The sequence below is a fragment of the Pedobacter sp. L105 genome (assembly GCF_009765875.1).
Classification (GTDB): Bacteria; Bacteroidota; Bacteroidia; order Sphingobacteriales; family Sphingobacteriaceae; genus Pedobacter.
The window spans coordinates 519,045-576,715 of record NZ_LMUP01000014.1 but is presented as its reverse complement, the minus strand read 5'-3'; the positions used below and the strand labels follow the sequence as shown (position 1 = coordinate 576,715).

At 36.7% G+C, this 57,671-nt stretch carries 59 protein-coding genes, 1 tRNA gene and 1 riboswitch (1 of these 61 only partly in view); of the genes, 33 read left to right on the top strand and 27 right to left on the bottom strand.

The annotated features are described in order from the left end of the window. Positions 1-333 precede the first annotated feature (333 nt). The 3 genes from GSQ84_RS25670 to GSQ84_RS25660 are packed head-to-tail and all read left to right on the top strand — an operon-like array spanning position 334 to position 2,380. Positions 334-1,251, top strand: coding sequence for a HEPN domain-containing protein (locus GSQ84_RS25670; RefSeq protein ID WP_158800217.1), 918 nt, complete (start codon positions 334-336; stop codon positions 1,249-1,251). After that, positions 1,248-1,994 (top strand): hypothetical protein, encoded by a 747-nt coding sequence (locus GSQ84_RS25665; protein ID WP_158800216.1) that lies wholly within the window; start codon positions 1,248-1,250, stop codon positions 1,992-1,994. Before GSQ84_RS25670 ends, GSQ84_RS25665 begins: the two co-directional genes overlap by 4 nt. A gap of 11 nt (positions 1,995-2,005) precedes the next feature. Then, positions 2,006-2,380 (top strand): hypothetical protein, encoded by a 375-nt coding sequence (locus GSQ84_RS25660; RefSeq protein ID WP_158800215.1) that lies wholly within the window; start codon positions 2,006-2,008, stop codon positions 2,378-2,380. A gap of 439 nt (positions 2,381-2,819) precedes the next feature. Here the strand turns inward: GSQ84_RS25660 and GSQ84_RS25655 are convergent, their stop codons facing one another. Continuing rightward, complete coding sequence (locus GSQ84_RS25655) at positions 2,820-3,947, bottom strand: pentapeptide repeat-containing protein (protein ID WP_158800214.1); 1,128 nt, start codon at positions 3,945-3,947, stop codon at positions 2,820-2,822. Positions 3,948-4,055: 108 nt separating this feature from the next. Here GSQ84_RS25655 and GSQ84_RS25650 point away from each other — a divergent pair, with 108 nt between their 5' ends. The 5 genes from GSQ84_RS25650 to GSQ84_RS25625 all read left to right on the top strand — a co-directional run bounded on the left by GSQ84_RS25650 (position 4,056) and on the right by GSQ84_RS25625 (position 8,275). Then, a complete protein-coding gene (locus GSQ84_RS25650) occupies positions 4,056-5,036 on the top strand; it encodes a hypothetical protein (protein ID WP_158800213.1) in 981 nt (326 codons plus the stop codon). Between the two features lie 54 nt (positions 5,037-5,090). Further along, positions 5,091-6,185 (top strand): PD-(D/E)XK nuclease family protein, encoded by a 1,095-nt coding sequence (locus tag GSQ84_RS25645; protein ID WP_158800212.1) that lies wholly within the window; start codon positions 5,091-5,093, stop codon positions 6,183-6,185. Positions 6,186-6,538: 353 nt separating this feature from the next. Beyond that, positions 6,539-6,763: a hypothetical protein gene (locus GSQ84_RS25640; RefSeq protein ID WP_158800211.1), complete on the top strand. Its 225-nt coding sequence runs from the start codon at positions 6,539-6,541 to the stop codon at positions 6,761-6,763. Positions 6,764-7,107: 344 nt separating this feature from the next. Then, entirely contained in the window at positions 7,108-7,542 is a 435-nt protein-coding gene (locus tag GSQ84_RS25630; RefSeq protein WP_254070988.1) for an SRPBCC family protein, read from the top strand. 316 nt (positions 7,543-7,858) lie between these two features. Next, positions 7,859-8,275: a DUF4259 domain-containing protein gene (locus GSQ84_RS25625; protein WP_158800209.1), complete on the top strand. Its 417-nt coding sequence runs from the start codon at positions 7,859-7,861 to the stop codon at positions 8,273-8,275. A 37-nt stretch (positions 8,276-8,312) separates the two neighbouring features. Here the strand turns inward: GSQ84_RS25625 and GSQ84_RS25620 are convergent, their stop codons facing one another. Together GSQ84_RS25620 and GSQ84_RS25615 are read right to left on the bottom strand one after the other, a co-directional pair. Then, on the bottom strand, positions 8,313-8,651 hold the full coding sequence (locus GSQ84_RS25620) for a DUF86 domain-containing protein (protein ID WP_158800208.1): 339 nt from the start codon (positions 8,649-8,651) through the stop codon (positions 8,313-8,315). Next, the gene (locus tag GSQ84_RS25615; RefSeq protein WP_158800408.1) at positions 8,638-8,949 is read right to left on the bottom strand and encodes a nucleotidyltransferase family protein; all 312 of its coding nucleotides are present in this window, start codon (positions 8,947-8,949) and stop codon (positions 8,638-8,640) included. Before GSQ84_RS25615 ends, GSQ84_RS25620 begins: the two co-directional genes overlap by 14 nt. A gap of 525 nt (positions 8,950-9,474) precedes the next feature. Between GSQ84_RS25615 and GSQ84_RS25610 the strand changes: the two genes are divergently transcribed. Together GSQ84_RS25610 and GSQ84_RS25605 are read left to right on the top strand one after the other, a co-directional pair. Continuing rightward, on the top strand, positions 9,475-9,957 hold the full coding sequence (locus GSQ84_RS25610; protein ID WP_158800207.1) for a hypothetical protein: 483 nt from the start codon (positions 9,475-9,477) through the stop codon (positions 9,955-9,957). Positions 9,958-10,270: 313 nt separating this feature from the next. Continuing rightward, on the top strand, positions 10,271-12,022 hold the full coding sequence (locus tag GSQ84_RS25605) for a S41 family peptidase (RefSeq protein ID WP_158800206.1): 1,752 nt from the start codon (positions 10,271-10,273) through the stop codon (positions 12,020-12,022). A gap of 521 nt (positions 12,023-12,543) precedes the next feature. On the opposite strand, the gene GSQ84_RS25600 is transcribed toward GSQ84_RS25605, so the two are convergent. From GSQ84_RS25600 to GSQ84_RS25575, 6 genes are all read right to left on the bottom strand, one after another. After that, the gene (locus tag GSQ84_RS25600; protein WP_158800205.1) at positions 12,544-12,771 is read right to left on the bottom strand and encodes a hypothetical protein; all 228 of its coding nucleotides are present in this window, start codon (positions 12,769-12,771) and stop codon (positions 12,544-12,546) included. A gap of 1 nt (position 12,772) precedes the next feature. Beyond that, complete coding sequence (locus GSQ84_RS25595; protein ID WP_158800204.1) at positions 12,773-13,162, bottom strand: DUF86 domain-containing protein; 390 nt, start codon at positions 13,160-13,162, stop codon at positions 12,773-12,775. After that, the gene (locus GSQ84_RS25590; RefSeq protein WP_216849033.1) at positions 13,152-13,496 is read right to left on the bottom strand and encodes a nucleotidyltransferase family protein; all 345 of its coding nucleotides are present in this window, start codon (positions 13,494-13,496) and stop codon (positions 13,152-13,154) included. Before GSQ84_RS25590 ends, GSQ84_RS25595 begins: the two co-directional genes overlap by 11 nt. A gap of 480 nt (positions 13,497-13,976) precedes the next feature. Then, a complete protein-coding gene (locus tag GSQ84_RS25585) occupies positions 13,977-14,318 on the bottom strand; it encodes a hypothetical protein (protein ID WP_158800203.1) in 342 nt (113 codons plus the stop codon). A gap of 8 nt (positions 14,319-14,326) precedes the next feature. After that, positions 14,327-14,635, bottom strand: a complete 309-nt coding sequence (locus GSQ84_RS28510) for a TlpA disulfide reductase family protein (RefSeq protein ID WP_158800202.1) — start codon at positions 14,633-14,635, stop codon at positions 14,327-14,329. Next, entirely contained in the window at positions 14,602-15,468 is an 867-nt protein-coding gene (locus tag GSQ84_RS25575; RefSeq protein ID WP_158800201.1) for a redoxin domain-containing protein, read from the bottom strand. Before GSQ84_RS25575 ends, GSQ84_RS28510 begins: the two co-directional genes overlap by 34 nt. Positions 15,469-15,748: 280 nt before the next feature. On the opposite strand from GSQ84_RS25575, the gene GSQ84_RS25570 reads away from it, so the two are divergent. Next, positions 15,749-15,988 carry a hypothetical protein gene (locus GSQ84_RS25570; RefSeq protein ID WP_158800200.1) on the top strand — a complete coding sequence of 80 codons (240 nt, stop codon included), beginning with the start codon at positions 15,749-15,751 and terminating at the stop codon, positions 15,986-15,988. 750 nt (positions 15,989-16,738) lie between these two features. On the opposite strand, the gene GSQ84_RS25565 is transcribed toward GSQ84_RS25570, so the two are convergent. Together GSQ84_RS25565 and GSQ84_RS25560 are read right to left on the bottom strand one after the other, a co-directional pair. Beyond that, a complete protein-coding gene (locus GSQ84_RS25565) occupies positions 16,739-18,106 on the bottom strand; it encodes a glycoside hydrolase family 28 protein (protein ID WP_158800199.1) in 1,368 nt (455 codons plus the stop codon). Between the two features lie 240 nt (positions 18,107-18,346). Continuing rightward, positions 18,347-18,736: a helix-turn-helix domain-containing protein gene (locus tag GSQ84_RS25560; RefSeq protein WP_158800198.1), complete on the bottom strand. Its 390-nt coding sequence runs from the start codon at positions 18,734-18,736 to the stop codon at positions 18,347-18,349. Between the two features lie 102 nt (positions 18,737-18,838). On the opposite strand from GSQ84_RS25560, the gene GSQ84_RS25555 reads away from it, so the two are divergent. Continuing rightward, positions 18,839-19,690, top strand: coding sequence for an enoyl-CoA hydratase/isomerase family protein (locus tag GSQ84_RS25555; RefSeq protein ID WP_158800197.1), 852 nt, complete (start codon positions 18,839-18,841; stop codon positions 19,688-19,690). A gap of 419 nt (positions 19,691-20,109) precedes the next feature. On the opposite strand, the gene GSQ84_RS25550 is transcribed toward GSQ84_RS25555, so the two are convergent. Beyond that, entirely contained in the window at positions 20,110-21,141 is a 1,032-nt protein-coding gene (locus tag GSQ84_RS25550; RefSeq protein WP_371416432.1) for a helix-turn-helix domain-containing protein, read from the bottom strand. A gap of 13 nt (positions 21,142-21,154) precedes the next feature. Then, complete coding sequence (locus GSQ84_RS25545; protein WP_158800196.1) at positions 21,155-22,135, bottom strand: aldo/keto reductase; 981 nt, start codon at positions 22,133-22,135, stop codon at positions 21,155-21,157. A gap of 246 nt (positions 22,136-22,381) precedes the next feature. On the opposite strand from GSQ84_RS25545, the gene GSQ84_RS25540 reads away from it, so the two are divergent. The 5 genes from GSQ84_RS25540 to GSQ84_RS25520 all read left to right on the top strand — a co-directional run bounded on the left by GSQ84_RS25540 (position 22,382) and on the right by GSQ84_RS25520 (position 27,254). Next, positions 22,382-22,957, top strand: coding sequence for a hypothetical protein (locus GSQ84_RS25540; RefSeq protein WP_216849032.1), 576 nt, complete (start codon positions 22,382-22,384; stop codon positions 22,955-22,957). 404 nt (positions 22,958-23,361) lie between these two features. Then, a complete protein-coding gene (locus GSQ84_RS25535; RefSeq protein WP_158800195.1) occupies positions 23,362-24,039 on the top strand; it encodes a DUF6266 family protein in 678 nt (225 codons plus the stop codon). Continuing rightward, the gene (locus tag GSQ84_RS25530; protein WP_158800194.1) at positions 24,026-24,697 is read left to right on the top strand and encodes a DUF6266 family protein; all 672 of its coding nucleotides are present in this window, start codon (positions 24,026-24,028) and stop codon (positions 24,695-24,697) included. Before GSQ84_RS25535 ends, GSQ84_RS25530 begins: the two co-directional genes overlap by 14 nt. Before the next feature lie 245 nt (positions 24,698-24,942). Next, positions 24,943-26,622, top strand: a complete 1,680-nt coding sequence (locus tag GSQ84_RS25525) for a GMC oxidoreductase (protein ID WP_158800193.1) — start codon at positions 24,943-24,945, stop codon at positions 26,620-26,622. An 11-nt stretch (positions 26,623-26,633) separates the two neighbouring features. Further along, on the top strand, positions 26,634-27,254 hold the full coding sequence (locus GSQ84_RS25520) for a gluconate 2-dehydrogenase subunit 3 family protein (protein WP_158800192.1): 621 nt from the start codon (positions 26,634-26,636) through the stop codon (positions 27,252-27,254). 25 nt (positions 27,255-27,279) lie between these two features. On the opposite strand, the gene GSQ84_RS25515 is transcribed toward GSQ84_RS25520, so the two are convergent. The 4 genes from GSQ84_RS25515 to GSQ84_RS25500 all read right to left on the bottom strand — a co-directional run bounded on the left by GSQ84_RS25515 (position 27,280) and on the right by GSQ84_RS25500 (position 29,622). Then, a complete protein-coding gene (locus GSQ84_RS25515; protein ID WP_158800191.1) occupies positions 27,280-27,855 on the bottom strand; it encodes a DUF1572 family protein in 576 nt (191 codons plus the stop codon). Positions 27,856-28,023: 168 nt separating this feature from the next. Then, a complete protein-coding gene (gene nudK, locus GSQ84_RS25510; RefSeq protein WP_158800190.1) occupies positions 28,024-28,629 on the bottom strand; it encodes a GDP-mannose pyrophosphatase NudK in 606 nt (201 codons plus the stop codon). Next, positions 28,619-29,014 carry a DUF4406 domain-containing protein gene (locus GSQ84_RS25505; RefSeq protein ID WP_254070987.1) on the bottom strand — a complete coding sequence of 132 codons (396 nt, stop codon included), beginning with the start codon at positions 29,012-29,014 and terminating at the stop codon, positions 28,619-28,621. The genes nudK and GSQ84_RS25505 overlap by 11 nt, the downstream gene beginning before the upstream one ends. Positions 29,015-29,046: 32 nt before the next feature. Next, positions 29,047-29,622 carry a Crp/Fnr family transcriptional regulator gene (locus tag GSQ84_RS25500; RefSeq protein WP_158800188.1) on the bottom strand — a complete coding sequence of 192 codons (576 nt, stop codon included), beginning with the start codon at positions 29,620-29,622 and terminating at the stop codon, positions 29,047-29,049. Between the two features lie 436 nt (positions 29,623-30,058). On the opposite strand from GSQ84_RS25500, the gene GSQ84_RS25495 reads away from it, so the two are divergent. The 3 genes from GSQ84_RS25495 to GSQ84_RS25485 all read left to right on the top strand — a co-directional run bounded on the left by GSQ84_RS25495 (position 30,059) and on the right by GSQ84_RS25485 (position 34,964). Then, positions 30,059-30,790 (top strand): glycoside hydrolase family 2 TIM barrel-domain containing protein, encoded by a 732-nt coding sequence (locus GSQ84_RS25495; protein WP_158800187.1) that lies wholly within the window; start codon positions 30,059-30,061, stop codon positions 30,788-30,790. Further along, positions 30,754-31,179 carry a hypothetical protein gene (locus GSQ84_RS25490; RefSeq protein ID WP_216849047.1) on the top strand — a complete coding sequence of 142 codons (426 nt, stop codon included), beginning with the start codon at positions 30,754-30,756 and terminating at the stop codon, positions 31,177-31,179. The genes GSQ84_RS25495 and GSQ84_RS25490 overlap by 37 nt, the downstream gene beginning before the upstream one ends. 68 nt (positions 31,180-31,247) lie before the next feature. After that, complete coding sequence (locus GSQ84_RS25485; RefSeq protein ID WP_216849031.1) at positions 31,248-34,964, top strand: glycosyltransferase family 2 protein; 3,717 nt, start codon at positions 31,248-31,250, stop codon at positions 34,962-34,964. Positions 34,965-34,976: 12 nt separating this feature from the next. Here GSQ84_RS25485 and GSQ84_RS25480 read toward each other — a convergent pair whose 3' ends face one another. Next, positions 34,977-35,354, bottom strand: a complete 378-nt coding sequence (locus GSQ84_RS25480) for a nuclear transport factor 2 family protein (RefSeq protein WP_158800184.1) — start codon at positions 35,352-35,354, stop codon at positions 34,977-34,979. Between the two features lie 74 nt (positions 35,355-35,428). Next, on the bottom strand, positions 35,429-36,406 hold the full coding sequence (locus GSQ84_RS25475) for an AraC family transcriptional regulator (RefSeq protein WP_158800183.1): 978 nt from the start codon (positions 36,404-36,406) through the stop codon (positions 35,429-35,431). Between the two features lie 137 nt (positions 36,407-36,543). On the opposite strand from GSQ84_RS25475, the gene GSQ84_RS25470 reads away from it, so the two are divergent. Then, positions 36,544-38,115, top strand: coding sequence for a DHA2 family efflux MFS transporter permease subunit (locus GSQ84_RS25470; RefSeq protein WP_158800182.1), 1,572 nt, complete (start codon positions 36,544-36,546; stop codon positions 38,113-38,115). A 270-nt stretch (positions 38,116-38,385) separates the two neighbouring features. Here GSQ84_RS25470 and GSQ84_RS25465 read toward each other — a convergent pair whose 3' ends face one another. Continuing rightward, complete coding sequence (locus GSQ84_RS25465; protein ID WP_254070986.1) at positions 38,386-38,982, bottom strand: hypothetical protein; 597 nt, start codon at positions 38,980-38,982, stop codon at positions 38,386-38,388. Positions 38,983-39,247: 265 nt separating this feature from the next. Here GSQ84_RS25465 and GSQ84_RS25460 point away from each other — a divergent pair, with 265 nt between their 5' ends. Further along, positions 39,248-39,811, top strand: a complete 564-nt coding sequence (locus tag GSQ84_RS25460) for a DUF4256 domain-containing protein (protein WP_158800181.1) — start codon at positions 39,248-39,250, stop codon at positions 39,809-39,811. Between the two features lie 60 nt (positions 39,812-39,871). On the opposite strand, the gene msrA is transcribed toward GSQ84_RS25460, so the two are convergent. After that, entirely contained in the window at positions 39,872-40,363 is a 492-nt protein-coding gene (gene msrA, locus GSQ84_RS25455) for a peptide-methionine (S)-S-oxide reductase MsrA (protein WP_158800180.1), read from the bottom strand. A 272-nt stretch (positions 40,364-40,635) separates the two neighbouring features. Here msrA and GSQ84_RS25450 point away from each other — a divergent pair, with 272 nt between their 5' ends. Both GSQ84_RS25450 and GSQ84_RS25445 read left to right on the top strand, forming a co-directional pair. Beyond that, complete coding sequence (locus GSQ84_RS25450; protein ID WP_158800179.1) at positions 40,636-42,915, top strand: GH92 family glycosyl hydrolase; 2,280 nt, start codon at positions 40,636-40,638, stop codon at positions 42,913-42,915. A 140-nt stretch (positions 42,916-43,055) separates the two neighbouring features. After that, a tRNA-Lys gene (locus GSQ84_RS25445) sits at positions 43,056-43,128 on the top strand. A gap of 221 nt (positions 43,129-43,349) precedes the next feature. Here GSQ84_RS25445 and GSQ84_RS25440 read toward each other — a convergent pair. Next, the gene (locus tag GSQ84_RS25440) at positions 43,350-43,994 is read right to left on the bottom strand and encodes a hypothetical protein (protein WP_158800178.1); all 645 of its coding nucleotides are present in this window, start codon (positions 43,992-43,994) and stop codon (positions 43,350-43,352) included. 502 nt (positions 43,995-44,496) lie between these two features. Between GSQ84_RS25440 and GSQ84_RS25435 the strand changes: the two genes are divergently transcribed. The 4 genes from GSQ84_RS25435 to GSQ84_RS25420 all read left to right on the top strand — a co-directional run bounded on the left by GSQ84_RS25435 (position 44,497) and on the right by GSQ84_RS25420 (position 46,743). Further along, positions 44,497-44,817 (top strand): helix-turn-helix transcriptional regulator, encoded by a 321-nt coding sequence (locus GSQ84_RS25435; protein ID WP_158800177.1) that lies wholly within the window; start codon positions 44,497-44,499, stop codon positions 44,815-44,817. After that, positions 44,814-45,311 (top strand): SRPBCC domain-containing protein, encoded by a 498-nt coding sequence (locus tag GSQ84_RS25430; RefSeq protein WP_158800176.1) that lies wholly within the window; start codon positions 44,814-44,816, stop codon positions 45,309-45,311. Before GSQ84_RS25435 ends, GSQ84_RS25430 begins: the two co-directional genes overlap by 4 nt. A gap of 250 nt (positions 45,312-45,561) precedes the next feature. Next, positions 45,562-46,299 carry a YafY family protein gene (locus tag GSQ84_RS25425; protein WP_254070985.1) on the top strand — a complete coding sequence of 246 codons (738 nt, stop codon included), beginning with the start codon at positions 45,562-45,564 and terminating at the stop codon, positions 46,297-46,299. 48 nt (positions 46,300-46,347) lie between these two features. Further along, on the top strand, positions 46,348-46,743 hold the full coding sequence (locus GSQ84_RS25420; RefSeq protein WP_158800175.1) for a VOC family protein: 396 nt from the start codon (positions 46,348-46,350) through the stop codon (positions 46,741-46,743). Between the two features lie 129 nt (positions 46,744-46,872). Here the strand turns inward: GSQ84_RS25420 and GSQ84_RS25415 are convergent, their stop codons facing one another. Then, positions 46,873-47,667 (bottom strand): SDR family oxidoreductase, encoded by a 795-nt coding sequence (locus GSQ84_RS25415; protein ID WP_158800174.1) that lies wholly within the window; start codon positions 47,665-47,667, stop codon positions 46,873-46,875. Positions 47,668-47,777: 110 nt separating this feature from the next. Then, positions 47,778-48,332, bottom strand: a complete 555-nt coding sequence (locus tag GSQ84_RS25410; protein ID WP_158800173.1) for a GNAT family N-acetyltransferase — start codon at positions 48,330-48,332, stop codon at positions 47,778-47,780. Between the two features lie 174 nt (positions 48,333-48,506). Continuing rightward, positions 48,507-48,703, top strand: a riboswitch (cobalamin riboswitch). A gap of 176 nt (positions 48,704-48,879) precedes the next feature. Here GSQ84_RS25410 and metE point away from each other — a divergent pair. The 3 genes from metE to GSQ84_RS25395 all read left to right on the top strand — a co-directional run bounded on the left by metE (position 48,880) and on the right by GSQ84_RS25395 (position 53,101). Next, complete coding sequence (gene metE / locus GSQ84_RS25405; RefSeq protein ID WP_158800172.1) at positions 48,880-51,204, top strand: 5-methyltetrahydropteroyltriglutamate--homocysteine S-methyltransferase; 2,325 nt, start codon at positions 48,880-48,882, stop codon at positions 51,202-51,204. Positions 51,205-51,323: 119 nt separating this feature from the next. Then, on the top strand, positions 51,324-52,211 hold the full coding sequence (asd, locus tag GSQ84_RS25400) for an archaetidylserine decarboxylase (protein WP_158800171.1): 888 nt from the start codon (positions 51,324-51,326) through the stop codon (positions 52,209-52,211). Positions 52,212-52,567: 356 nt separating this feature from the next. Beyond that, positions 52,568-53,101 (top strand): RNA polymerase sigma factor, encoded by a 534-nt coding sequence (locus tag GSQ84_RS25395; protein WP_158800170.1) that lies wholly within the window; start codon positions 52,568-52,570, stop codon positions 53,099-53,101. 34 nt (positions 53,102-53,135) lie between these two features. On the opposite strand, the gene GSQ84_RS25390 is transcribed toward GSQ84_RS25395, so the two are convergent. After that, positions 53,136-54,353 (bottom strand): AI-2E family transporter, encoded by a 1,218-nt coding sequence (locus tag GSQ84_RS25390; protein ID WP_158800169.1) that lies wholly within the window; start codon positions 54,351-54,353, stop codon positions 53,136-53,138. 418 nt (positions 54,354-54,771) lie between these two features. Between GSQ84_RS25390 and GSQ84_RS25385 the strand changes: the two genes are divergently transcribed. After that, positions 54,772-55,470 carry a response regulator transcription factor gene (locus GSQ84_RS25385; RefSeq protein ID WP_158800168.1) on the top strand — a complete coding sequence of 233 codons (699 nt, stop codon included), beginning with the start codon at positions 54,772-54,774 and terminating at the stop codon, positions 55,468-55,470. A 3-nt stretch (positions 55,471-55,473) separates the two neighbouring features. Here the strand turns inward: GSQ84_RS25385 and GSQ84_RS25380 are convergent, their stop codons facing one another. Beyond that, entirely contained in the window at positions 55,474-56,067 is a 594-nt protein-coding gene (locus tag GSQ84_RS25380; RefSeq protein ID WP_158800167.1) for a DUF4276 family protein, read from the bottom strand. Further along, complete coding sequence (locus GSQ84_RS25375; protein WP_158800166.1) at positions 56,064-57,329, bottom strand: AAA family ATPase; 1,266 nt, start codon at positions 57,327-57,329, stop codon at positions 56,064-56,066. Before GSQ84_RS25375 ends, GSQ84_RS25380 begins: the two co-directional genes overlap by 4 nt. Positions 57,330-57,547: 218 nt before the next feature. Here GSQ84_RS25375 and GSQ84_RS25370 point away from each other — a divergent pair, with 218 nt between their 5' ends. Then, positions 57,548-57,671 carry the 5' portion of a hypothetical protein gene (locus tag GSQ84_RS25370; RefSeq protein ID WP_158800165.1) on the top strand. It continues 197 nt past the right edge of the window, so the window shows 124 of its 321 coding nt (coding positions 1-124); it begins with the start codon at positions 57,548-57,550; its stop codon lies beyond the right edge, outside the window.

Genomic DNA, 57,671 nt, shown 5'->3' with positions numbered 1-57,671 from the left:
ACAGATGATGTAAGTAACAATATTTTAATTATTTAACCTAACGAGCCTCGTAACCGAAAAACTGGTAATTTATCGTGCGAGTGTAAGTATGGCGCCAAATCCCTACATTAGTAGTCCAAAACCTCTTAGGTGGGGCTGGCGCTTGCTTATATTTTTGTACGATAACCGTTTCGAAAGAAGCGGTAAAGCTGATACTTCAATTCATTTTGAAGTTGAGGCGGGCTTACCAGTGCCTCGGTTACAATTATAGAATGCAGGTGACCAGTCCCCTCTCGGGGGATTCCTCTTCCATAAGGCTCATTTGAACGTGTAAAAACTAAATGAGATCAATATATGGAAACGCAAATATTAATTCCGGCAGCAGCACACGCCAAGCACTTTAAATCCTTTATTCAATTATTGGTTGGAAAATTCCAGCCCTTGCAAATCTATTGCTTTTCCAAGTCTATCTCTTTTATGGAAAAACAAGGTTGTTATTCCAACGAATCGAGTTCCTACAACTGCAATTACTGTCTGCTGGTGGTTACAGAAAATGTAACCAGAATCGATTATGAGGTACAGGACTTCGCCAATAGCCATTATCAACATGGCACGATTACTATTCTGTGCCACGGGTTAGAAAACATCACCGATGCTATAAAAGCCAATAACCGCTTTTTCATCACTACCTGTGCCAGCAAACAATTGATCTATAGCCATGATGGGTTAAGTAATTTTGATTCTTCAAACCCTTTTATACCTACGCAATCTGCAATCAAAGCGCAAAATCATTCATCACACCATATGCCTTTAGCAGAAGGTTTCTTAAATGGTGCAACGGAATGTCTATCAAAAGAACAATATACGGTTTGCGTATTTCTGCTACATCAGGTAGTTGAACAATCACTGATTGCCTTAATCAGGGTGCATCTGGCCTACCGCTCTGAAATTCACAATCTTGGCCGGATGCTGGGATTATGCCGTGCCTTTTCAGAACGTCCGATTCAACTCCTGTTATCCGGTAGTACAGAAGACAAAAGATTGTTTGATGTGCTGACTAAAAGCTATTCCGGTGCCCGTTATGCAAAAAACTTTACAGTCAATGGAGAAGACGCAAAGGCCATATTTAAGAAAGTCTATGCCTTTCAAGAACTGACCAAAGAAATGTGCGGACAGAAAATTGAACAACTGGTTCAGGAAGCTATGATATATAAAGAACTGCATCATGGGATAAAAATTGCAGATGGTCAATTTAGCGAGGCGAGATCATGAAAAGGATTAGTCACCAGCTGATCAATGTACCGCTGGATTTTAAGGTAGCCTGTGCCATTTACAAACTCGATATGCAGGAAGTATTGCAGATATTCATTGACCACATTACCCTGTATGATTCTATCTGCCGTGAATATAACGAAGGTTTTTCTGAGGCCACAAGGACGGTTTCAGAGTATGTGCTAGCGAAGAAAACAAAATTCAGCGAAGGTAAAGCTTTTCTAAACTGTAGGGATTTAGCTGTAGAAAATGTCCAGAAAATCATAGAACTGGCTAAAAAGCAATCAGGCAAGGCGCAGAGCAAAAGAAAAATATCAAAGATTTATGTGAATAGATTATTCAGAATGATGAATCCGGTCTACATCTCGTCTGACCGGATTTATTTGGATGAAGATAACGTATTACTATTGAATCCTGATTTCTGCGTCATCTGTGAACTACATAACTGTTATCCGAAACAGATTCTGGAAAATTTCATGGGTAGAATATCTTTGGCTGAATCCATTGCTAAAAAGGGACTTAAATTATCGGTATATAATTTAGCTATGGATTTATTCATGAAGTTTACCAACGGTTTCGCAAGGAAAAGCACTGTTATCCTGCATTTAACAGATATGGAAATTGATTTCTATGAACGCATGGAAGAGATACGCCTTGAAATTTATATCGTAAGAAGTTTAAAAGAAAGAATAGCTATCCTACAGGATTTTTATTTTTCCCATTACCAGAACCTTAACCCTTAAAAACATATGCTATGGAAACAAATATTGAAGTCAATTTACCTGTGGACTTTACCACCCTATGCACTATTTACCAGATCAAACCAGAAACTTTGATCCAATTATTTATCAATTCGCTTTCCTTTCCTTGCTTTTACAGCAATCCTATGGGTAGTAGCCGATGGGCTACCTATCTGTTTCTGGATTATTTGGATAATGAAGAAACGGTATTAGAAGTCGACAGTGAGCTGGAAGAGCAATACCTCACTTTATTTAACCGTAAAATTTTAGAGCTACTGGAACAGAACGGAGATACAAGACCTTCCGAAGAAGCGGGCAGAAAAATAATGGCGCAATGGCTCAAAGCAGTACTGGCAGAAAGAACAAAATATATCACTGACAATTTATAGTCGCCACCATCTGTAGACGCATTGTCCTATATATTTTATGGTGACCTTGGTTTTAACCGGAAATCTTTTCAGTAAATGCAAAGTAAAAATCCCTAAGAATTTTTACAGGCCGCAAGGAAGCGTGGGGCTATTTATCTCTCATCAAAACTAAATTTACGCAACCAACGGGAGTAACGCAAGAGTATTTGTATAGCAAATACACTAACTTGCTCCCTCAATGTCTTACAGTATACAGCCTAGTATACCACTTTCATTTATCTCACTGCCGTCAGCATCGTAAAGGATACTCGGAGTATCCTTATAATCTCATTTGCAGAGCATGTAGCAATAAAGTAGGGCAACTGCCCAACTTCCGCTTGCTATTTTGACTAATCGTATAATCTAAAGAACTCACACCAACCTTAACTAATATGTTATTGAGTTTGTACAATTGAAAAAGTTAGAAGCCAAATGCATCTGCTGTACCATTTCTTAAAGCCCTCATTATCTGTTCTTCTTCATCTATTCCAAAATCATCGACTAGGTCGGGTTCACTATAGAGTTTTTTTTCCTGCCATTGTTTAAATATATATTCAAAAGAATCAATTTGATCCGTAAGTTTCAGTAGACAAGTCATTAAAACTTCAGAATTTTTATTTTTAATCAACGCCGAAATTGATCGGCCTATATTTTTCGCAAGGTTTAAGTAACCATTTACCATCTCATCAGGTTCCCAATCATTACTTATATTTTCATTCCTATTAAAATGCTTAAATATTATTTCATTAATCTTGTTCAGATTAATAGTCGATAAAAAATGATATGTCTTTTCTACATCATTATTAGTTATTAAAAATTTAATTTTTGATGATAAAAGATAAAACCTTATTCTAAACGTATCAATTTTATTAAAAGTTATTTCCTCAAGTTCTGATTCCTTAAGACCCAAAATAAGCTCATAGCCACTACCAATACCGGACACTATTGCGTTTTTCAAGGAACAGTTTAGGAAAGTGGCGTTATTAAATTCCCAATTGAAAAGTCTAGCATTTTCAAAGTTCACCTGATCAAACCTTGCAGACGTAAAATTGGTCGATTCCAATTTATGATTACTGAAATCTACTTCAACTAAGGATGAACTTTCAAATGTCCTAATATTTAAATTACAATTTTTAAAGATTACGTTTTGCAGAACACTATTGTTTAGCTTGGAAGCAAAGAAATAGCTGTCATGAAATTCACAATTTGTAAGTCTTGAATTATTTAAGTCCGAAAACATAAACCTACAATATTGAAAGTTTGAATTCTCAAATTCACATTGTTGGAGTTGATCTCTTTTAAATTTGACTTTTAAAAAATGACAACCATAAAATTTTGATTTATTAATTTCACTATAATCAAACGAACTATCAAATATAATATTTTCAAAGGTGCAATTCTCAAAGATTGTTTCTGCTGAATTTGAGGGCATATCCCTGTATATTTTTCCCGATTCTCTTTTCATATTCGTCTGGGTGAAAATTTTCTTATCATTAAAGGTATCGATTAATGCTTGTTTAGTCAAATGCTGTTGATGTTTAGCAAGCATGATTAATGTGAAATATTTGCATGTCCAGTTTAAACATGTGCTTTGCTAATAAGTATTTTAAGAAAACTGAATATTAAACCATATATTTTATTGTAGTTTAGTATTCATATGGGAAATAATGTATTATTTAATTTTTTGAAATTAGCTTACTCACCAATAAGCAATTATGATTTTACAGTTATAAAAGATGACCCAATTATCAAAAATTACATAAACACTAGCAGTTTATATATTATAGCCCAACGCCCAGTACTTACATTTGAAAATTTTGATATCAATCCGAATGATCAATTCAATCCTTTTATCACTTTTGTCATTAGGCAGAAAGGTTCAGACTCTGAATTACAATGTAAATTTCCTCTCTTCCAAGATAAGCTAATGAATAGTCAACATCAAGGAATGAATATTGCGGTCAATTATATATATCCGGAAACAGAAGGACAGGATAAATTACCATTTCATAGTGTTGCGAACTTTGTAATAGCGTCACTGGATGGAGAATTTTATTGGTTCTCTCCTGAAAAGCTAATTTATCATTTTCTAAGAGATGCTGTAGACGTAGAAATTATTGGAGATATTTCGGAATTTCTCAAATATCAAATTCACTATATAGGAAAAGCCACTGAACAAGACGTAATAAAAAGATTAAATGGTCATTCTAGTCTTCAAGAAATCCTTTCCCGTGAAGAGCCACTAAAATATGGTAGTCTCCCAAGAGATGAAATTGTTATCCTTTTCCTTTGCTTTGAAGACAATATAGTTATGAATAGTTTTGGCCCCGAAGACAACTTAAAACCAGCGGTGGATATATTGATGGGAAAAGGTCAAATACCTGAAAGCACTATATATTTAGATGCTGAAAAAGCTCTAATTAGCGCCTTAAAGCCAAAGTACAATAGACAGCTATATAAAAATTATCCCAAAAGTAAAGATGGTTTGGATTCATTTAACCTGGATTATTATTCATATACTTTTATTGACCCAATAACTTTGTTATATAACGACGGTGTGATTAAAGGTGGTTATGATTTCTTTGATGGTGATATATTCACAATTACAAATGGAAACTTTGAATTAAATATAAAGTGATATTTATTAACGATTTGGTTCAATATTATAAATCAGTAATCTCCTAAATTTATTATGAAAAGGACTTTTTTTGAGCAAATTGGATTAGCAGACATGGAACGAGTTCACTCTCAAATGTTGCAATGGATATTTTCTATCGAATGTGATGCAATAACAAATGCCAACAAACTTAGTTTGATCAAGGGCTTATTTGGTTTAGATGTATCATCTATAAATGAGGTCTACACTGAATATCACAATATTGATATTTTAATTAAAACTCCTGAAATTATAATTTGCATAGAAAATAAGTTGAAATCCTCTCAACACTCCAATCAATTGGAAACCTATAAAAAAACATTAAATTCAGAATTTATATCTCAAGTAGTAAGGTTTTATTATTTAACTTTAGCTAATGAAAATTCAGATGATATAGATTGGATTTGTCTATCCTATCGCCATCTTTTAAATGAACTGCGAAAAGTATTTATTACCTCAAAAACAAGTTTTTATGGACAAATCTTTTCAGAATATTTGACTACCCTTGATAATATTGTGTCTACTGCGGAAGATTTTTTATCAAGTCCACAAAGTTATAATATTGTATTTAGTGATGGGAGTAAAAAAAAGGCTCACAAAATAAAGAATTCTATTTATAGCAGACAAGAGCTTATATCAGCAAACCAATTAGAAACTATATTTCAGAAATTATATTTCAGGGCTGTTCTTAATGAGATTGGTTACCAAAGGGATTATTTTATTACAGAAACAAGGGGGAATGCTATACTGGGGATAGTGATCAAAAGATCGGTCAAACTAATGTATAAGGGGGCTAAGGATCGGTTAGATTTTTCAATGCAATTTCAAAATGGAGGATTCAAAACATTCTGTGTGTCAGAAAATTACGTGACATCTAGTAAGAATGATATACCTCCCGAAATAACAAGTGCATTCGACAGTTTATCAATATTATATGCACATACGGGTTATATCAAAGTGAGTAATGCACCAAGATCTAAAGCTCAATGCTCTGTAACAAAACGAATAAATAATTGGGGTTCATTCTCGGTTAAAGATTTCGCCATATTATTTTTAAAGGAATTGGAGATTTCTAAGATTATAATTAACGAGTATTTACTTCCGTCTTTAGAGGTAGATGAATTTATTTAAAATATAATTGCCATTTTAAATAATATTCTTTATATTGATTGCTAGCATTTGCAGTTAAAACGTATCAGAAAAAAGGTGAGTGATTCGGGTAGTACCAATTTCAAAACCCTCTAAATATTGATTAAACGCTGACATTTGAACTAGGTTCGAATCCCAGCGGGATCACGAAATGCCTCAATGCAAATTGAGGCATTTTGCATTAAAAAATATTAGGATTCAGTTCAAAATGGAATCAAATATTTTTCAATATTAAACCCTCATTCTGGGTAAATTATTAGGAATACAAAGCTCTACTTAAATAATTCAACAAATATTTTTTCTTTTCCATTTAGATTTTCGCTAAATTTACTCTCATGAATATACAGGCAGAGAAACTAAATGTATTACAACAGATCATCAATTCTGATGATGTGAACCTTATTAAGGATATTAAGTCATTAATAAGTAATAGAGAAATTGACTGGTTTGATGGCTTAAGCAAAACTCAGCAGAATGATGTTTCGGAAGGAATACGTCAACTTGATAACGGGAATGTTTTTAGTCATGAAGAGGCGAAAAATAGATTTGGTTATAAATAACGACAATTATCTGGTCTCAAAAAGCAGGTGAAACCTTTCAAAGAAATATTGACTACCTTAAAGACAATTGGACTCAAAATGAAGTTGACAAGTTTGTTGCCAGAGTATTCCAGTATATTGAAATTCTGAGTACAGAACCTTTTATTGCGCGCAGAACCTATAAAACTAAAGACACCTACATTGGTTTAATCATTCCACATATTTCTATTGTTTACAGAGTTAAGCCCAGGAAAAGTCTTCTTGAGATTGTAACTTTTATCGACAATAGACAGAGTTTAAAGAAGAACAGGCGTTTTCTTTAATATAACTAGCAGATGCCCACAATATATCTAAGTACATTCATTTTGGCAACACCTAGCACCATCTTCGATCTTTCCAGAAATATCGATTTACATCAAATTTCTACAAAGCAGACGGAGGAAAAAGTAATAGCAGGAAGGATGTCTGGATTAATAGAATTAGGCGAATCAGTGACATGGCGGGCAAAGCATTTTGGTTTCTTCCAAGAATTAACATCTAAGATTACAGCTTTTGAAAAGCCAGATTCATTTACTGATGAGATGGTAAGTGGTGCATTCAAATCATTTAAGCATATACATAAATTTGAGCCTTTAGATAATGGCACAACCATGATCGATGTTTTCTCTTATGTTTCACCATTAGGAATTTTAGGTAAACTTGCTGACTATCTTTTTCTAAAGAGATATATGGAAAATCTTTTGATGAATCGTAATTCAATTATAAAGGAGTATGCAGAAAACAATAACTTTTCCCTTTAAATTCTTAAATTTATAATATAGTATTTGCAGCTAAAACGTATTATAAAAAGGTGAGCGATTCGGGTAGTACCAGTTTCAAAACCCTCCAAATATTGAATAAACCCTGATTTTTACACTAGGTGTAAAACCCAGCGGGATCACGAAAAGCCTCAATGCAAATTGAGGCTTTTTGCGTTAAAGGGAAAATCTTCAAATTCGATTGAATATAACATCCGCTTTAAACAATTTTAAAATTACATTTTGACGCTAAATCAAAAACTGTAAATTAGTCCTCTATTATACATTAATCAACTATATATTTTAATTGCTAAAAATTATGGGCGCTTGGGACTGCGGAATATTTGACGACGATACAGCATACGATTTTGATGGAGAAATCAAAAACGACGCAAGAGTATTTTTTAAATCTTCTTTTGAGAATGCGATGTTATCAGAATATTTAGAATATGAAGAAGGCTATGCTGTTATAGTGTCTGCTGCTTACATTGATAACCTCATAAATGGAACTAAATATAAAAATGATAATGAAGAACTTAACGACGAAAGTAATGTGAATGTATTTGGAATATTCTATAAAGATTTGGAAGTTGAAGACTTAAAACTAACAGCTGTAGACGCCTTGAGAAAGGTAATTGATGAAAATTCAGAACTAAATGAACTGTGGGCGGAAAACGAGGAACTTTATCCAAAGTGGAAACAGAATATTTTAGATATTATCTATAGACTCAGTTAATCCGAATATATAATCGCGTTTGCTTTCGGTTAAAAATTTAGTGCTCTAAAATAATGTCACCGATATCATTCTTTAGATCTGGGAGCTTTGATGTAACAATGTCCCAAACAATATCGTAGTCTATTCCAAAATAATCATGAATAAGGCGGTTCCTAGTTCCTGACATTTTTCGCCACTCTACGTGAGGATACAATGATTTGAAATCAGGATCAACTTTATTACTAGCTTCGCCAATAATTTCAAGACTTCGTACCAAAGCTCGTGAAAGAATCGGGTCATTAATTACATCTTCCTTGCTTTTTCCTGTTGTGGAGTCAAGAACGAAAGAAATCTCCTCCAGAATATGCTTTAACAGTTCTATATTAGAAGGAAACATTTTCAGCTTGGTTCAAAATATGTGGGCCAATATATTTACTAAGAGACTGTGGAGTTACAACTTCGACTCTTCTGCCCAGCAGATCCTCAAGGAAGAATGACAAATCCATAAAATTATCATAACTCTTTTGTTGCGGGTCAAATTCTACTAATAGGTCTACATCACTATCAGCATGTAATTTGCCAGTAATGAAAGATCCAAACAGACTTAAATTTAAAACACCAAAAGACCTCAACTTTTGCCCATTGGCTTTAAGTAGAGATAATAATGATTGCTTATTTTGAACCGCCGTATGCATATCCAAAGATAATCAAAATTTCAGCACAAATAAAATTGCAATACAGAACATCAAATGAAGCCTCGGATCTCAGAGTTCATTTTGATACTTCAATTTATAAATACTATATTTATTGATAGCAATTGCAGCTAAAACGTATCGAAAAAAATGGTGAGTGATTCGATGAGTCGAAATCCAAAACCTCATAAAATACTATTTAAACGCTGATTTTAGCACTAGGTGCAAATCCCAGCGGGATCACAGAGAAGCCTCAGAGAATTTTGGGGCTTCTTGCGTTAAAATAAATTCGTTTTTTTTCAAACTTGATGAGTAAATTGCATAAAAAAATCGAGGAGTATCAATGAATAAAGAACGCAACAACATTCTTAAAGAATCTTCGGAAACATATATCACCAATCTATCTGATAATGAACGATTGCGTAGAGACGTTTTTCGCTCAGATATGGACAAGCTTAAGCTTTTTACTAAAATGCTACGCACAAATAATGTTCTCAATAAAGCAGTAATCACTCATAAATAGTCAGGATGGATGTCTCAGACGAAGCGTTGATTCAATTTTGGGCATCTTTGAATAATAATGATGTAAAATACATTATGGTTGGAGGATTTGCAACAAGATTCCATGGTTTCAATAGAAATACAGATGATCTGGATATTTGGTTATATGATACATTAAATAATAGGAAAAATCTTAGATCTGCATTTAAAGAATTGGGTTACGGCGATCTCCCTTCGCTTGAAACCATGCAATTTGTACCTGGATGGACCAGTTTTTATGTTGACAATTCAATTGAACTTGATATTATGACCAGCATGAAAGGTATAGAAGATCTTTCATTTTTAGAATGTCTTGAAATTGCATCGATTGCAAATCTTGATGGTACTGAAGTCCCATTTTTACACATTAACCAACTTATAGCTAATAAAAAAGCAGTTAACAGGCCTAAAGATCAAATCGATGTGATAGAATTAGAAAGGATCAGAGAATTAAGAAATAATAGTAAATAACTATCCTAATCCTTTCAATTTAGCAACACTACTTTCAGGCAATCATCAATAAAAGTGTTAGATATTGGTACCATAGGGTTCACAGAGAAAAGTGTCAAAACCACGTAAGATCTTGCAAATCAAATGATTGCAAGATTTTTTGTTTACCGGGAAACCCCAAAATATCTAATTAATCAGACCCGCATACATACAAATATGATTGCAATCGGAATTAATTAAGCTGAATTTGCACAATACGGTGGCGAATATTGCTTTTGGCGATTAAAACATTATACCTTTTATATTATATTCGTTTTATAATAAAGCCTTTATCGTGAAAAAAATCCTTATACTCTTATCAATCTTTATCAAATTTACCTTTGGCTTAGCAGCACAAACTATCATTCGTCACCCCTTAGACAGTTACCTAGGCATTTACAGCAGCAAAAAATCTTCGCTCAAAATAATCATCAGCAAAAATGATACGACATTAATAGCCCAGGCAAACGGACAGAACGCATTTCCGCTAGAAGCCCGTGCCAAAGATCAATTCGTGTATTATAAGGCCGGTATAGAGTTGTTATTTGATACTTCCAAAGGTGAAATGACAGTAAACCAGGGCGGCGATATATCTTTGTTTACCAAGGATAACTTTACAGCTGTGGCAGGAACTGCACAAAACCCCATAATCTATCAGCCTGAAGACATGCAGGCAGATCTCAATAAATTTAAAAATGCACTTATCAAAACACATCCGGGACTTTATACAAATCAATCCGCTGAGAAGTTTGAGAATATGGTAGACAAATTGATGTTGGAAACTTCCAAACCTATGCAAGCAGCAGATTTTTACAAGGTTGTACTCAAAATGATTGCTAATATTCACGATGATCATACGAATGTAAAGGCTTTTAACCATTTGGGCGATATTATAGCTAATCAAAAATGGCTACCCTTTCAGATTTATGTTACAAGTGAGCGCATTTTCATAGTAAATAACCTGAGTAATCTGCCTATCCTGGAAGGCTCTGAAATTTTGGCAATAGACGGTCATTTAAGCAATGAGATTTTATCTGAAACCTTGAAATATTTCTCTTCCGATGGTATCAGCAAATCTAGTACACTACATAAATTAGGGGTTTCTTACTTTCAACTATTTGGTAAAATATATCCGCAGATCTTTGGAGAAAAAACATCTTATAATATTTCCTACAGGGACTATAAGTCTAACAAAATTTTAACCGCACAAGTGGAACCAGTCTCTGAACAAAATTATATAGCACTTAGAGCTAAACGATATCCATTAACCATTCAATCGACAGATGCTTTTAATTTTACGCTTAATAAACAAGGAAATTATGCAATTCTTAAGATCAATCAATTTTTTAAAGACAATTTCAATGAACCAGAAAATACATTCCCTGATTATTATAAAAAATGCTTTCAGGAAATTTATACTCACAAAATTGGCAACTTAATTATTGATTTAAGAGATAATAGTGGTGGTAAGGGAGAGAATGCTGCTTTTCTACTTCAATACTTTATTGATAAGCCCATAATCCCTGCTAACGAAGTAATTACATTGGGGAATAATGAATACTTTTTGAAAGCAACAGGGGTTAAACTTGAATTAGATGAAGACTATGGACTAGCTAAGCAAATGGATGGAACTTTTAAGGTGACCAAATACGATGCCTTACGCGAATTGGAAAAATTTGATCCAATCGAAGAATATCATTTTAACGGAAAGTTGGTGGTGCTGATTAATGGCGGAATGCTTTCTGCGGCCGGTACGGCCGCAGGACTTTTAAAAGAATATACAAATGCTATTTTGGTCGGCAGTGAAACGTCCGGATATGCAGGCATAAGTAATGGCGTTCAAAAAATATCAATATTGGGGGGCCATACTGAAACTGCTATTACAATACCGCTTTTACATACTGATTATGCGATAAACTCCGTTATTAAGAAAAGGGGCGCTATTCCCGATTTTCAGGTATCAAATTCTGTTCAGGACATATTGGGAAATAGGGATGCAGCTATGGAATTTGTATTTAAAAACCTATTGAAGATAAAAGCTAAATAAAAAATGGCCTTAGAAGAGTATATTTTTTGATATAAGTCAAATCATGAAAACGCTAAAAGTGGTAGTTTATTTGAGTACCTAACGTTTTAAATATTTGAAGGTGAATATAAATCAAAAAAACAAATAGTAAAACACCACTTATACTAATCCAGTTAACAGAATTTCTGTTTCGGAATAACCATGCGAATAGCATAATAACGCAGGGAAGTAACCCAGCAAAAAACAAAGCATTTATCCAACCGATTCCTTCACTATCATGTATGCCACCTGCAAAGAGTCTAAGACCAACGTCGTTTAGGCCTATAAATGAATAAGCTAATAGGCATTTTATAAAAAATTTAAAATTGTTGGCAGTAAAAATAATCAATCCCACCATTATGATTATAAAAACTGGAGAAGCCAAGATTCCTACTGGCGGAAAAAAATGGCCAATTACATTACTTATAAATAAAATAAGCACCAGTAAGCTCAAAAGTGACATTTTCCGTATTATCATATTTTTTGAAACTCCAATAGAAAAATTATTTTATCACAATTTCACAGATAACCCCATTTTTGCGAGCCTCTGTAACAATCTCCGATGCAATAAGATCGCTTGCAACTGTTAAATCAATTATTTCATTATTAACTATTCCCTCTTTGATATCTTTTGCTAATGTTAAGGAAATATTAGTTTTTTCTCTTAACAGCTCAATAAATGGGATTCCACGCATCCCAACTTCCCAACCTGTAAATATAATTTTCGCCATATCAGTAATTGAATTTGATTTCTATACTATAGGACGGTGAGTATTTATAGTAAGGAATCCAGTAAGATTTGTATTTTTCTTTTAGTTCAGGAAGATCATTGTAAGCAATTTCCCAAACAATCTGCAGATCCAAACCAAAATACTCATGGATTGATATATTTCTAAAACCAATTATAGATCTCCAGGGAATATCTTGATCTAATGATTTTAATTCATCTGTAAGAGCATTACAAGCCTCCCCTATAATTTCGATCTGTTTTATTGTAGCAAAACGTTTCTCCGAATTTTTAAGAAATTGCTCAATAGATACACCGTCAGGATAGTTTTCAATTTCACCAATTGAATAAAGGATATGTTGAAACCTAACTTTATCACCTAATCTACCTCTCATAAATGAGAACTTTAACTTTATCTACAAATGGTTTAACATACTTAGACAAGCCTTCATCACTAACAAGATCAACTTTCTTTTGCAGAATTTGCTCAAGCTCATCTTTATATGAAAAAAATTTCATTCCAATTGGCCTAATATGATCCAATTCAACAAGAATATCTATATCACTATTTTCGTCAGCTTCATCTCTGGAGTATGAACCAAAAATATAAGCTTTTTTGACTGGACGACCAGAAAAAAAATTCTTGATATAATCAATATGTTGTTCTGACAGAGTCATATTAATCGAAGATAACCAATTCTTAAACAATAAATCAAAATTGATTTTCAATTCCACTTTTTAAATTGTAACTCTTCTTAAAAATCGAAATGTATAAAATTCTAAAATCTGCTTATTTTTATACAATCATCAATAAAAGTGTTCGACATTGGAACCCAGCAGGTTCACAAGAATACCAAAACGCTTCTAAAGTAATTTAGTAGCGTTTTTTTGTTTAAGGTTATTGAGAAACAGACATTATTCTTTTCATGAGAGTATTCTGTATTCAATTCAATTCCACTTTAGGTTTCTTTGTAAGTGGGATAATATATTTTTACCGGCGATAAACTAAGTAGATGTTGCTGACCGCTCTTGAGGTTAATGGTATTTTATTCTTTTCTGAAGATCTTAAACAAGATAATGATTTATAAATAACAGGTTAGATTATTTAAATAATAATCGTTTCTTTACCTAGAATGGTGCAATGTGGTTCTTCAGGCCGCAAATGAGCGGAGGAATTATCAAAATGAAAAATCTGAGAATCAAATTTTGTTATAATTCAGCCTTATAGTTTACAAAGCTGTGCTCAATATTCCTCCAAATATTTATTATCGTATTTACATCGATTGAAGCATTTCTATATATTAATTCACCGGAACTAGTTAAGCTGTAACGATTTTTACTTTTAGCTATAAGCTTATTATTTGTTAACCAGGAGATCGAAATCTGTAATTCTTTATGGGTCGGAATAGCATGATTTATTCCATCAGCAATTGAAGAAATGTCAGTAAATGAAATTGGATCAACTTGACTTCCAATAGCAATTGCTAGAAATATCCATGAAGTGGTTTCCTCTACAGTCATTAAGTAAGGTGCAGATATTCCATTCGCCATTCAGGAGTTTATTGTTTGAATTTATTAATCTGAGCAAGCATATTTTTTTCAAAATCATTACTATACCCTTCAGTTATGCTGATAATATTACCATGCTGATCAATTAAACAGAAAGTTGGATACGCTGAAATATGGAAATCTTTTTCAACTTTTTTTCCATTTATAAGAGTTGTATAATTAATGTTATTTTTCTTTACAAAGCTGACAACTGCTGCTTTACTATTATAAATGTTAATGGAAATTATTTTTACATGCCTACTTTTGTACCTTTCATTTAATAGTTTTAGAGACGGTATTGAAAGATTGAAAGTGCACATCCTGCACATTCATTGTAAGAAAAATCGATTAGCACTAAAGATCCTTCAAGATCCTTATTTGAGACTGTTTTACCACATAAATCCTGTAATTTCCATTCAGGAATTTTATCCCCGGGTTTAAGCGGACTAATTTTCTTCTCTATACTGTAATCCACCGGAATTTTGAAATCAGCTATTTTTGGAAAAATAGTTGGATTAATATTGTAGTTGGAATAATTATTTTCATTGATCATTGTCAGAATTTCACTGATCGTGAAATCCACTTTACTCACAGAACCTTTGATAAACTGTTTTGTATATACTGGCAATCCTGTTTTTTTATTCAGGCATATATCATAGGACAGGCGACTATTAACGGAATCTTTTAATAGAAATTCGATATGAAGACAGTTAACCGTATTGATAATAGTATCTGGAAGTGATATTAACTTTTTTGTCGAAAACTTTAATTGTTTTTTCATAAAATCTGCCCAATAGTAAGGAGATTGATAAGGCTCATCCTCTGAATTATTCTTTATCTTGTATGTTTTATCTTTTTCATTTAAATCCATCCTGATAGATCCATTTGAAATATATTTAAATCCTCTCGCTTCATCCATAACAAATAGTTCAAAACCATCCTTCTTAACTGGCGATTTTGCCACAGATGATTTGATATAAATTGAAGAAAAATCATCCGAAAAAGGACTTTTTTGTTTACAGATTTGCTTGTAGTCTAATTTATAATAAGAATCTATTTTGCCTACCAAGTCATTTACTATATTTATTTGAGCATTCACATTGCTACCTAGGATTAAAAAGAGCACAATAAAACAATAGCTATGTATTTTCATGGGAACGTATTTAAATGTAAGATATAATTTTTTCGCCGAATGCTACGATTAAAATCCTACTACTGTCTGATTTGCAGAAACTACTTTTCATGATCCTTTAGGATTGATCTAACCTTGAATATACATTCGTATTCTTTTTAAAGAGATGCTTGATTATACATATTTTCATTTCAGAATTACCATAATATTACAATCATTACAATACAAGAAAGAATACCTTTAGCTACTCAAAGGCATTCTTTCTTGTATTGTAATGACGATTATTTAAATATTCATCTTGATGAAGACATCTTCAATTGTAGACAGGCTTTTAACAAACATGGGTAATATGCATGAATTGGGTCGCCAGAGAGCATTCGAATTAGGCAATCCTTTCTATGCTCAGTTTGCAGAAGATCAAGGATATTGGCGTAAGGAATTGCCAACAGGGGAAAAATATCTTGTATCTCTGGAGGTAGTGACTGATGAGAATGAAACGCCTATCGAGGTAAAGGATACTATCATTAAGAGACTAGATTAAAATTATGCCAGAACTGGTCTTTGTAGCAATCTATTACCAGGGTGGCACTGCGAGGCATACAACAAAGTGGCCTAACTATCTCCGGGAATAATATCAGAATTAATTTTAATGAGAGCTTTAAAAATATTGCAAACTTTTTCTTTTATTTCGACAGATCAGATTTTGTTTATACAGGTGAAGGAGAAGTAAATCAATTGATTATGAGCTTTCAAAATGGGGAATTACTTAAATATCACAGCAATGAATTAATTTATCCTCAAAATTTTGCCAAATATGGTTTCAATAACGGAAGGTTAGAACAAGGGACTTATGATGTTATTGTTAAAAATAAGAATTTCCATAAATCAGAATCGGATCAATCGGGAACAAAATTTAAGATCTAAATTTTAAATTAATTATTTGATACCTTGGTTGTATTTTATACTTTTATCATATAGCATTTGCAGCTAAAACGTACAAAATAAAAAATGAGCAATTCGGTTAGTGCCAACTTCAAACCCTCTAAATGTTGAATAAACGGTGATTTTTAGACTTGGTTCAAATGCCGGCGGGGATCACAAAATTCAATATTAAATCATAAAAACCCTGCAATCTTAAAATTAGCAGGGGTTTTCCTTTAAGGCGTAGCCAAATTAGCATGAATTCTCAAAACTTTGCTGAGAGATGAGGCAAGTAAGGCAAAAGCTTTGGGGCTGGATACATCAATCTCAGTTTTTATACGTCAACGATGATCTGCAGCTTCGATTAATTTTATTTTGTAGGTCTGTCCAATTTTATCTTCCCGCTGTTTACCATATTTACCTCTTCTGTATGATTAGCACTGTAAACATTCGTTTCGGAGAACGAAGAAGACGTAATATTATCCAGGTGAATAGCAGTTTGCGGTTTAATACTGCCTGCATAAAACTTGACATTTTCTAAACGCAACTGCTCAACATTTGCTGCGCCCAGTGCCCATGGCGCTACGGTTTTAGAATTAGTGACATAACGCACCGAAACATTTTTAAAGAGGATGTTTTTATACCCAAATCCCTTATCGCTGTGTATTGCAATAGGATTCTTAATAGAGTCTGCCTTTATATTTTCAACAATAATATCATTTGCATTATTACCTTCATGCAATTCAAATATAAAAGGATTATTCATATTATGCATCTTCAAGTTTGAAAAACGAATCCCTTCCAGGTTCCCCTTCACCAAGCCCCAGCCGCCTGGCTGAATGTAAATACCTGCCAGCATATTGGTACGGTGTTCTGCTCCCGACGTACGGTGCGGATATCTTCCCGGGCCAACGAAATGTGAGTCGGTCACAAAGAAACCTTTCACAGGCATAATCACACGAATACCATTGCAAGACGAATTGATTTTGCAGCTTTGCACCCGGAAATTGTCCCAGAATCCACCGGCAATGGCATCATCACCCGTTTGCAGATCACACTGTTTCAAAAGAATATTCCTGCCGCCACGGATATGGATTCCATCCCAACCCTGCTGAATGTGTACATTTTGGAAAACCGTATTTTGCAGGTCGTAAGCAAGGATAGCATAATTACCTGCTTTTTCGATGGTAATATTTTCAAATCTGAGGTCTTTGCAGTTGGCTATGATGATGGTATGCGGGCCACGCATCCCTTCCTCGCCCTTAGCATTAAACACATGGTCTCCATCGATATGGCCTTCTCCGGAGATTGTGGCCTTCGTTATCCCCTGAGCGATGATCAAAGCCTTTGTCCACACTGTATCATACGCGCTATTGGAATTATTGCCGGTTGTACTTATAGTATTATATTTTGAAAGGTCTGTTTCAGGAATAAATGAATGGTAAAGACTAATATCAGATACCCCTTTCAATACAGCACCCTTTTTTAAATGAATATTGACATTGCTTTTCAAATAGAGAGTAGCAGTAAGAAAAACGCCCTGAGGCACAACCACCGTTCCGCCACCTTCACTGGAACATTTGGCGATTGCTTGATTAATAATAGCCGTATTAATGGTTTTGTCATCTCCTCTCGCACCAAGCTCCTGGATATTGTAGCTTGCGTGCTGCGCGAAAGATGCAGAGGGTAAAATGATAAATAAAGATTTGAGGATAAAGTCTGAGAAAAAGGATCTCATTGTACGGCTAAATAAGTTCATAAATGTATAGGGCTAAAATCAAGAGGACTCAAAAATAAAAAAAATGATGGTAAGCCCGTGATTTAGCCACAAATAAAATGCTCGGGGATATTGCCATGTTTCAGTAAGCATGCAATTTTAAGGCAGCCATCTCTAAAAGTGTTCGATATTGGTACCGTAAGGTTCACATAGGAAGCCTCAGGAAATGGAGTCTTCCTGCGTTAAAACATTTAAATTCAATTATATTCCAATTTCTGGCGGATTAACCATTCTGATAACTTGTCGATGCTGCTTTCCCCAATCTATCAAATTTTCCACAATGGGGTACAGAGACTTGCAATAATCAGTCAGCATATATTCTACAGTTTTCGGAAAATCAGGATCTTCAATTCTTATTATCAATTTGTTGAGTTCCATCAGTTGCAAATCTTTAGATAGCATCGTGAATGTTATACCTGGTATACTTCGGGCGATGTCACGGTAACGACGTAGACCATTGTATAAAGCTATGATGATAGGCATACGCCATTTACCACTTAATACATAAAGTGCATCTTGGGCATACTTGATTTCTTCCTGATTTTTAACCGTACAGATATACGGTTTCTCTTTGTTTTCTTCATCTACCATGTGCTATAGTCTATTATAGCATTTTCAAAAATTAAAAATGCAGCTTTTACCTTTACTAAAAGTAACAATAAAAATAAGGACAAGAATCTTAACAATAAAAAAATGACGCAAATTAGCACAGTAAACTTTAAAGATCATGAATATCAAACGTTACATTTCAAGATTAAAAACGGTGTAGCAAGTATAACCTTAGACAACGCACCCGTAAATGCATTGAGTGGCAAAATGATGAAAGAATTGAAACAGTTACTTAACGACTTATCTACTGATAAGATGGTTAAAGTGATCGTATTCGATAGTATAAATCCTGATTTTTTCATCGCTCATGTTGATATCAATATTTTGGAAGAACAAGCTATATTAGAAGAGTTAGGCAAAGCTGCACCAGAAGGGCTAAACATCTTCCAGGCAGTTGGCGAAATGCTCAGAGAACAACCCCAAATAACAATCGTAAAATTGAAAGGTATAGCCCGTGGTGGCGGAGCCGAATTTGTTGCAGCGGCTGATATGAGCTTTGCCTCTCTAGAAAGAGGCAAATTGGCTCAATGTGAAGCGCTAATGGGGATTATTCCCGGAGGTGGGGCTACACAGTACCTATCCTCGAAAATGACGCGTGGCCGTGCTTTAGAAGTTCTTTTGGGTGCCGATTTGTTCGACGCTGCTACTGCCGAACGTTATGGCTGGATTAATCGTGCCATACCGGATGCGGAAATAGACACATTTGTAGATCGCCTGGCGCAGAATATTGCAAACTTACCTGAAGGTGTAATTGAAACAACAAAAAAAGTATTGTCACCGATCAGAAACGTACAAGGTTTTCAATTGGAAAATAATGGGTGGGCTTCTTTGGTGTTTAATCCAGAAACAGCAAGAATTATGAAAGGAGCCATACAAAATGGGGCGCAGACGGTAGAGGGCGAATTAAAGCTTGAAGAAATTCTTAGAGCTTTGTGATACATTTATTAGAGAGACGACCAATAAAATGATTTTAATGCCTGTTTGGTAATAATTTCTGGTAAATGTCCGACCAGCTTATAAAAGCTGATTAAAAGACTGCCTAAACTTTAGTGAAAAAAGCGGGAGTTCCTTTTGAAGGACTTTAAATAATTAAAATCTCAATCATTCATTTACAAATCAGTTAAACTTGGTATCACAAAATGTGATATCAAGTTTAACTGATTTATTCTCTAGTCTAATAAGCTGTTTATTTTCATACAATCTTCCATAAAAGTATTCGATAAAGGTACCAGCAGGTTCACCAGAATCGAAGAAATCCCTGCAATCACACGATAAGCAGGGGTTCGGTAAGTACCCATCTGACAAAAACCTTGTTAGTGGCATTGGCTATTGACAGCCTGCTCCCCTATCGTTTTTTAATTAAACGACTGTCTGAACTCTAAAGGCGAAACGTTTGTCTTTGTCTTAAAAAGTTTGCTGAACGACTGTGAATGTTCAAAGCCCAATTCATAAGCAATTTCCGAAACGGAAAGATTTGTAGTTGATAATTTTTCTTTGGCTTTTTCTATGATTGCATTTTGAATGTATTGTTGTGTGTTTAATCCTGTCAATGAACTCAACATATCACTCAAATAGCGTTGCGATAGCTTTAATTCTGTGCTTATATATTTCACGGATGGCAAACCGTTTTTCAGACTGTTTTCTTCTTCAAAATAGCTGTTTAAAAGTTTGTCCAAAGAAGTTATGATGTCGTGATTGACTGCTTTCCTCGTAATAAACTGCCTATTGTAAAAGCGATTACTGTAATTCAATAACAATTCTATTTGCGACACCAAAACATCCTGGCTGAAATTGTCTATGTTATTGTCTAATTCATTAGCTATTGACGCAAGTAAATTGGCTATAATTTCTTTTTCCTTTGCCGATAAAAATAAAGCTTCTGAAACATCGTAAGAGAAAAAGCCGTATTGATTCATTGTGTTTCCTAATGGATAATTTCGTATAAAGTCCGAATGGAAATATAAAGCAATACCTTCATAGCTTCCTATGTCTGCTGGTGGATAAATGATTTGTTTTGGCTTCAAAAATGCCAACCCGCCTTCTTCAAAATCGTAATATGCCTGTCCGTACTTTATTTGTCCTATAAATGTAGGCTTAAAGGAAATTTTGTAAAAATCTAAACTTGTTTTTTGTCCTCTTGGAAACATTTCAATCGAAACATTATTGTAATCAACCAATGCAATCAATGGGTGTAATGGCGCAGGAAGTCCCAATACCCGTACAAGTTGTGATATACTTTTAATATGATTGATGTTAGATTCTCGTTGCATTTTTTTGGTACAAATGTAATCACTTTGTTTTGACGGACATATTCTTTCACCAGCTGTGTAAAGTTTTGTGTGCAAGCTCCTTACTTGTCCTGCACACAAAACTGTATTGTTGCTCACACGTTGTTTTGCTTTATGATCTATCTATTTGTTTTTCTAAAACTTCGGGATAGCGGTCGCCCACAATTGTAATTCCATTTACTATTGTGTTGATTTTTGCAAGTTCAGCAGTTGTTAATATAATATTAGTACTGCCGATGTTTTCGTCTAAACGATGCAATTTGGTAGTCCCTGGTATTGGCACTATCCAAGGCTTTTGAGCTAAAATCCAGGCTAATGCCAATTGTCCGGTTGTAACATTTTTTTGGTCAGCAATTTCAGAAAGTGCGTCCACTAAAACTAGATTGGCTTTTATATTTTCTTCGCTGAAACGAGGAATGACATTTCTGCGGTCAACATCCGCTAATTTTGAATTTATTGTACCGGTGAGGAAGCCTTTGCCCAAAGGACTGAACGGAACGAAGCCAATTCCTAACTCTTCTAAGGTTGGAATGATCTCATTTTCTGGTTCACGCCAAAACAAAGAGTATTCACTTTGTAACGCTGTTACAGGTTGAATTGAATGTGCCTTACGAATAGTTTTTGCACTTGCTTCCGATAAACCGAAATATTTTACTTTACCCTCTTGTATCAGGTCTTTTACTGTTCCTGCAACATCTTCTATCGGAACATTGGGATCAACTCTGTGCTGATAAAGCAAATCAATATAATCTGTTCTTAATCTTTTTAAAGATGCTTCGACTACTGCCCTGATGGTTTCGGGTCTGCTGTCTAAACCTGTTGTTGGTCTGGCATTTTTACAACCAAATTTTGTTGCTATAACAACGTCTTTTCTAAAAGACTGTAATCCTTCGCCAACAATTTCTTCATTGGTATAAGGTCCGTAAGCTTCTGCGGTATCAAAAAATGTGATTCCCCTTTCAACTGCATTGCGTAGCAGCGTTATGGCATCTTTTTTATCAAGACCTTTGCCATCTAAAAAGTTTAAACCCATACAGCCAAAACCTAATGCGGAAACTTCTAATCCGCTATTCCCTAATTTTCTTTTTTGCATAATTCTTTTTTTCAATTGTTTCTAACCTTGAATAAATCTCATTACAAAAATCTTGATTGTCGTTCTATAAAAAGTAGTTGAATTGGTAATTGTTGTAGTCAAATTTTCAAACATTTTTTAAGCACTATTGATTTCGGAATGAATGGTTGAATTTCACTGAAATTGTTTATATCAAAATCATAGTCGTTTAATCAAGGTTTGACAAGTACAAACTAACTTTACAAGGGTTTAAAAAAGATTTTATCTTTGTTTAATAAGAAAGTTCAAACTAAATTAAGAGCCAAGAAGATGACATCACTAAATGAGCTTGGCCAGAGGATATGCATTATCGGCCCAAGCAGTAGCGGCAAATCAACGCTGGCAACTAAACTTGGGGAAAAACTAAATATTTCGATTTGCCATCTTGACCAGCTTGCACATATTCCTGGAACAAACTGGGAAAGACGGGATGAAAAAGAATTTGCTGCAGATCAGGATTCTTTTCTAACAAAGGGATCGTGGGTTATTGAAGGCAATTATAGTTTCTGCATGCCTCAACGTTTTGCGGAAGCAACATCTATAATTTGGATAGATCCAAATTTTTTCGGTTGCTGTTTTCGATATATTTTAAGATGCCTGAAAAATGATCATAGCAGACCTGGACGTTTAAAGGATGCAACGAATGAATTTAGTTTTGAAGTGATCAATTACATAGTTTTCAAATATCCTAAAATCCGGAAGAGACATAAAGCTATTCTTTCAAGATATACTTTTCCAATCCTGTATATTCATTCCATGAAAGAGCTTAATCAATATTATACGAAATGGGGGCTTAAAGGATGATTTTCGATACATCAGAGATGGTTTCGCTACAATAGGCGGACAACGACCATAGATAAACCCGAAAACGTTTATCCATCGGCAAAATATCAACAGGATTTTGAACAAGGTTTAGCCAAAATAAAGAACCACTTTAAGACGCCTCAGCAATGCCTCCGGAACGCCATTTAGCCGTTCCGGAGGCGTTCCAAACCCGTTCCAAACCCGTCCCAAACCCGTTCCTCATTCCCGTCAAAGTTTGGCTAAAGTTCGTCTAAAAAACCCTCAATTTATAATGGTCTCCGTCTCTGTTTATTACCTATAACTGCCTTATTAGATTTAAATATAATTTCTACAATAATATTTTGTAAAAAAATCTTATCTTGTATCTTAATTAAACAATTATTCACAATTTAAAACCAATTATTATGGCAACAAACAAAAACTCCTTTGATGGATTCATGGGGAAAAGAGGAAATGTGATTACCTACTTGCGCCTGGGTATTCCAACATCGCGTTCAGCAGCAACTAAAATCAGTAAGAAAGCAACGCAAAATCAAAAAATGGCCAGACACCCTACCCAATTGGTAAACGATTTTATAGCATCGGCCAAACAATTCATTTACCTGGGATTCCAGTCTGAAGCAAATCTTGCGCATAAGACATCTCACGACTTAGTGAACAGTTATACCCGTCTTCATGCGATTAAGGGAAATTATCCTGATATGGAAATCGATTATACCAAAGTTTTATTTACCAGGGGAAAAATGCCTGCAACACCAAATGTACAGGCAAAGTTAAATGACGATGGACTAGTCTTTACATGGGATACTTCGTTAATTCGGGGGCAGTTCCACGCCAATGATCAGGTGATGCTCCTGGCCTATTTCCCTGATACTAAAAGTTCAGAATATGTGCTTTTTGGAGGAACCAGGGCAAGTGGCACAGCACAATTATCCCTGCTGGCAAATGAAACAGCCACCGTAATGGAAACCTATATTTCTTTTATATCGGCCGATCATAAAAATATTTCTAACAGCATGTACACAGGACAATTGATTCTGCCGGCAGCAACTAGCAACGGAGGTAGTGATGTCACATTATAAACCAGGGGCTATTGGCGAATTTACAGGTAAGACAGGACAATTGGTAACGTGTAGATGGAAGAGAAAAAAAATCGGGAGAGATGCACCCGCTAAAACAAGAAACGAAGCTTCCATTGCCCTAAAAAACCAGCGTGCAAAGATCGGCTTAATTTCTAAATGCCTGCACCAATTCCATTCAGCTATTAAAGTAGGTTACCCGGATAAATCTGGCGACAAATCTGCAATGAACAGGGCAGTAAAATACAATTTGCAACATGCCGTTACAGGAACTTTCCCGGATCTGGTGATAGACTACACTAAAATTCAGCTGAGTAGTGGCTGGCTGGATCAGATTTACAGGCCCACTATTTCTGTGGTCCCCCGGGGTATCATCCAGGTAAACTGGCTCAATTCTGTCAATATAAAGGCAGGATCGGAAGAAAACGATAATGTGTTCCTTACTTTGTGCAACGAACAGATCAATGATGAAGGCTCCAGGACAACATATGTGGTGGTTTTTCCTACGGCCGGGACCAGAAGTGCCGGCACCGTGCAGCTAAAAATTGGGCTGAAGACTAAAGGCACTTTCCATGCCTGGATATTTCTGACTTCAGTAGATGGCAAAAGAGCATCGAACAGCAGATACCTGGGCAGTTTTACATTCAGCCAGGCTGTTTAATAAAAAAGCTAATGTGCTGCGTAAACCCGGCACATTAGCTTTTGAAACGGTTATTAAAGAGTCCTCAAAAAAGCGCCATTAAATTCCAAAATATTTTAACTTAAACCCTATCCCCTACCATATTTTATCCTTGTGACAAGTTTTTAAGTGAAATTTCCTGAAGCTAAAAGCTATTTGCTCTTGTAAACAGAAAATCATATATTAGGATATTCATTGCAGTGTAAATCATTTCTAACCAAATAAATATGACTGAAAACACGTATGACGCAATTGTCATTGGGTCTGGTATCAGCGGCGGCTGGGCAGCAAAGGAATTAACCGGCAAAGGTTTAAAAACACTCATGCTGGAAAGGGGAAGAAATTACGAACACATTAAGGATTATAAGTACGGCACTAAACAGCCCTGGGAATTTGAACACAGAGGCAGTACCACCAGAGAGCAGCAGGAAAAGTATCCTGTAATTCACCGTGGCTGGGCTGCTAATGAAGCTGTAATGGACTGCTGGGCCAATGAACAGGATAGTCCATATACCGAAGTAAAGCCTTTTACCTGGTGGCGCAGTTACCAGTTAGGGGGCCGCTCTACGTTATGGGGCAGACAAAGTTATCGCTGGAGTGATTTTGATTTTGAAGCGAATGCAAAAGAGGGCTGGGCTATAGATTGGCCTATCCGCTACAAAGATATTTCTCCGTGGTATGATTATGTAGAGAAATTTGCAGGGATCAGCGGTGCCAGAGATGGCCTGGCACATTTGCCGGATGGTCATTTTCTACCACCTGTAAGCTTGAATATTGTAGAGAAAGATGTGGCTAACCGTCTTAAAAAATATTATAAAGACCAGCGGCATATGATCAATGGCAGGGTAGCCAACTTAACTGAAGCTATTCCTGGTCGCACTAAATGTCAGTTTAGGGACCGTTGCTGGGAAGGCTGCCCTTTTGGAGGTTATTTCAGCACCCAGTCTTCTACTTTGCCTGCTGCCATGGCTACGGGCAATCTTACGGTAAGGCCATGGAGCATCGTAACCCGCATAATTTATGATAAAGATAAAAAGAAGGCTACCGGAGTAGAAATCTTAGATGCACAAACCAATGAGACCTACCATTATACTGCAAAAATAATATTCGTTAATGCCTCAACTTTAAATTCTGCATGGGTATTAATGAACTCTGCAACAGACGTATGGGATGGTGGTTTAGGTAGCAGCAGTGGAGAGCTGGGACATAATATCATGGATCACCATTATAATTTAGGTGCGTCTGGAAGTATTGAAGGTTTTGAAGATCATTTTGTATATGGCCGCAGGCCTACCGGATTTTATATTCCACGCTTTACCAATCTATATGGCGATAAAAGAGCGTTTACACGGGGCTTTGGTTATCAGGGCAGTGCAAGTAGGGATTCGTGGAGCAGGGAAATAGCAGAGCTTAATATTGGAGGTGAATTTAAAGACACGCTGAGCAAACCCGGTAACTGGACCATGGGAATGACCGGATTCGGTGAAATCCTTCCCTATCATGAAAATAAGATTACCCTTGATGCACATAGAAAAGACAAATGGGGATTACCTATTTTATCTATGGATGCAGAGCTGAAGGATAATGAGAAGAAAATGCGCACCGCTATCACTATGGAAGCGGCAAATATGCTCGATGCGGCAGGCGTAAAAAATATACGCACCTGGGATAGCGGACATGCGATGGGACATGGAATCCATGAAATGGGAACAGCCAGAATGGGGCTTGATCCTAAAACGTCAGTGCTCAATAAACATAACCAGGTATGGGATGCGTTAAATGTTTTTGTAACCGATGGTGCCAGCATGACCTCTTCTGCCTGCGTTAACCCTTCTTTAACCTACATGGCGCTTACCGCAAGAGCATGCGATTTTGCTTTTAATGAATTAAAAAAAGGTAATCTTTAAATTATTGAAATATGGACAGAAGAACAGCAATTTCGAGGGTGGCCATTATATTGGGAAGCACAATTATTGGTGCTGATCTATTCATCAGTGGCTGTAAAAATGAGCATGTTGTAGAGAGCCCAACAACGGTACTCAGTGAAGGCCAGATCGCTTATTTAAATGAGGTGGCAGAAACGATCCTACCAAAAACAGCCGCATCAGGTGGTGCAAAAGCTGCAAATGCAGGAGCTTTTATGAAAATTATGGTGAGGGACTGTTATTCTACTGAAAATCAAAAAATATTTTTTGCTGGTTTAGGGAAACTGGAACAGTCTTGTGAAAAAATGCATGGAAAAGGCTTTTTGAATTGCAGTCCGCAGGAAAGACAAAAATTATTGATTACACTGGATGCACAATTAAAAGAAGATAAAATAAAGAACGATTTAATGCAGCAAAAAGAAATTGAAAAAGAAAAAGCTTCACAGGCAAGCGGTAAGCCCAATTATATCAAAAAAATCCCGCCAACTTCTTATTTTGCAATGATTAAACAGCTCACATTATTGGGATATTTTACTTCGGAGATCGGGTATAAAAGTATGGGTTATGTTTCTGTTCCAGGACACTATGATGGTAATGTAACACGCTCTATTTAGATATACTTTTTTTTAAACCATAAGGTCATAGGTTGTTTTTGTTCTTTAAAAATTCATCTGTAAAATGCCTCTTCTCTTTTTCTTCAGAAAACTTTTGATCATTATATTTTTGAGAGTTTCCTTTTGGGATAGATAAAGATTGCCAGTTATTATTTGTCAGCATTTTACCAATAAATACAATCTGTCCAATGTGGTAAGGATAGTGAGCTAATTGTCTGTTAATAGCATCGGTGATGGTATGGCCTTCATTACGGATATAAACAATTTTATCTAAGTCAGATTCATTTAAAGCATTAAGCGCATTCAATAAACAATCCCAACCTTCATTCCATTTCAAAAGCATGGTTTCTTTATCCGTGATATCATCATCAAATTCCTTGTCTCTATTTCTCCAGGGTTTTTCGCCATCCATAATTAAAAAATCTGTCCATCTGGATAACATATTTCCATAAAGGTGGTTGACAATTATGGCAATACTGTTGGAGTCTTCATTGTATTTCCAAAACAGATGTTCTTCGCTTAGTTGATTAAATGTTTTTTCGCCAAGCATCCTATAATATTCAAATTGCTTGATAACCCCTTTGATATCTTCTAATTTCATAGTATTTGTTTGTAGCGTTTTGTTAAATCATAATAACCGTTGACGAAATATCGTTTATAAAATTGAAATTGGTAATTAACGTGAGTTCGGGATATAATACTCTTGGTTTTTTTAAATTTAGGAAAAATTAATTCAGATATTTTGTGAGAAACTTATTATTTGGTATATTCAGATAGTAACATTTGCAGCTAAATTGGCCATTCCGTAAATCTGCATATATTGCAGCAACATGATTGTTTTTGCGTCTTTAATTTCACCTATTCTGATCATCTCAACTGCTTCCTTCATATCCAGCTCTAATACTTCAATATGTTCTCCTTCCTCTTTGATGCCGCCGCCATTTCCTACTTTCATTTTTTTTGAATATTCTGCGATAAAGAAATAGATGATTTCCGTTACTGAACCAGGCGACATATAGGCTTCGAATATTTTTTGCACGCCATTAATCTTATACCCGGTTTCCTCTTCGGTTTCCCTTTTAATGCACTCTTCAGGATTTTCATTATCTAATAAACCTGCACAAGATTCTATAAGCATGCCAGTGTCATTACCATTAATAAAGGTGGGAAGACGAAATTGCCTGGTAAGAATGACCTTATTTAATTCAATATTATAAAGTAATATTGCTGCACCATTACCCCTATCATAAGCCTCTCTATTTAAAGTTTGCAGGACCCCATCTTTAGTAAGATACTCGTAAGTTATTTTTCGCAGTGTATACCAGTTATCTGACAGAATCTCCGTGTGAACAATTTTCACTTCACTATTCTGCATGAGGAACATCATTAATATGATAATAAATCTTGAGCCCTCTCTCTTTGCCAATCCTCACATCTTCATCTGCCCCTTTAGATAAACCATCAATACGCAGAATGGCATCACATTTTTCTAACAAGCGGTGCGCACAAGGATACTGTATTTCATTCCAGATTTCATCACCAGTTTGAACAGAACCTGCTAAATGGATCAGCGGCAAGGCAACCCATTCACCAATTATTGGTACATGGCCTTTTCTAAACAATGGCACAGCAACGGCTTCAAGCCTACTTAAATTTTGTTGCATCAAAATAGGGTCGTCATTTGTACCACTTCTATATGGGCCTGCAATTAATATCATCATATCTTTATTCTTTTTACAAATTGAAGTAAAGATTTTCAAAAAAAAATTAAGGTACCTTAAGAAATTCGGTTTTATACTTTTGGTTTTCTAAGTGTGCTTAAAAATTCTGGTGTGATGCCCAAATAAGAAGCAATCTGTTTTTGCGTCACCTGTTTAACGATCTGTGGATATTTGATCAGAAAGCTTTGGTATCTTTCCTCTGCTGTAGAAGACAAATTTTCCATTACCCTTAACTGTTCGCGTGTATAAGCATTTTGCATGAGTATCCTGAAGAACTTCTCAAATTTTGGAACTTTTTCCAGTAGCTCATCAAAATTTGTCCTGCTGATCTGAAAGATGGTACTCTGCTCCAACGTTTCAATATTCATCATAGCCGGTTTTTTATTCAAATAACAATACATATCTGTTATCCACCAGTCTGCAATAGCAAACATGATGGTAGATTCCTTGCCGTCTTTATCAGTATAATAGGACCTTAACGCCCCTGTTGCTACGTAGCTCAAATACCGGCAATCCTGGCCTGCCTCTAAAACCAGAGCCTTTTTGGACAGGCTTTTAGCAGTGATCAGGGATATAAAAAAAGATGTTTCTTTTTCAGTGAGGCTGATATGCTTTTTAATATTTCTAAGAATTTCCTCATTTATCATTGCTTAAAGTTAAATTTAAATGCGATTTTTGGCCATTTATTAATTCTATAATCCGCATATATTCTCCACATTCCTCAATGAATTATTCGACAGTCCAATCGAAATTGATATCATGACCAACATGAAAGCTTTAGAAGATTTTTTCACAACCTTAAAAATATGGCTTCAGATCAAAGAAATAAAAAATAACTGATTATAATTCGATTTAATACAATATCTTCTTATTTTAGCTTGGTGACTGTACAAATAATCTTGTGGCGCCCTCAGATTGAAAAAATATTTACTCTTTCTCCTTTTTTTTAACTTACTATACTCTTGTACGAAAACCGTACAACGAAAAGATGTAAAGGTCTTTATAGATTACAAAAATCAAAAATACACATTATATCGAAATGGAAAACCTTACACTATCAGAGGTGCCTCTGGTAGTGAACATTTGGATTTATTGGTGTCCAGTGGCGGAAATACGATCAGGATATGGGATACCACGCAAGTGAATTCCATTTTAAAAATAGCCGGTGAAAAAGGCATAGCTGTCATCGTAGGTTTGCCGATCCCCGAAAGCAGGTATATGGACTATTACAATGATACTGCTAAAGTAACTAAACAATTTTTGGCTATCAAGGGATTGGTAGCCCGGCTTAAAAATAATCCTGCGGTTTTAATGTGGTGTGTAGGTAATGAATTAACATTTCCTTACAGGCCAGCTTACCGTAATTTTTACAAGGCATTTAACCAAATCGTAGACATGATACATCAGGATGATCCAGATCATCCGGTAACCACCACCATGACTAATTTTCAGCGCAGCGATATTTTCATGATTAAAATGCGTACAGATGTAGACGTGATCTCCTTTAACATATTCGGACAAATCCATTCGTTAAAAAAAGACCTGAAACAATTTTCATGGTTTTGGAATGGCCCTTTTCTAATTACAGAATGGGGTATTGACGGACCCTGGGACGGTACTCCACAAACATCCTGGGCAGCGAAAATTGAACCTACCAGTACTAAAAAAGCTGAACAATATTTCAATAGATATAAGGATGATATGCCAATAGAAAATGGTGGTTTTCTAGGATCTTTTACTGGGGTCAGAAACAGGAAATCACGCATACCTGGTTCAGTTTGTTCGACGAAAATGGTAATCAGACAGAAGCAATAGAATCAGCTAAAAGGATTTGGAAAGGTACACATCTTCAGGATTCCCTACCTAAAATCAAATATATGCTGCTTAATGCGCATGGCGCGGCTGATAACATTATTTTTAGTCCTAAAGAAAGATGCAGTGCCGAAGTATTGATGGATAATTCCGGCAAGGGTGCCATTACAGTTAAATGGGAAATTTATCCTGAAGACTGGTATAAAAAAAATAATACAAATAATATTATCAAACCGAAGCAGGTATTGGGAACTATACTATCAGCCTCAGACCTCAAAGTTAATATTCAAACTCCTCAGCTGCCCGGTCCCTATCGGCTTTTTGCGGCCATTTATGATTCTTATGGTCATGTTGCAACATGTAATACACCTTTTTATGTGATGGCAAAATAATTAAAAAAACAGAACAGGTTATTAATCCAACAAAAATAGAGCTGCTGACGCTGCGTGTGATGATCCTTATGGGAACTTTATTCATCATATTATTTTTGACAGAGATGTTCACTGCAGGTACTGAAAACACTGCATTGTACTGGATGCTGATGATTACTATAGTTTTTTCCTGCATCAAATTTTTGCATGAGTGGATACATTATTTTTATATCACCGTACCTCCAACACCAAAACTTGATAAACTTTTTACGGTTGATATATTTACCACCTTTTGCGCTGGTGAACCTTATGATATGATTGAGGAAACCCTGATTGCAATTAAGGCCATTACCTACCCCCATCAAACATTTTTGTGCGACGAATCTGATGATCCATATTTAAAAGCATTTTGCAAGGATTTAGGCATATTTCATGTTACACGCGTAAAGAAAATAAACGCGAAGGCAGGAAACATTAATAATGCACTCCAATCATCCTCTGCAGAACTTTGTGTTGTTCTGGATCCCGACCATGTACCTTATCCTAATTTTTTAGATCCGATAGTATCCCATTTTAATGATCCGAAGGTAGGTTATGTACAAATTGTACAATCTTATAGGAATCATGACCAGAGTTTAATTGCCAAGGGTGCTGCACAGCAGACTTTTCAGTTTTACGGGCCGATTATGATGACAATGAATAAGTACGGGACAGTGCTTGCCATTGGAGCCAATTGTACATTTCGCCGTTCTGCATTAGATTCTATTGGCGGCCATGCTGCAGGCCTGGCAGAAGATATGCATACGGCGATGCAACTTCATGCCAAAGGGTGGAAATCCATATATGTTCCTGCGGTTCTGGCGAGAGGTTTGGTTCCATCTACTTTGTCGGCCTACTATGCCCAGCAACTGAAATGGTCCAGAGGGGTTTTTGAGTTGCTGGTTACCTCCTATATCAAATTATTCAAAAAATTCACCTGGCAGCAAAAGCTGCATTACGGTGTAATCCCATTGCATTATCTCTCAGGAGTAATCATGCTTCTAAATTTTTTAATTCCAATATTATGCTTGTTTTTCAATATAAGCCCGATAGATATGGACTTTTCAAAATTTATAACACTGGCATTGCCACTCTCTACATTTGTCATTCTCATTCGTCATTTCGTACAAAAATGGGTAATGGAAGAAGAAGAAAGGGGCTTTCATGTGATAGGCGGTTTATTGCTGATTGGTACCTGGTGGGTTTTCATGCTGGGCTTATTTTATACTATTCTACGTAAAAAGGTACCTTACATACCAACGCCAAAGGACGACAAAGAAAAAAATCTGCTTCGGTTAAATATTCCTAACTTTTTGCTGATTATCCTTTCCTTGATCGCAATAGTATATGGCTTGCACAACGATTGGAATCCCTTTAATTTAATTATGGCCGGATTTGCCGCTATCAATTGTCTGATTTTATTATTTACAATTGTTGCCAGCAGTCAGTTTACCTTTAGAAGGTACAAGAATGAACGTAAACTCCTGACCTCTTTTATGCTGGCAGTAAAAGTATTTAAGATTGAATTTTGGAAATTTAGACGTTTAATATATAAAGGTATGAGGAGTACGGCATTGTTGCTTAGCCTATTGATTTTGAGTTTAACAGGTTATAGAATGAACAGCAAATTTAGCGAACCGGCAGAAAATTCATACAGCAATTACAGGAAAAACATACTGATACCCGGCATTTTCGCCCCCGAACAGGATGGTGGCCTAACCTCCTTAGATTTGGTTCGTAAATATGAGTCGCAAAGTAAAATACACTTTGGTATCATCTCCTTTTATATAGCCTGGGGCGATCAGCCGCAATGTAACCTTCCATTCGCGCAATTAGATCAGGCGTTTAAGCAAAATGCAATACCAATGGTTACCTGGGAGCCTTGGCAGAGCTTATTTGACCGTAATGATACATTAAGTGATAAGCTAAAGGAAAATAAGGTGTTTTCCAGGATACTAAATGGTGACTATGATGGTTATCTGGATAAATTCTCAAAACAGGTCAAATCTTTAAACCGCCCAATTTTTATTCGTTTTGCACATGAAGCTGATAATCCGCAATATCCATGGTCTGCTGCGGGTGGAAATACGGCAGACGATTTTAAAGAAGGATGGCAGTATGTGCATGATTATTTTCTTAAACATCAGGTCCGTAATGTGATTTGGGTATGGAATCCATGGAAGCCTGAAGCTGTAGCTGGCTACTTTCCAGGTAAAGAATATGTGGATTGGCTAGGTGTAACTAACCTCAACTACGCTACCAAAAATAGCAATCGGCAATCCTACTCTTCTGAGCAGCTTTACCTGCCATTTCATCAGCAGGCAATTTTCACTTCTGGTTTACCAGTAATGTTTGCTGAAATGGGCTCACTGGAAACTGGCAAAAAACGAATAGAATGGCTGCAGGATGGCGTACGTAACGTTAACAAATATCCAGAGGTTAAAGCCCTTGTCATATTTAACAGTGGAATAGACAAAAATAGTCTTGATACTAGGGATCTAAATCCATTAGACTGGCGCATAAATAACTTTACTAATATGGAATTGGGTCTTCTGAAAATGAAAAAGGAACAGTTTTGGTTAAGCAATCAGTTGATCAGTCAGCAGCCACAGGAGACGCTGTCAGCAGCTCAGTTTCAAAAAACGATTGTCAATCGCGTTGTAAACAAGCTGATTAAAGGCGTGAATTATTTTAAGACACAAAATTGGTATACGAACGGCCATGCTTTAAAAGTTGAGGAAATCCGTCAGGATATTTCAGAAATGAAAGAAATTGGTGTCAATAGCATTAAATATTCAGGACCAGGAATATATGATCATAATGTATTGAACGTAGCCAGAGAGCTGGGAATGGGGGTAGTATATAGCTTTAGGACCCCAGACCATGTCAACTATTTTTCAGATACTGAAATACTGAATAAATTTGCAGACAAAATATTAGAAACCGTTAGCAGTAAACGCGACGATAAAAATATCATGATGTGGAATATTGGGAATACGCCATTGACGGAAATTTCAAATAATTATTTCAAACCAGATTTGTTTTATCCGAGAGCGCGGCTAATCGAATGGTTAAAAAAACTGGTTCATGATATTAAAACAATAGATCCAGACAGAGATATAAGTTTAGATGTTGACGCCGACCAGTCGTTAATAGAAAATGCAGCGATGATACATTACAATATTCCTGAAATAGATATGTTAGGTCTTATAGTGGGTGCGAGTTCAAATACAATACCTGAGCTAAAGACAGCCGGCATTCCTTATTTTATCAGTAAAATTGATGCCGCTGATTATTTAGATCATACGGATGATCAATCTGCTACCTTTATTTCTGCATGGCAGGATGAAACCAATGAGAACAACATTGCTTTTAACGGTTTAAAAGATCATAACAGGCAGGATAAATATGAATTTTATAAATTGGGTCAGCTTTGGGCCGGCCTAAAATTACCTGAGGAACTACCACTAACAAAAATATTATTACCAGCAGTAACCGTATTGGCGAATACAAATTTGGTTTACAGTGCCTTGATATTTAAAGATTCCTGGCTCATCCCTGAGGAAAAGGATAAGCTGATGTTTAAGTGGGAGATGGTAAAATTGAATAAATACGGACATCCTGTACAAGTATTGCCATTAGGTGAAGGTAGCACCATATCAGTTAAAATTCCTGAACATCCAGCCAGCTACAACTTATATCTGTATATTACAAAAGGAAAACAAGTAAAAATCGTAAAATCGGCATTGAATACACCTTTATACTAAATTTAAGCAGGATTAGGATTCAACCCATTGACTTCGCCATTCCGGAGCCTCAAAGGGATCTGTAAAATACTGTGTTTCATGTATCACCTTTCCCTTGCGAAATTCCATAATGCTCACCGTATATGCCAATTGATCCTGGTAAGTAATGGTGTATTCGGTGATCCAGAGATCACCTTTTCCGATCATCCGTTTAACATCGAAACCCGATGGCTTTCCGGGATGATGGCTCCTTAAGGCCTGCAAATTGCTTCTTCCGAAGATTCGCTCGCCCGACTGGGGATAATCACAGATCACATCATCATCATAAATGTCATGTTCAGCATTTACATCGCCCACAGCCGACGCGTGCCAGTGCGCATTTAGCGCTTCCTGTATTTCTTTTTCTTCCATAAATCGATTAAAAAATAAAAGCTATATGCCCCTAACCTATCGAAAAAAACTCACGCAACCTTAGCTAGAGATTTCTAAAATTTAAGTTTACCGGGATTAATACCATATTTCCTTTTAAAGGCTGTACTAAAATTATTGGGACTGTTATATCCCAGCAGGTATGCAACCTCATTAACCTGTTTCTTTTCTTCTAACAACATCGTTTTTGCCTTAGCCATTTTTAATTCGTTGATATAACCAAAAACAGTGTCCCCAAATATACTTTTGAATCCATTTTTCAATTTAAAAACATTTAATCCTGCCAAGCGGCTTAATGAGGCTAATGAATGCTCAGTTTCCGGTTCCTGATCAATCAATTCTTTAACATAATAAAGCTTATCAATATCTTCTGAAAACTTAAGCGAATAATCAGATCCTTTACCCGTCTGCCTTTCCTGCAATAATTCTGTTTGCAGCAGGAATAACTCCATAACTTTTGCCTCCAGATATAACCTTTTAAAATAACCTTTCCTTTTGCACGCCATTATATCCGACAAAACTGAAAGCATTAAAGGAGAAATATTTAAATAGTTTCTATCTCCAAGCATCATCTCATTCCTGTTAATTTTATTTAACAAACTCCTGTGGACCACACATTCTTCATTTAAAATCTGTTCAAAATAAGCCTGATCAAATAATATATCAAACTTAACAACCGGCTGTTTCGCAACCTGAAAAATGAGATTTGTAGAAAGATCTGATGGCATAGAGAAAAGATTATGCTGCAATTGGGTGATCTCAACCGGTTTTTGCAGGAACTCGCTTTTAGCCATAAACTTCCCGCTTAAAGAAAAATGCATTTCTATACATTTTTCGGCTGATTTGGCTTCAAATGAAGTTTCTTCCGTTACGGAAAGACTACTGTAATTTATTTCTATACCATCGAGTACAGTATATTCAAAAAATCCACTCATTCCTGTGTCCTGCGACAACACATATGATTCCTCTTGTATGCCCTTACTTTCAGCACGATCTGATAGTGTTGTAAATGGAAGAAATGAGTTTAGATACATATTAAAAAAAGACCTGATTTTCAAAATTCGTTAATTCTTTCCGCATTTACCAGCCTAATTAATCCGTTTGGCAGAGGTTTTAATTCCTTGATCAAACTATTTAAATTTTGTCTGCGCTCATTTTTGCAGAAAAAAAAATGATGCAAACAGATACTATGGTTGAATATGGTACAAGAAGAATGATCATCACCCTTGTCGCCATGCTTTGCGCAATACTGGAGCTTTTGGACACAACAATTGTGAATGTAGCCTTAAATGATTTACAGGGAAACCTTGGTGCTACTTTATCAGAAGTAAGCTGGGTAGTAACAGCCTATAGTATAGGGAATGTTATCGTGATTCCAATGACAAGCTGGCTTTCCAGACAGTTTGGAAGACGCAATTATTTTGCTGCCTCGATCTTAATTTTCACCTTATTCTCCTTTTTATGCGGACAAGCTACCGGTATTTTAGAGCTGGCGTTCTTCAGGTTTTTACAGGGTATTGGAGGAGGAGCATTACTGGCAACCTCTCAAACAATAATTACAGAATCATATCCTGCCGAAAAACGCGGACAAGCGAGTGTTATATTTATGATGAGCGTGATTGTAGGACCAGCAATGGGCCCTCTTCTTGGTGGCTATATTATTGATCATTACAGCTGGCCCCTGATTTTTTTCATCAATATCCCCTTAGGTATTCTGGCTATCCCCTTAACTCTCCAATATGTTAGATCCCCGAAGTATGCCGATAAAATGCCTGCTGATCAGGTAGATTGGCTGGGGATAATTTTACTGGCCACGTTTGTTGGTTCGTTACAGTATGTGCTGGAGAAAGGCCAGGAAGATGATTGGTTTAGCGACCATACCATTATAATTTTATCTGTGATAGCCGGGTTAGGCATGATTTGTTTTATCTGGCGGGAGCTTATTTATCCTCATCCCATCGTTTCTTTGAAAGTACTCAAAAATGGAAACCTCGCTGCTGGTACGGTCTTCTCTTTTATTTATGGATTTGGATCTTACGGATCAACATTCATCGTGCCGTTATTCACACAGTCACAACTTAACTGGCCTGCTACTGATGCGGGATTATTAGTCTGCTTAACTTCTCTTTCGAGCCTTCTTATATTTCCATTAACTAATAAACTTTTGAAAATGGGTGTCAAACCTCAGTATATGATGGGCACCGGCATGTTGATTTTTTTCATTAACTGTTATATGAGCTCCAAAATCCTTACCCCTGAAACTGGATTTGGAGTGTTTTTCTATGTATTGATCTTCAGGTATTTTGGCCTGAATATGATCTTATTGTCTATCAGTGCCATTGCTTTTTCTACGTTAAAAACTAAAGAAATTGCTGAAGGAGCTGCTTTTACAGGTATGCTCAGACAATTGGGGGGATCATTTGGAATAGCTATTATTACCACTTTCATCGCACGCAGAAATGTATTTCACCGTACAAGCCTGGTTAGTCATCTGAGCCCGAATGATCCACAAATTATTGAGCGGCTACATCAACTGACCCAAAATTTCAAAGCGCATGGGCTGAATAACGATATTGCAATTAGAAGTGCGCTAAAACTACTCGATGTTACAGTGGATAAGCAATCAACCTTATTATCTTATATGGATGTCTATATTGTTATCGGCTTTCTTTTTCTTGCCTGTATTCCTTTTGTGTTATGCATTAAAAGCAAAAAAATCATCGTTCCAACAGATGCCCACTAAATATTCCTTATACTGCTTTATCTCTCATGCTTATCAAAAAAAATGAATAATCCGTGCGTCCAATCTCCAGTTTAAAGATCTTGCCATCCATACTGAGATGAATTTAAATTGACAGGACAAATTAGCCGGAGTTCATACCTCACACATCGTAAGGAATACAGCTTTGCAGGTAAATTTTTAAAATTTTAAGAATGACAACCTGATACCAGAGAAGCTGTCCGGGATATGGAAACAGCTTCTTTGGTTTCAGGCGATAAAAATAACAGCTGTCTATTTTACTGTGGCGCTATTATTTCTAATTGTTTTAGATAGGCTTAATGCGGCAAGCAGGTAATAGAAGGCGCCAAAGGCGGAATAACCGGCCAGATTAACAATGCCCATTGTAGGCGCATGCGCTTGCCAAATGAAAGAAAGGCCGGCAAGAGTCGATTGACCACCACTAATGATCATCGGCCATTGGCCACCTAATAGTTTCCGGCGGCGCAGCCCCAATATCAACTGGATCAAACCGGTCAGTATTGCCCAGGCTCCAAAAACGATCAATGCTTCTGGTATCCCTTTTTGTAATGCCAGAATTACTGTCACGGTAGTTATGGTGCTAATAACTGCATTGATATATTGCGGCATTTTAGAAGGGCTGTTATGATTAGCGCGGATATCGAGGAAGGTACCAATTACGTCCCAGGCGGGGTAAATGATCAGTAGGATGCTAGCGATACTAAGGGAGCTTTTCGCAAAAATGGTTACAAGGGTGACCCAGATTACCGAAAATGCCACACGTATAAAATAAAGCTGGCGTAACGATCTTGCAGTTTGAACGGCCTGGCCGTCATTTGCTGCGTTCAATTGATTAGATATTGACATCATATTTTATTTAAATGTTTTGATAACCCAAAAGTCCAGAATATAATTTTACGATTTTTTCACCTAAGTTAAAATATATCAAAAATAATTATTGCACATTCATTGGCTGCGAAATACACACCCGGCAAACCGAAATGGTAAAAATATATGGAAGCTTAACGCAGATAAAAGATTTTAAGTAATTTAGTATTTGAGTAGGATAAGTTTGCATCTTACCTGGGTATGCAGTAATCTTCTTTGAGCCGGGATCAGAAAAATATCATAAAATATGAACAACAAAAAGGAGTTATCGGCAGCGCAGCGTGAAGAATTTTTCAGTGTACTGAAAACACGTTTTGAGAAAAACAGCAATCGCCATACAGGTCTTGAATGGGCTAACGTACAAGCGAAACTGGAAACCCATACGGATAAACTATGGTCGCTCAATGAAATGGAAAGAACCGGCGGTGATCCTGATGTGGTGAATTACGATCAAAAAACTGATGAATATATCTTTTTTGATTGTTCGGCAGAAAGCCCTAATGGCCGCAGAAGTGTTTGTTACGATCGTGAGGGGCTGGAATCAAGGAAAGAACATCAGCCTGAAAATAACGCTATAGATATGGCTGCCGCCATGGGAATCGAACTCTTATCTGAAGAACAATACCGCACCTTGCAGAAATTGGGAAAGTTTGATATGAAAACATCAAGCTGGCTGAAAACACCTTCGGAAATCAGGAAACTAGGCGGTGCGATCTTCGCTGATTTTCGATACGGCAATGTTTTCGTGTATCATAACGGCGCGCAATCTTACTATGGTGCCAGGGCTTTCAGGGCTTGGTTAGCAGTCTGAATTTATGTTATAATAGTGTTGAAGTAACAAAGCTTAGGTAAAACCTAAGCTTTGTGGAAATTAACTCATTTTCCAATCGGGTCTTTCAAAGTGGCAGGTATAGCCGTATGGGTTCTTTTGCAGATAATCCTGGTGTTCCGCTTCGGCATTCCAAAAATCGGTTACAGGAACAACTTCTGTTACAATCTTTCCTGGCCAAATGCCAGAGGTCTCCATCTCAGCGATCAATGTCTCCGCTGTTTCCCGTTGGGTTTCATCCATAAAAAAAATGGCAGAGCGGTAAGAGGTACCGATATCATTTCCCTGTCTGTTTTTTGTTGTAGGATCATGAATCTGGAAGAAATATTCCAGCAGTCCACGATATGATAATATTGAAGGATCAAATGTGATTTCAATGGCTTCGGCATGTGTTCCATGGTTCCGGTAAGTTGCATTGGGAACGTCTCCACCTGTGTACCCAACAACTGTTGAGATCACTCCAGGATAATGACGGATAAGTTCTTCTACCCCCCAAAAACAACCGCCGGCGAGAATGGCTTTTTCAGTATTCATATCTTTCCGTTTTTAATTAAATAAAGGTACGGTGCTGCCGTTTAAATGACAAGGATAGCCAATAATAAACACGCAGCTCCGTATGACTAACTCAACAGTGAAATAAAGTTTAAGTTTCCTTTTCCGTTATAAAACTTTTGATCAGCGCTTAATTTTCGTCGCTTACCTTAATAACAGTAAATGTCATAATCATTTTAATTAAGGGTATTGGTTGAATATTTTTTTTACTTTTATCAGATCCTAAAATGCTATAAAAGCCCATTTAACCATACATGATTAAGAATAGAATCTTATCCCTAATTGCAGCTGCGGCGCTGATCAGCACCGTACTGCCTTCAAGAGCATCAGCACAGAAAGTACAAAAACTAGAACCACTCACCCGTTATGTAAACCCATTTATAGGCTCAATGGGCCATGGACACGTATTTGTTGGCGCAAATGTTCCCACCGGAGCAGTACAATTAGGCCCCTCGCAGATCATGCGCTCATGGGACCAATTCAACGGCTGGGACTGGTGCAGCGGTTATAATTATATCAGTAAGGAGATCTTAGGTTTTTCGCATACGCATTTAAGCGGAACAGGTATTGGTGATTTAAACGATATCCTGCTTGTTCCGGCCAACGGAGAAGTACAACTTACTCCGGCAAAGTATGAGGATATGGAGAGCGGTTATGGCTCTTACTTTTCTAAAGACAGCGAAGTTTGTAAACCCGGTTATTATAGTGCCTATTTAGATAAGTATAAAGTAAAAGCAGAATTGACTGCTACCGAAAGAGTAGGTTTTCACCATTACCATTACGATAAAACCGACAATGCCCATATCCTGATAGATTTAGATTTTACCATGTTATGGGATAAAACTGTCGCCTCTTCTATCAAGCAAATCAATGACAGTACTTTTGTAGGTTATCGCTATTCCACAGGATGGTCAAAAGACGAACGCGTATTTTTTGCCCTTGTTTTATCGGTTCCTTCTACCAGGGCTGCATTATATAACGGCACTACTCTCGTGACCGGGAAAGAAGTAAAAGGCGTAGGTGTTAAAGCCGCTTTATTTTTTGACGCAGTAAAAAACCCTGATATTAAAATCAAAGTGGGTATATCTCCTGTAAGTACAGAAAATGCAATGGCTAACATTAAAGCAGAAGCACCGCACTGGAACTTTGAAAAGGTAAAACAAAATGCCGATCTATCCTGGAACAAGGCTTTAAATAAAATCGTCTTTGACGCGAATAAGGCAACAAAGACAATCTTTTATACTTCTCTGTACCACTCCTATTTTTCACCAACTATCTTTGATGATCATAACGGCGATTACAGAGGTACCGATAAGAAGGTATATACCCATCAGAATTTTACCAATTACACTACTTTCTCTCTTTGGGATACTTACAGGGCCTTAAATCCACTGTTAACTATTATCGAACCTAAAAGATCGAAAGACATGGTGCACAGCCTTTTATCAATTTATCAGCAACAAGGTAAATTACCGATGTGGCCATTACAAGGTAGCGAAACAGACTGTATGGTAGGTTATCCCGCCATACCGGTGATCACGGATGCTTATTTAAAAGGACTGATTGCGCCATCGGATGTTGAATTGGCCTATCAGGCAGTTAGAAGTACCGCAATGATGCCAGAAAAAGGGATTCAGTTTGTAAAAAAACTAAGTTACATTCCTGCCGACAGCATGAAAGTGGAGTCTGTATCCTGGGGTTTGGAATATGCAATTGCCGATTGGGGCATTTCAAAAATGGCAGCAAAACTGGGTAAAAAAGATGATGCTGTTTATTTTGCAAAAAGGGCAAAGCTTTATGAAAAATACTATGATCCAAGTGCAGGACATTTTGTAGGCAGATTGGCAAATGGAAAATTCAAAGCTGATTTTGACCCTTTGAACATTAAACCAGGAGGTGATTTTACGGAAGGTAATGGCTGGCAATATACCTGGCTGGCGCCACAGGATCCCAATGGTTTGATCAAATTAAATGGAGGCGAACAAGCTTTTACCTCAAAATTGGATACTTTCTTCAGCATGTCATCTGAAATGCATGGCACTTCAAATGACGTTACAGGATTAATTGGCCAATATGCGCATGGCGATGAGCCGAGTCACCATATTGCTTACCTGTATAGCTATGTAGGCGAACCATGGAGAACAGCGGAAGTTGTCAGAGAAGTGATGAACACGTTCTACACCACTGAAAAAGATGGCATCTGCGGTAATGAAGATGCCGGACAAATGAGTGCCTGGTATGTCTTATCTTCTATGGGCTTCTATTCTTTAAACCCAATGAGCGGCGTTTATGTGATCGGCTCCCCTATCATGGATAAAGCAACCATTAGTTTAGGCAGCAGGAAGTTCACGATTACTGTAGAAAACCAAAACAGGAAGAATATTTATGTACAGAAGATCATCCTCAATGGAAAACCTTATAATAAATCTTATATTAAACATAGCGATTTAGTAAAAGGCGGAAATATGGTCTTTTACATGGGCAATAGCCCTTCTAAAACCTTTGGTGTAAGTAAAGCAGACCGGCCTGTATAACTTCGAGTCGATTTACTTCGCTGTATCATTGGCATTTATGATGTCAACAATGCGGCGAAGCAAATCGTGTCAAAATGATTTTAATTATTTTAACAAATCAGTTAAAAACCTTTTATATTTGACACTGTTTAAGAATGACTGACTCTGTAGCTCAGCTGGTAGAGCAATACACTCTTAATGTATGGGTCCTGGGTTCGAACCCCAGCGGGGTCACTAAAAGCCTTACAGAAATGTGAGGCTTTTTGTTTAAAATACTTTTCATAAGCAATTTTTTCAAATAAGTATTTCATTCTTAATCATAATAGGTCAATCCATTCGATTACCATTGCGGTTACCTTTCCTTCCATTTAAATTAGGTAACCGATTTTAACTAAAAATGGCCTGTGAGGTGGGCTTTAAGGGGATTATCTACATAAACACCCTTTCTAACGAAATTATGGAGAACATTTAAATTCCGTCCACAAACTTTTCAGCGATAGCCATACTTTATTGTCATTCTGCTGTTGGGGAGAAATTTGGTGAAAAAGGATTGTTTTATTTTGTCCGGAACATTTGCGTAAATGTACCAGTGCATACAATACCATTGGCTTCTGGCTCATATAATCAAGCATAGAAATAGTACCTGCGAATGTTTTTTGATCCTGTCCCTGGGCTTTGATTTGTTGAAATGCAGCAATTGTTTTTGTTACCAGTTTGGTGGGTATATTCCTCTTTTCGATATTACGTGCAACCAGTCCATCGTAATAATAAGTTAAGTTTTTGCCGATCACTGATGCATTAATAGTCGGATTTCCATCGATGATCCATAAAAAGGCATACGACCAATACTCAGGACTTTTCACATCGCTCCATCCGTTTGTAAAACGAAGATCTTCCACACCTGTGTAAGGAATCTTTGGCGCGAAATCTATAGGAATTAAAAAACGCTCGATTCCCCAGCCCTCCAATGGGAGTTGGTAGGGAGGTTTCCACGAAGGTGCATCAAATACAGGTTTTGTCTGCGCAAATAGGAGATTGCTAATCAACAATGTTCCCATAATAATGCTGCAATTTAATTTTCTTAAATAATGCTTACTCATATTTAACTGGTTTTAGATGCCTTATTTAACAAATGATCATGAATGAAAATAATGGTATTGGTTCATAGCTGATTAGAATTGAATATCTTCATTTATTAACTAAATATAATCAAAAGAAATATTTAAAATAAATATGATGAGAATTATGTAACTCCTTACCAAGTATTACTTCAACTCTGACAAGCCAGAAATATCGCGAAACGTATCAAATCTGGGATTGAGCCTGATCGTCAATATCGGTCTGGAAAGTTCATTCCAGCTATTTGGCGTTGGTATGTTGGTTGCAGCGGTATGTTCAATATTTGTTTTCAGGAAGGTGCCTAGCCACTGTTGGAAGGTTTGGCTTATTGTCCTTTAGATTGTGCTGCTGTGAACATAACTACAGCAATTAGTTTTATATTGAATCCCTCCAAAGAAAAAATAATTTAGAAAAAATTTGAGAAACCGAAAAGTTGCATATATATTTGCAACTGATTGGTTTCCTAATTAAGTATTTTAGACAATGAGACGAGATATATTTCAAGCGATTGCAGACCCAACAAGACGGGCTATTATAGCCTTAATAGCAATACAAGCAATGACACCTAATGCCATTGCCGAAAATTTTCACACCACCCGACAAGCAGTATCAAAACATTTGCGCATTCTCACAGAATGTGATCTTGTAAAACAACAATATCAAGGCAGAGAAATTTACTACACCCTTGAAGTTGAGAAAATGAAAGAAATAGATACATGGCTAGACCAATACCGAAAAATTTGGGAGAACAGATTTAACCAATTGGACAACGTATTATTAACAATAAAAACCAAAAAAATATGAACAATTTACTATTTGATTTCACCGTTGACAAGGAAAAGAAAACGGTATTTGTAAACAGGGAATTTGCAGCCGACCTTTCACTGGTATGGGATGCTTTTACTAAACAAGAAATTCTTGACCAATGGTGGGCACCTAAACCTTGGAGCTCAAAAACAAAGGTAATGGATTTTAAAGTTGGGGGACGAAGATTTTACGCCATGGTTAGTCCCGAAGGTAGTGAGCATTGGTCACTTCAACAATTTACTTCCATTAGCCCAAAAACCAATTTCAAATATTTAAATTCTTTTGCAGATAAAGATGAAAACCCTGAATTACCAGGATCTGACTGGGACCTTAGCTTTAGTGAAGAAAATGGAAAAACAAAAGTGAGCATTATCATTAAAAATGATTCACGAGAACGTATGGAAAAAATGATTGAAATGGGTTTCCAGGGAGGATTTACCATGACATTGAATTACCTTGACGAATTATTGGCTACATTATCTAAAAAATGATTTATGTTTTCAAAACGTTTGTCAAAACTAAAAAACATGTTAAAGGCTCAAAATGCATATTAACAAGATAGTTCCAGGTAAAAAATGGAATTTTGATCTTTAGGACTATGATAAGATTTTGCGTATTGACTGTGAAGAAGATATAGTTTTAGGGCAATTGATCGCCAATGTCGGCGAATGTCATGGAACACCTACTTCCAGTTAATACCACTTTCATTAATTACCATAGATACTTATACTGGCAAAATAAATGTCATATTCCGAAATGAACGATAACGAGATTAAAAGAATTTCCAGGCTAACTGCAATTCTAACCCAGCTGCAATCAAAAAGAGTGATAACATCCACTACCCTTGCAGAAAAATTTGGCGTAAGCGTAAGGACAATCTATCGGGATATCAAAGTTTTGGAGCAGGCAGGTGTTCCAATATCCACAGCGGAGGGAAAAGGTTATTCGCTTATGGAAGGTTACAGAATTCCACCCGTTATGTTTACTGAAAATGAAGCCAATGCATTAATTACAGTTGAACAGGTAATCCTAAAAAACAGCGATAGTTCATTAGTTATGGCCTACAGAGATGCAATTAGTAAAATAAAAGCTGTTTTATTATACGCAACAAAAGATAAGGTTGAATTACTGGCAAATAGAATTGCTGTGAGTCCTGCCACACCAAATATGGGTTCCAGTAATTCATTGACATTAATTCAGAATGCGCTAACTGCCTTTAAAATGTTAAATATTACCTACCAGTCAGAACACAAAGGTGAAAAAACAAAAAGGGACATTGAACCATTTGCCTTATATTATACCTTGCAGGAAAGCTGGGCGCTGATAGCCTATTGCCACCTAAGAAAGGATTATAGAATGTTTCGTTTAGACAGGATATTAAAGGTTACATCACTCGAATTGGATTTCACACCTCACCAGCTCACACTTGCTTCATATTTAAAAGACAAAGAAAATAAGTTTATGACCCCTGACACCTAGCTGTCACCTGCCCGGTTTATGTTTGTGCCTTATTAAACACATAACATCATGAATTTAGCATCATTAAGAATCATCACGCCCGAAATCAAACGTTTGGTTCAGTTTTTTGAAAAGGTTACCGGCATTTCTGCCCAATGGTATACAGACGACTTTGCAGAGATAACTACCAGTAACTGCAATTTAGCCATAGGAAGTACTCGCACGATGAGTTTGTTCGGCAAAGATCTGGAGCATTCGGGTAATAACCAAAGTGTAATCATAGAATTTCTTGTCGAAAACGTTGATGAGCAATATGGCAGGATTAAAGGGTTTTTAAATGAAATCATCCAGGAGCCTACTACCATGCCGTGGGGAAATCGCTCATTATTATTTCGCGACCCAGATGGCAACTTAATCAACTTCTTTACCCCTGTTACTGCCGAAGCGATAAAAAAGTTCAGTTAATGGCCGCATTTTCTTTCTCAAACAAATAGAAAGTGCAGCCTCTTTTATTCTTAAACATCCAGGTTTGTGCAACAAATAGGTTGTTGCACAAACCTGGATACGATAGAAGACCAATATGTGTTTTTATATTTACTTCACCACCGGAAGATTACCGCCGTCTATAATATAATTTGCCCCTGTTAAATAAGCGGCCGCTGGTGAAACCAGGAAATAAACCAGATCGGCCACCTCTTCAGGCTCCGCCATTCTTCCCATAGGTATTCCGCCAATTCTGTCCATCATTTTTTGAGTCAGATCTGCTACAGTAATGCCTAAACCTTCTGCCAGACCTTGTAGGAAAGACTCCATTCCACCAGTTCTTACCCCTCCCGGAGAAACTGTTAATACCCTTACCCCCTTGCTGGCAACTTCATTAGACAATGTTTTGCTGTAAGCATTCAGTGCGGCCTTGGCCACTCCATAAGGCATATTAGCCTCCCATAGAGGCACCAGGCCACTGGTTGAGGAGATATGAATGATCACACCGCTTTTTTGTTCAATCATTTTAGGCAATAGTGCCCTATCCAAACGAACTGCAGCCATTAAGTTTAATTGCAGCTCATTGTTCCAGTGCTCATCTGTTAGCACACTAAATCCTCCACCAGGGCTACTCAACCCACCTGCATTATTAATCAGGATATCAAGCCTGCCAAACTTTTCGCTGATCTCGTTGACGATCTTATCCGTACTTCCCGGTTCGGCGAAATCTGCCGCTATAAAATGATGCTTCAGATCTGTTTCTTCAGGTTGATTTCTGGCCGTTACCATAACTGTAGCCCCTGCCTGTGCCAGCCTGTCGGCAATGGCTTTTCCTATTCCTTTGGTTCCACCCGTTACCAGGGCAATTTTACCTTCAAGTGCTGTACTATTTTGCTTACTTTCCATTTGATGAGTTTTTCTATATTTCGGTCAAAACTATCGGATATTCACTTTAATATAGTTATAGATTACCTTTAGGATAGTGACTATTATTGTGGATGTAGTAAAGTGCATATTTAAGAAGGATAGTCGCTGGCAGACCACTCTTCACAGGAAATCGCATAAATGTATTCATCATAACATATTCCATTAATATATTGATGATGAGTACGATCTACCTCTCTGTGCATGCCCAGGCGCTTCATCAATTGTAAAGAAGCGGTATTAGTTGAAACACAGCTTGCGGTAACCCGATTAAGTCGCCTCAGTTTAAAAGCATAGTCCAATAGCGCACTTGCCGCTTCTGCCGCATAACCCTTTCCCTGTTCATCTTTAAAAACAGACCAGCCAAGATCGCTGGTACTTTTATCATCTGGTGAAATATAAATTCCAACTTCGCCAATCATTTGATGCGTATCTTTGAGCTCCAAAGCAAACATCACCCAGCCGGTTTCTTTTTCTTCATCGATAAGCATTTGCTTTTTAAGGAAGCTTAACGCAGTTTCTTCATTGATAGGCTGAATGGGCTGGAATTTTAAGTTCTCTGCATCATTTCTGTAAGCAAGAAAATCCTTTAAATCAGTTTCTTTTGGTCTCCGGAGTATCAGCCGTTCTGTAATTATCGCATTCATTAGGGTAATTTTAATTCATCTGACTGAATTGCTAAAACGTTCTGTTCTTGTTTTACACTGAATATAAACCTGGATTACAAAAAACAGTTTGAGCTAAGATAACCAGGAAATTAATCATATGATAAAATCTTCCTGCTATTCCTTACATTTGACTCGATATAAGTTCTTTACTTTCCTTCATCAACCGGTATAGGTTTTACTTCATTGTAGATTAATAGGGAATCGTGTGTAAATCACGAGCTGTCGCGCAACTGTAAGTAACACAAAAGTTCTTGCCAAACCAATATGTCCACTGTTTCGGGTTTTCGAAATGGGAAGGACGGCAAAGAATGTTACAAGTCAGGAGACCTGCCATATACTGAATTGACAATGCTTTCGCGATATGAAGCTTTGGTCAGGTATGATTTGTTAAAAAAATCCCGGGGGATTAGATTTGGGCTATGCTCAAATTTTGGCAACATCTGCATTTCCATTTTCATCTTAAAGCATTGCGAAGTTTAGCTGAAAGAGCTTTTAACTGAATTATTCACTTAATCTTTTAAAAGAAATGCTAACACAAAATCTGGGCTACCCGCGTATTGGTGGCCAACGTGAGTTAAAAAAAGTCTGCGAGAACTACTGGGCAGGCAAAACGGGATTGCAAAACGTGCTTACCGTAGGGAAAAACATCCGTCAGGAAAACTGGCAGCTACAAAAGGAAGCAGGAATTGACATTATCCCATCAAATGATTTCTCCTATTATGATCATGTGCTTGATCATTCGTTACTTTTCGGGGCTATCCCCAAACGTTATCATGATGTGATACAAAAGAAAGGCAATGCAGAAACAGATCTGTACTTTGCCATGGCCCGTGGTTATCAGAAAGACGGGCTGGATATCGTGGCAATGGAAATGACCAAATGGTTTGATACCAATTATCACTATATCGTTCCTGAATTTTATAAAGATCAGCAGTTCAAGTTATTTTCAACAAAGATCATCGATGAGTTTTACGAGGCCAAACAACTGGGTATCATCACCAAACCGGTCCTGATTGGCCCGGTATCCTATTTACTGTTGGGTAAAGAAAAAGAAGCAGGCTTTCAAAGGATCGACCTGCTTAAAAATCTATTACCGGTATACATTGATATACTGAATAAGCTGAAAAGTTTTGGTATGGAATGGGTACAATTTGATGAACCATTTTTGTCAATGGATCTGAGCGAAAAAGAACAACAGGCCTTTATCAATACCTACAAGCAACTGCGCAAAGAATTTCCTTTTTTAAAGATCGTATTGGCCACCTATTTTGAAAGCCTGGGAGATAATACTGCCCTGGCAGCATCTTTACCGGTTAATGTTTTACACATTGATCTGGTTAGGGCACCACAGCAGTTGAACGAGATAATCGGACAACTACCGGAAAAAACAATTCTTTCTTTGGGAATTGTTGATGGCCGTAATATATGGAAGAACAACTTTGATCAGTCGCTTGCTGTCATTCAGCAGGTTAAAGAGAAACTGGGACCAGAACGTGTCTGGATTGCTCCCTCCTGTTCTTTAATACATTCTCCATGCGACCTGAATAATGAAAAGAACGAAAAGGTGCTGACCGCTGAAATTAAACAGTGGCTGTCCTTTGCTAAACAAAAAATAAGCGAGGTTGTATTGCTTAAAAACCTATCAGAAGATAATTCCGGTATAGGTAATCAGCATAAACTTGCAGAAAACAGGCTGATCAATGAGGCGAGAAGGAGTTCTGCGCTGATCCATAACCCATCGGTTAAACAACGCGTGATTAACATGACGGAAAAAGACCACAAACGCATCAGCAGCTTTCAGACAAGGAAACAGCTGCAGCAGCAGTTATTGAATTTACCTTTATTTGCTACCACCACCATCGGTTCATTTCCTCAAACTGCCGAAGTAAGAAGCTGGCGCGCCCAATTTAAAAAAGGTTCTTTAACGATATCCGAATACAACCAGCTAATTGAAGAAGAGACATCCAAAGCAGTGAAATGGCAGGAAGAAATTGAGCTGGACGTTTTAGTTCATGGTGAGTTTGAACGCAACGACATGGTAGAGTATTTCGGGGAACAGTTGGCGGGCTTTACATTTACGCAAAACGGCTGGGTACAAAGTTATGGCAGCCGGTGTGTTAAACCGCCTATTATTTATGGTGATGTTTCACGGCCGGAAGCAATGACTGTTAAATGGTCGGCTTATGCACAATCCCTCACGTCCAAATGGATGAAAGGTATGTTAACCGGTCCCGTAACAATCCTTCAATGGTCATTTGTTAGAAACGATCAGCCCCGCTCTGAAACCTGTACTCAAATCGCTTTAGCCATCCGCGATGAGGTTTGTGATCTTGAAGTGGCCGGTATCAAAATCATACAGATCGATGAGCCCGCAATACGCGAGGGATTGCCGCTGCGAAAAAAAGACTGGGAAATCTACCTTGAATGGGCAGTAAAAGCATTCAGAATTTCAGCCAGCGGTGTGCAGGACAACACCCAGATCCATACTCATATGTGTTATTCTGAATTTAATGACATCATCAGCGCTATCGCTAATATGGATGCGGATGTGATTACCATAGAAACATCCCGTTCACAAATGGAGTTACTGGATGTTTTTGCCGATTTTAAGTATCCAAACGATATCGGGCCCGGTGTTTATGATATTCATTCGCCCCGCATACCAAAAAGGGAAGAAATGACACACCTGCTAAAAAAAGCACAGGCAGTTATACCGGATAGCCAGCTTTGGGTAAACCCCGATTGCGGTTTAAAAACCCGCGGATGGGACGAAACAAAGAAAGCGCTGATCGAAATGGTATCAGCCGCTAAAGAAATGCGGGAAACCGTTCAAACAGCACTAAGCGTTTAATATTAAATACAACTGTGCTACTGTAACAGGAAGCACAGTTGTATGTTATTTCGCAAGCAGAAACCTACGTTATTATAAGTTTTGCAAAGCGATGTTTTTTTGTGATTTTAGCGGCAATTATGAAAACACTGATATACGACAGGCGCATAAAAAAAGTAATTGAAGAGAATGCTTTTAAAGTCAGCGGTTTACTATTCCTTTATCAAACGAGAACTGGTAAAACGTTAATGAACCTGATCCTAAAATGGCGTTTCATTTCTGTGTTATATGGCATGTTTATGAAAAGCAAGCGCAGTTTGAAGCAGATCCCGGTATTCATCAAACATTATAATATAGATTTAAAAGAAATAAAAAATCCACTGAATACTTTCAAAAGTTTCAATGACTTTTTTATCAGGGAACTGAAAGCTGGTTCCAGGCCCGTCGATCATCAGCCAGAACACCTGATATCTCCGGCCGACTCGCGTTTGTTTGTTTTTCCCATCGACCAGGCGGTAAGTTTTCCGGTAAAAGGATACTGGTATCATTTGGATCAGCTGGTTAAAGACAAGGAACTGGCAGCAGCATATGAAGGTGGCTGGTGTTTTATCTACAGACTGGCCCCGTCAGATTATCACCGCTATAATTATATTGACAGTGGTTCCCAGGAAAAGGTAATTACCTTAAACGGAGTGCTGCATTCTGTTAATCCTATCGCTTTGAAAGAGGTGAATAACATTATGGCTAAAAATTATCGCGAGCTTACCCTATTAAAAACAGAAAATTTTGGCGACGTTGTACATATAGAAGTAGGTGCATTGTTCGTTGGCAAAATTGTACAGCGGTTTCAAAGTGCATATGATTTTAAACGTGGTGAAGAAAAAGGCTGGTTCGAATTTGGGGGCTCTACAGTTATTCAGCTTTTCAAAAAAGGAACGATCCTTCCGGATAGTGATATTTTAGAACAATCACAAAAAGGAATAGAAGTACTGGTTAAGCTTAATGAAAAAGTAGGGCTAAAATTATAACGCAATTTGTTGCAGTTGGCAATTAGTAAATAGTAGCAAAAACAGTACACTATAGAGTGTTTATTTCGACAAAATTTACAGCTCAGCCATTGCCCAATTAAATCTATTATAAAAATATATTTTAAAATTTACCGGCGACAATGATTTGGGTGACAAAAAAGAGACAAATCAAGCAACATCTTAAACAGAGATAATTAAATATCTTACGCTATTGTATAATATACAAATAAAAATGCTTGTTCAGAGCTTTTAAAAGTAAGGCCCCTTTTTGCTTTTTACACACCGATTGGTATGAGAGTTGAAATGATAAAATTGTAAATAATTGATATCCTTTCACCAATTCTCATCTTAAAACTATGATCAGTAATTCCTTCAACTATCAGATTAATGACCACAAGTCTTCTTTGAAATCTTTCGCACTAAATTTCACAAAAAACATGGATGATGCCGATGATTTAGTACAGGATACGATGCTGAAAGCCATTCGTTATTCAAAAATGTATGTTGAAGGAACAAATCTGAAAGGTTGGTTATATACTATCATGAGGAATACTTTTATCAACGATTACAGAAGGATGGTAAAACAACGCAGTATTATAGATACAAGTGAAGAAATTAGCTCTGCGCAGTTGTTTTGCAGTGCATCCGATAATCAGGTAAATAACAAATTCATCAGCGATGATGTTAACAAAGCTTTGGCCAAACTGAGCGTTGAATATTACACCCCATTTGTGAAGTATTTTGAAGGATACAAGTACCATGAAATCGCAGATATGCTGCAAATACCTATTGGCACCGTAAAAACCAGAATTCATGTTGCCCGTCAATCGTTAAAAAGCAATCTCAAAGTTTACAATCAGGAATATAAAAAATCAAATAAATACAACTAGACGGTAGCTAGCTAGTAAAATTCGATTGAAACATCTACTCATCCTGAGCTATTTTCTTCACATACAATTCATCTACCAGTATAATGATAATGGCTAATAATGGTACGGCTAGAATTATCCCCAGAACTCCTGAAAGCGTCCCCATAATCACCTGACTGATAATGGTTAGTGCTGGCGGAAGATTAATCATTTTCTTTTGAATCAGTGGCGTGACAATATTGCTGACCACTGTTTGTGAAACGATATAGATTAAAGCTACGATGATCGCTGTATTGGTACTCACCGTCAGGGCAAGTAATACTCCTGGCACCATCGCTGCCGTTGATCCGAAATTGGGAATTAGCTTGAGCATACCTGTCAGTAAAGAAAGCACCAGCGTACCGGGGATTCCCATGATAGAAAGACCAATTGCAATGAGTATCGTGATCAGCAACATGGACAACATGGTTCCCTTCAACCAGCCTTTGAGTGCCAGACTTATCCTGTCAACAGAGATTTTTGCAACCGGCTTATGGCTTTTAGGGATCAGCTTTAGTATACCATCCTTATAAACAGAGGGATTGGCGGTGAAAAAGATAGCCAGTAACAGGATCACATAGAGATTACCCAAAATACCGAAACTGGTATTAAAGAATTTTTGTGCCGTGGTAAAAATCTTGTCTGAGTTATCACCAGACAGATAAAGCATGATCTTTTTGCCTGTTGAAGATTCATCCAGTTTCGCCTTGGCTGTTTGTATGGTGTGGGGCAGTGAATCGGAAAGTGATGCGATCTGGTTTTGAATCTTTGTTCCCATAAACCATAATAGGATGCCCAGGATAATAAAGGAACCGGCAACAGAAATAACCATGCTTATTGGCCTGGTAAATTTGGTTTTACGCTGAATCAAATCTCCCAGCCCATGAAAATAAACCGAGATGAGCGATCCTGCAAGAATCATGAGCAAAACATTAAAGGCAACCCTGGCAATCAGAATAACGACAACTAATAACGCCACTATCGCTACTGTTTGCCATACTTTTTGTATATACGATAATTCCTTTTCTACTTTATCAGGTGTTTGATTTTCATTCATATCATTAAGCTGCCTGATTCCATTGAATGTCAAAGCAGGCAGAATGACAAAGTTACTAAAATCAGGCTGAGGTTTTTTTGCGTTTTTTGTCCAAAAAAGCTTCAATAGTGCGCAGCCATAAAAAGACTGTTTTCTCCTCAGGTTCAAGCCTAACCGTCTGTAGTAGAAATTGTGCATCAGCTTCTTTCTTAATTAAAATTCAGTTTTTATATCAATTTTAGTGGTTAAAAACCGGCTCTTTTTCCTGAAGATACCGGATTGTAAAAGGCTTTCTGGTACACATCGACTGCTCCCTCGTTACGCCCTACCTGCCCACATTTACTATACAAAAGAGGCAATTATAGCGCAGCCAGGGGGCAGCCGACCTGGAATTAAAAGCAGCTAACAACGGTCGGTGATTCGTTTTGGACTTTTAAGCAGATTGATTTACCGATAAGCGTGTTATGCCTTTGCCTACCTTTAAACCAATAGTGTATTGGACTTTAATATCCATTGATTTAGTAATAAAATATTAATTTAGCTCTGTAAATTTAAAACTATATCTATTCCTGATTCAATGAAAAAGAGATCATATTTAGGATAGCATCCCTGGAACATGGACAAAATAAAACTGCTTTTAATAGAAGAAGACGAAGTATTGGCTATGACCATCAAAAAGGCGTTTGAAAGCAACGGCTTTAAAGTACACATTGCGGTCAATAGCCTGGAAGGATGGAACTTTTTTAAATTCTTTAAGCCAGATGTGTGCATGATAGATATTATGGTGCCACGCAGAGATGGAATTTCCATGGTCAGGGATATACGCCAGCTGGATCAGCAGGTGACTATTATCTCTTTGTCGGCTAAAAACCATACCATGGATATATTGCGAGGCCTGGAGGCCGGCGGGGATGACTATATAAAGAAGCCCTTTAACATGGAGGAGTTAATTACAAGCGTAAAAAGCCAGGTAAGAAGAAATTTAAACCGGCCAGCAGATGCTGAAACTAAGGACGAATCTGCAAAAATCGCCATAGGTGCTTACACCTTAAATTATATGACTAACGAGCTACTGTACAAGGATACAGTGATTACTTTATCACAACGCGAAACTGATTTATTGAATTTACTGGTAGAACATAAAAATGATCTTTTGAACAGGGGAACAACGCTGCTGAAGATCTGGGGAGAAGATAATATACGTAACACAAAAAGCATGGATGTATATATTACAAGACTCCGTAAATATTTCCATCGTGATTGTAAAATTAAAATTCTAAATGTACGCGGGCAGGGTTATAAATTGATCATGTAGTTTTTATCCCATTTGAATTTTGTATTCCGCCAGCAGGAGCTCATCAAACTGATTTAAAAAATCTCTAAAATTCACACAATTAGATCTGATTTTTTTTAAGTCGAGCTTACTAAAAATCTCTGGACAATGAGATACTTCAAATTTCCTTTTTGATTTGAAGGTAGCATTTTTAAGTTCCTCTTTAGGATTTTTAATGTGCATAGGATTTCTTCCCGGCCTGATTGACGTACCATACTGGTAATTAAACCCCTCAATATCGCCGAAAATCAGAGCTTCAAGTTCCCAAATATTTAAAAGAAAAAGATGGTTTCCGCCGCAGTGCTCATTGGAAAGTTTAAACCAGGCTTTCTTTTTATCAACTTCATCCTGTTGAGATGAAAATGCATCTAAATCCCGGATGAATATAGCAAATTCACATCTTTCCTTCTCCAGTTCAATCTTAAGCGCATTTCTGAATTTAAGAGTATCTAACTGCGTTCCGCGTATACCCCGAACCAAATTCCGAAATCTTACTGTTTTACCATATTCCTTTGACAAAAGCAAGTTCATAGAGGAAGTATCATTGGGATCCTCGCCCACAAGACCTACATTAATCATCCCTCAAGATCTGACATTAACCAGTAATCACTTAAAAAGCCTACTTTTTCAGTATATTCTTTAGCCTTAATCATTTGTTCTGCATTAAGGTTAGTAAGTGTAGTTCCTCTACTCCCTTCATATTTGGCAATCAGAATATGGTCAAGTTCATCTGAGTCCAGATGATCGAGCGCCTTTGGAGAATGAGTAGAAATTATAAACTGTTTATATTCGGATTGCTCTTTCAGGAATTGCATGATGGATTCGAACTGATGTGGATGGATACCTATTTCTGGTTCTTCAATTAGAATAATTCCATGTTTTTTAAAAGTTACTTCAGATATGATATAAAACATTCTTTTGGTTCCATCAGACATTTGCGACCATGGGATCCAAGTATCGTTTACAAAAAATTCAAGCTTTATATTTTCTATGGTTATCTTTCGTTCATCATGGAATATATTAATGTTCTCGCTAAACCGTATATCCTGAATAGGACTAAACTGACGAAGATTATCAATAATATCCTGATCAATAATTAATTTTTTATAAAAGCCTCCCTGTTTTATTGCTTCAATTAGATACTTATCAAATATTTCTTTATTTTCTTCTTCGGTGAGATTTTCACGTTCACCTTCCATGTAATATTCATCGGTAAACTTATCCTCCGCCAAAATGATTAACTTTCTAATAAAAAAAGTAGTAATATCAGTTTCCCAAAATTCATCTTCTGAGGCCAAATGAATAACAACAGACGCTGGAAAATCCACAGCTGGCATTGATCTTGGCATCGAAAATTTCAGGAACAAAGGATCAATTACAAATTGAGTAAAATACGAGATAAGAAATCCAAGATTCCTATTTCTACTTCGTCTATACTTCCTAAATGAACCCGAATTAAGTTCATCTTCATTCGTCACGAAAATTTCCTCATCACTAAGAGTCAATTTTTGTGTTATTTGAACTTCTCTCTCGTCCAATTCATAATCGACACGCTCTATGTGGCGATTGGATTTTGAAATATTCCTAGTTATCTCATAAATAAGATCTTCTCCATTCTCTAGACAAAAAGCGATATCCGCATATCTAAAATCTATTTTTCGATTTGGATTTACAGATAATAAAATTTGGGCAAGCATTTCTAGAAAATTCGATTTTCCAGACCCATTATGCCCAATGATAAGATTCATTCCCTTCTTTAAGTTTACTTCAAGCACCTCTATCGATTTATATCCGACAAGATGTCCGCCTTTCAAATAAGTATAGTTATTTATATTTGCCATATACACGTATAATTCAAAGGTAATTCATAAAAACAAACTAGACTAACGAAAATATAAATTACTTGATAACACCATTTTGAATCTGTAATTAATGAAAAATAAAGAGGTGATTAATACCCTACAAGTTATATTCTTTTAGCTAATTTTAGTCCTGCCCGCGAGGATAAAATAATCTTTACTCTTATATTTCTTCAGGAACTGGTATATTCGCCAGAATTATGGGTTACGCAAAAGAAAGAGGAAAGCTTGAAAAGCTGTTGACAAGGATTGTTGGCATCACTGGTTATGATGAGAAAAGTTTAGCTAATCTTGGAGATAGCCAGGAAAAATACTCGCATACGG

Coding starts and splice junctions, on each gene's coding strand:
- GSQ84_RS25640 (WP_158800211.1), top strand. CDS start 6,539: ATGAATATACAGGCAGAGAAACTAAATGTATTACAACAGATCATCAAT.
- GSQ84_RS25470 (WP_158800182.1), top strand. CDS start 36,544: ATGATGCAAACAGATACTATGGTTGAATATGGTACAAGAAGAATGATC.
- GSQ84_RS25595 (WP_158800204.1), bottom strand. CDS start 13,162: ATGAGAGGTAGATTAGGTGATAAAGTTAGGTTTCAACATATCCTTTAT.
- GSQ84_RS25460 (WP_158800181.1), top strand. CDS start 39,248: ATGAACAACAAAAAGGAGTTATCGGCAGCGCAGCGTGAAGAATTTTTC.
- GSQ84_RS25390 (WP_158800169.1), bottom strand. CDS start 54,353: ATGCACAATTTCTACTACAGACGGTTAGGCTTGAACCTGAGGAGAAAA.
- GSQ84_RS25610 (WP_158800207.1), top strand. CDS start 9,475: ATGGATGTCTCAGACGAAGCGTTGATTCAATTTTGGGCATCTTTGAAT.
- GSQ84_RS25600 (WP_158800205.1), bottom strand. CDS start 12,771: ATGGCGAAAATTATATTTACAGGTTGGGAAGTTGGGATGCGTGGAATC.
- GSQ84_RS25645 (WP_158800212.1), top strand. CDS start 5,091: ATGAAAAGGACTTTTTTTGAGCAAATTGGATTAGCAGACATGGAACGA.
- GSQ84_RS25485 (WP_216849031.1), top strand. CDS start 31,248: ATGGGAACTTTATTCATCATATTATTTTTGACAGAGATGTTCACTGCA.
- GSQ84_RS25575 (WP_158800201.1), bottom strand. CDS start 15,468: ATGAAAATACATAGCTATTGTTTTATTGTGCTCTTTTTAATCCTAGGT.
- GSQ84_RS25625 (WP_158800209.1), top strand. CDS start 7,859: ATGGGCGCTTGGGACTGCGGAATATTTGACGACGATACAGCATACGAT.
- GSQ84_RS25440 (WP_158800178.1), bottom strand. CDS start 43,994: ATGAGTAAGCATTATTTAAGAAAATTAAATTGCAGCATTATTATGGGA.
- GSQ84_RS25480 (WP_158800184.1), bottom strand. CDS start 35,354: ATGGAAGAAAAAGAAATACAGGAAGCGCTAAATGCGCACTGGCACGCG.
- GSQ84_RS25535 (WP_158800195.1), top strand. CDS start 23,362: ATGGCAACAAACAAAAACTCCTTTGATGGATTCATGGGGAAAAGAGGA.
- GSQ84_RS25515 (WP_158800191.1), bottom strand. CDS start 27,855: ATGAAATTAGAAGATATCAAAGGGGTTATCAAGCAATTTGAATATTAT.
- GSQ84_RS25450 (WP_158800179.1), top strand. CDS start 40,636: ATGATTAAGAATAGAATCTTATCCCTAATTGCAGCTGCGGCGCTGATC.
- GSQ84_RS25475 (WP_158800183.1), bottom strand. CDS start 36,406: ATGTATCTAAACTCATTTCTTCCATTTACAACACTATCAGATCGTGCT.
- GSQ84_RS25420 (WP_158800175.1), top strand. CDS start 46,348: ATGAATTTAGCATCATTAAGAATCATCACGCCCGAAATCAAACGTTTG.
- GSQ84_RS25380 (WP_158800167.1), bottom strand. CDS start 56,067: ATGATTAATGTAGGTCTTGTGGGCGAGGATCCCAATGATACTTCCTCT.
- GSQ84_RS25525 (WP_158800193.1), top strand. CDS start 24,943: ATGACTGAAAACACGTATGACGCAATTGTCATTGGGTCTGGTATCAGC.
- GSQ84_RS25665 (WP_158800216.1), top strand. CDS start 1,248: ATGAAAAGGATTAGTCACCAGCTGATCAATGTACCGCTGGATTTTAAG.
- GSQ84_RS28510 (WP_158800202.1), bottom strand. CDS start 14,635: ATGTGCACTTTCAATCTTTCAATACCGTCTCTAAAACTATTAAATGAA.
- GSQ84_RS25620 (WP_158800208.1), bottom strand. CDS start 8,651: ATGTTTCCTTCTAATATAGAACTGTTAAAGCATATTCTGGAGGAGATT.
- GSQ84_RS25395 (WP_158800170.1), top strand. CDS start 52,568: ATGATCAGTAATTCCTTCAACTATCAGATTAATGACCACAAGTCTTCT.
- metE (WP_158800172.1), top strand. CDS start 48,880: ATGCTAACACAAAATCTGGGCTACCCGCGTATTGGTGGCCAACGTGAG.
- GSQ84_RS25585 (WP_158800203.1), bottom strand. CDS start 14,318: ATGGCGAATGGAATATCTGCACCTTACTTAATGACTGTAGAGGAAACC.
- GSQ84_RS25555 (WP_158800197.1), top strand. CDS start 18,839: ATGACGCAAATTAGCACAGTAAACTTTAAAGATCATGAATATCAAACG.
- GSQ84_RS25650 (WP_158800213.1), top strand. CDS start 4,056: ATGGGAAATAATGTATTATTTAATTTTTTGAAATTAGCTTACTCACCA.
- GSQ84_RS25410 (WP_158800173.1), bottom strand. CDS start 48,332: ATGAATGCGATAATTACAGAACGGCTGATACTCCGGAGACCAAAAGAA.
- GSQ84_RS25465 (WP_254070986.1), bottom strand. CDS start 38,982: ATGATGTCAATATCTAATCAATTGAACGCAGCAAATGACGGCCAGGCC.
- GSQ84_RS25385 (WP_158800168.1), top strand. CDS start 54,772: ATGGACAAAATAAAACTGCTTTTAATAGAAGAAGACGAAGTATTGGCT.
- GSQ84_RS25655 (WP_158800214.1), bottom strand. CDS start 3,947: ATGCTTGCTAAACATCAACAGCATTTGACTAAACAAGCATTAATCGAT.
- GSQ84_RS25415 (WP_158800174.1), bottom strand. CDS start 47,667: ATGGAAAGTAAGCAAAATAGTACAGCACTTGAAGGTAAAATTGCCCTG.
- GSQ84_RS25545 (WP_158800196.1), bottom strand. CDS start 22,135: ATGCAAAAAAGAAAATTAGGGAATAGCGGATTAGAAGTTTCCGCATTA.
- GSQ84_RS25660 (WP_158800215.1), top strand. CDS start 2,006: ATGGAAACAAATATTGAAGTCAATTTACCTGTGGACTTTACCACCCTA.
- GSQ84_RS25670 (WP_158800217.1), top strand. CDS start 334: ATGGAAACGCAAATATTAATTCCGGCAGCAGCACACGCCAAGCACTTT.
- GSQ84_RS25500 (WP_158800188.1), bottom strand. CDS start 29,622: ATGATAAATGAGGAAATTCTTAGAAATATTAAAAAGCATATCAGCCTC.
- nudK (WP_158800190.1), bottom strand. CDS start 28,629: ATGCAGAATAGTGAAGTGAAAATTGTTCACACGGAGATTCTGTCAGAT.
- GSQ84_RS25425 (WP_254070985.1), top strand. CDS start 45,562: ATGTCATATTCCGAAATGAACGATAACGAGATTAAAAGAATTTCCAGG.
- GSQ84_RS25570 (WP_158800200.1), top strand. CDS start 15,749: ATGAAGACATCTTCAATTGTAGACAGGCTTTTAACAAACATGGGTAAT.
- GSQ84_RS25530 (WP_158800194.1), top strand. CDS start 24,026: ATGTCACATTATAAACCAGGGGCTATTGGCGAATTTACAGGTAAGACA.
- GSQ84_RS25430 (WP_158800176.1), top strand. CDS start 44,814: ATGAACAATTTACTATTTGATTTCACCGTTGACAAGGAAAAGAAAACG.
- GSQ84_RS25565 (WP_158800199.1), bottom strand. CDS start 18,106: ATGAGATCCTTTTTCTCAGACTTTATCCTCAAATCTTTATTTATCATT.
- GSQ84_RS25560 (WP_158800198.1), bottom strand. CDS start 18,736: ATGGTAGATGAAGAAAACAAAGAGAAACCGTATATCTGTACGGTTAAA.
- GSQ84_RS25615 (WP_158800408.1), bottom strand. CDS start 8,949: ATGCATACGGCGGTTCAAAATAAGCAATCATTATTATCTCTACTTAAA.
- asd (WP_158800171.1), top strand. CDS start 51,324: ATGAAAACACTGATATACGACAGGCGCATAAAAAAAGTAATTGAAGAG.
- msrA (WP_158800180.1), bottom strand. CDS start 40,363: ATGAATACTGAAAAAGCCATTCTCGCCGGCGGTTGTTTTTGGGGGGTA.
- GSQ84_RS25375 (WP_158800166.1), bottom strand. CDS start 57,329: ATGGCAAATATAAATAACTATACTTATTTGAAAGGCGGACATCTTGTC.
- GSQ84_RS25520 (WP_158800192.1), top strand. CDS start 26,634: ATGGACAGAAGAACAGCAATTTCGAGGGTGGCCATTATATTGGGAAGC.
- GSQ84_RS25435 (WP_158800177.1), top strand. CDS start 44,497: ATGAGACGAGATATATTTCAAGCGATTGCAGACCCAACAAGACGGGCT.